Origin of the sequence: Paenibacillus tyrphae (assembly GCF_027925525.1) — a bacterium.
In the GTDB taxonomy this organism is placed as follows: domain Bacteria; phylum Bacillota; class Bacilli; order Paenibacillales; family NBRC-103111; genus Paenibacillus_G; species Paenibacillus_G tyrfis_B.
Genome location: NZ_BSDJ01000025.1, coordinates 1 through 57671, shown reverse-complemented (window position 1 = coordinate 57671; position 57671 = coordinate 1). Strand labels below are relative to the sequence as shown.

Sequence of the window (57671 nt, the reverse complement as noted above, 5' to 3'; positions counted from 1 at the left end):
ATACGAAAGAAGAAGCCATCGCCGCGGCCAAACCGATGGTGAACAAGCTGTTCGACATCGATCTGACGGGTTATTCGGTTGAATTCTCCACGGAAAATCCTTATGTTCATACCTTTACGAAGAAGGGACAGCCGACAGTCCACGCCACAGTTGATAGAACGGGCGAGTTTTGGAACTATTGGGTTGACCCAGAGGACGGGACGATGAACGATTAAGTTTCGGATCACTCGCAGGATTCGAGTTAAAGACAACGAATTGGAGGACGCATTTTATGAAAACGATGAAGCAACGATTCCAGTCGATTCTGGCTTTAAGCATCCTATCCGTTATGGTTATGACATGGATGCTCGCCTTCGGCGCCCCGGCGTCGGCTTCCGTACAGCCAACCGGAGAACTTACTTTCGCGGCGTTGTCGGGCAAATACGAACATGACGCGCTGGTCGTTAAAGGGGTATTCGTCAACACCAGCGACGTAAAAATCAACAAGGTAGAAAAGTTCAAACTTATCGTAAAGGACGCCGCAGGGAACGAATTGGCGACGCGGGAATGGGATAACGATGCGTTTCTGACAGGTCTGAGCCTGGAGCCGGGCCAAAGCCAAAAGTGGGATGTTATGCTCCCCGGTGCGGTCCAAGGGGCGGACTTGAAATCGCTCGACGTTACGTATCAAATGACTTGCACGACGGAGAAATGGGACGGACGCGGCGAGGGAGTACATATTTTCATCGACAAACGGAAGCTGAACCCGGAAGTGGCTCCTTTTATCAAAGACGGAAGCATGCTTGTGCCGCTTCGTTCCACGCTGGAAGCGCTTGGGGCGAAAGTGGAATGGAATCCCGAAACCCAAACGGTGAAGGCGACGAAAGGCAGCGATGTCATGACCTTTAAGATCGGTCAGAAGTCCTCCACGATCAACGGACAAACGATCCAATTCGGCGTTCCCGCGCAAATCGTGGACGGTTCCAGCTTCATTCCGCTCCGCGACGCGTCGGAAGCTCTGGGCTGCGCCCTTTTTGTCCGCATGCACAACGCCAAATCGATGACCATCGCGATTGTGGACAAACAATAATCAAGTACCAAAAGACGTCCGGCTATTGCCCTGCAATCACTTCGTTCAACAAGTGAACATTATTGCTGAATGCCTCTTGGTGATTATAAATAATTCCGTAGCGCAAACCGTAAAAGGGAATCGTTTTTTCGTAAAAAGAGATACGATCCTGAAACGTCTCATCTTGAAAGCCGGTGTAATGCTTAAGCAACATGGCTTGAAACGGTCTGCCCAGTCCCAGATATCCAAAATCCAACGCCGGATCGCCCATCAATAGACCCGGATCAATAATTCCGGATAGTCTATAGGTTTGCTCATTCACTAAAATATGCTCGGGTTTAAGATCGCCGTTAATCAAACAAGGGCTAAATACGAAATGCTGCTCATTCGCTAAGAAAGTATGGAAAAGTTGTAAAGTCCACTCTTTTTGGAAGTCATTTAAATATGGAAATACATAGTGCCTAATGGAGACTAAATAATTTGTCCAGTTTTCTTTCATGGAGGACGACTTTGTTTCTTCTGAACTAAAAAATGAGGCTGTCGGAAACTCATGAAGAACAGACAAGAACCAGGCAAGGTCTTTGGCCATAATTTCCTTGTCAACAAGCGGGATTTCGGCAAAAAATGGAGGAAACAGCTGTCTCCCGGGAATCCAGGGATATCCTATATATTGGATGGGGTGCTCGGAGAAACATGCAATTTGCGGTATGAACGGAACCTTGCCTTTCAGTTCGGTTAACAAAATTTGTTCTCGTTTCATTTTGAGCGCTGCCGCGGGGTTATCCTCTCTCGGAATACGAAAAATCCACGGATCATTTCCTTCGATCTTGAGTACAATATTGGCCGAGCCTTCCGTGATGACATGAATCGGAAAGTCTCTCGTAATCTCAGGATGTTTTTGCCTGATGTAATGAATGTAAGATTCCATAGTTAGCATTTTTTCATCACCTATCACAAAATATGCGATAGCGAATAAATTGGCTTATGTTCATTCATGGACAAAAGCCTTTTTATTTTTTGAGCTTTATCCTATTTCATTAAAATGAATACAATAGGTTATTGGGTCCCTGGGAGGTGTTATTGTGGAGGAAAAAATTAAACCTGTCCTGCTGTGGGTATGTCCTCATCTCGTTTTACGCTATGAAGAGGTCCCTTTGTTTATCGAAGCTGGCGCTGAGGTCATCCCCGGATTCGGTGACCGCAACTTACTGCCATTTGACCGTAATTACGATGATGAATCGAATGAATTATATCCCAATTGGCGTTCCTACTGTTCATTGCCTACCCACATTGTTGAAAAAATAAGAAGAATTCGAATCGATACGCCCACCGAGGAAGAAGCGGCTTTCATGAATAAATGGGTAGATGCGATCTATATCGCCAGCTTTCCGGATCTGGTTAGCAAGGTTTTAAAGTGGTATAAAGGCATCGTTGTGTTTCGGGTTTTTGGAGGCTTTAAACGCTATGCTGAAATTTGTCAAATTGAAGACGTCGATCTAAGCACTTTTGAACAAACGAAGGACCGATATATATGGTCACCCATTCTAAAGTCGCTATCTTCCATCGAGGATGTTAGACTGGTACAGAACGAAACGTACATTCCTGCCTTTGTTTCAAGAGAACGGCTGCCTTTCAAATGGATGGGAGAAGATTCGGATCGAGTCATTTCTACCGCTATTCCCTATATTCATCATTCCGAACTACTGTACTCTATTTTTCAAATGTTTGCCGACGCGTTCATTGGAATTGATTTTGTCGTACTTGGAAAAAACGATAAAAGTTCCAAGCATTGCGAACATCCATCCATTCTCGGAAATGTTGATTTTAATACATTGTGGAGCCGACTATGCCGATCGCGCCTATTTTGTTACGGGGGTTATATGACCTCTTATCATCTGCATTTTACCCCGTTAGAAGCGATTACAATCGGAGTACCCACTCTGTTTTTGAAGCAATCCGGCCTAACGAGTGAAGCATTGGAATATGGGCTTCGAGCTGAGGAACTGCGCAACCTGGGGATGTGTGATGATCTGAAAGAAATGAGAAGTCGTGCAGAGCAGCTCATAGATCACCTCGATCAACTTAACGAGTTGCAACAAATGCAGCATGAACGGTTGTTACCCGTATTTTCCCGCAATAGGGCGCTAGAGAATGCAAGGATTTTAATTCGTAAGATCCTTGAGCATGCTACCCTGCGTCGAAAGGATTGCTCCTCGTTACCGGTTCTTCCTTCCCTGTATAGCGATCCGGAATTCACCCATAATCTCATCAATTACTTCAAGCTTCCGGCAGTGGCAGGGGAATATCGAATTTGGGATGCCAGGCGATGGGAAGGGCTTACCGGTACGACAGAGTGGGTCCGAGAGTATAATGTCTACGCCAGGTTAGGAAGGCATGGAGTTGATCTGCCCGGATTACTTGTGAACGATCGTTTGGATCGTCTGGAACCCGGCAAATATGAAATCGTCGTCAGAATAAAAACCGATAAAATCTCCACAGAACCGGATACTTATTTTCAATTGGGTGCCTTTTTACCGGACTATACGAATTTTACAACCTTTCCTCTACACCAACCCGACCATATGGGACTCATCGTCGTTACAAACATTTTTACGGTTCCAAACTTGCCGACATCGGCGATTGTCTATATGCAAATTAGTTGGATGGGGCGACAATCCATTAGCATCTTAAGGGTTCGATTGCGAAAACTCTCTGACGAGTCTCTGGCATTGCCGTCATCTCCGCTTACATTTCGTTGGAGGAAAAGCTTTTCGTTTCTTGAAAACAATATACTCCATAACTTACGATGGTGCGGAACCGAAGGAGTACTGGAAATTGAAAATCATTCATCCGTTACAAAGACGATAGAGGTATGCTTCGGGCTACAAGCGGCTCTTCCTGAAACCGCAACATGGTCGGTAAGCAGTGAACTATGGTGTGAGTCGATCTCCATTCATGGGGAAGAAACAATAATCCGACGAATCGTTGCCGTTGCACCGGGCACTCATATTTTTAAAATGCATTGTGACGGTAACGAATTGCCTATCCCCAAAGGTACACGGTCTATGGTATTCAGAATCAATAATTTTAAATATGAAGAAATCCCTTGTTGATGAAAGAAAAAGGCCCCTTTATGAGGCAGGGGCCGTCTTCTTGCGTCCGCAATCGCTTAAGGCGAATCCGGTGTTAAACCTTAGTGTGCGGAAACCTGCTCGCTTCCGCCTCCCGAAGGCTGTGCCCGTTTCAGGAAGAACGAAACGAGCCAAGCGGCGACGACCAGACCGAAGGCCAGCAGAAACGCGCTCTTCATCCCGGCCATCATCGCCAGAATAGGCAGCGGGGCATCCGTTTTGGTTCCCGCGGCGCTTTCCAGGAAATGCTTGGAGCCGTTGGTCATTACCGTGACCAGCAGTGCCGTACCGACTGCGCCCGACACCTGCTGAAGCGTGCTGATAATGGCCGTGCCGTGCGGATATAGCCGCGGCGGAAGCTCGTTCAACGCGTTGGTCATGACCGGCATCATCAGCATTGAAATGCCGAGCATCAGCAGCGTATTCAAAATCATGATCATTGCGTACGGCGTCGACAGGGAGATCGAGGAAAACTGCCACAGTGTATTGGCGATCAGCGCCAGCCCGACGACCGCCAGCCATTTGGCGCCGAATTTATCGAACAGCCGGCCCGTAATCGGCGACATAATGCCCATCAGAATACCGCCTGGCAGCATGACCAGACCGGCTTGCAGCGGGCTGTAGCCGAGCGCGCCCTGGAGGAAAATCGGCAGCAGCATCATGGCGGAGAACATCGCCATCATGACGATCATCATGATCAACGTCGACAATCGGAACACGTTGAATTTAAATGTTCGCAGATCCAGCAGTGGTTCCGCCAGCGTCAGTTGTCTCCAAACGAACAAGATTAAAGCGACGGCGCCGATGATTACCGGAATCAGGACTGCGCTGCTCGACCAGCCTCCGTGCCCTTCGCCGGCGCTGCTAAAGCCGTACACGATTCCTCCGAATCCACAGGTGGAGAGCAGAAGCGACAGGACGTCGATTTTCGGATTTCTCGTCTCGGTGACGTTCTTTAGCTTCAGATAAGCGATGGCGATGACCAGCAGCGCGATCGGGATGACGCCGTAAAAGAGCACGCGCCAGCTGAAGTGCTCGACGATGATCCCCGACAGCGTCGGTCCGATCGCCGGGGCAAAGGTGATGACGATCCCGATCGTTCCCATGGCCGAGCCTCTTTTTTCCAGAGGGACCGTAGCCAGTACGACATTGGTCAGCAGCGGAAACAGCAGACCGGTTCCCGACGCCTGCAGCACCCTGCCCAGCAAAAGCATGCCGAATCCCGGTGCGACAGCCGCCGCCAGCGTACCCAGTGTGAACAAGCTCATGGCTGCAAGGAACAAGGTTCTTGTTGTGAACTTCTGAATTAAAAAAGCGGTGACCGGGATCAGCACCCCGATAACCAGCAAATATCCGGTTGATAACCATTGCGCGGTACTCGGTAAAATTCCGATATCCGCCATAATTTTGGACAAAGCGACATTAAGGAGCGTCTCATTCAAGATGGCTACAAATACCCCAAGAATCATAACCAAAACGACCATTAAGTTGGCTCTGCTCCCGAATGTCCCTCCGCTGTCGTTTGGTTTTGTATGGTTCTCCACGTTGTTACTCCTCTCATTGTAAAAGCATAAAAACAGCAGGTTTCTGTCAGACGACTTCTCTCTAATTCCTCCCGTGCGACATGGAATTGCATTGCGGTAAGTAGGGGCAAAAGAATGTTCAGCAGCCATTCTATTGTAACATGTATCACACGCCGTTGTTTCTTATCGATTGCGATTTTTCTATTAAAACTAAAAAATACCTATCGCAACGGCGAAGAGACCGAATCCTCTTATGAAGAATTTCGGTCTCTTTATTATTTCTCTTTCGCTTAAATTTCTTTCCTGCGGAAATAAGTAAGCCCGCCGGCGAAGAAGACGAGGAAGCTTCCGAGAATAACGAACAGCAGCGTCTCCACCGGGACGTTAAACGCGCCGAAATCCGCCTGTCCCTTCGGAAGCATGGACAGGACGGGCTGCGCCCAAGGGTAATACGGTCCGTAGTCGCTCGAATTGACGATAAGCATATTCGGAATCGTGAAGATGACATTGATCGCAAGCGGCGCGGCAAAGCTGGACCAAGCGACCGATACGAACATTTGCAGGGAGGCCAAGGGTAAAGTTGCCACCCAGCCACCCAGCACGCTCCGCAGTAAAACGTCCCATGGCACGGCCGAAGTAAAGCCTTTAATCGTACCGATGGTCAGGACGACGGCCAGCAGCAGCAGTTGGGTGACGGCGAGCAGCGCGATGACGATCGTAAATTTGGCCAGGTAAAGCTGCGTACGGGAAACCGGCAGAGTCAGCACCTGCTTCCAGCCTCCGCCCGCATGCTCGTAGCGGCAGACGAAGGCGGCGAACACCCCGGTCAACAGCGGCAGGAACAGAAAAGCATGCATGGCGGCGGCCGTTATAAACAGCCACTCCCACTCGGGCAGACCTGCGACCATGGGCGACAGGAAGCCGCTGACCGCTGCAAGAGCCGGGCTGACGAAGACGAGCAGCCAAATGTTGGCCTTGCGCATTTTGAGCCACTCCGAGCGCAGCACATTTAGGAACGTTCTCATTCAATTCACATCCCGTCTCGTAAAGTGAAGTAATCCGATGGCGAAAATGACGATTCCGACCGCAAGACCGGCTACGACCGAATACTCGGGTATGCCCGCATGGTTTGTCAGCAAAGGAAGCTTCCATAAAAACCAGTCGGGCATATTGCTGGCATAGGTCGACACGACTCCTCCGAGAATGCCGACCGTCAAAGGAAGGGCTTGATTGCGCATCGTCACGGACAGCCACAGCTGCAGCGCCAAAGCCGGTAAAGAGGCAATAAACGGATAGAAGCTCAGCTTGATAACGCTAATCAGCGGCACGTCCGTGCCGAGCTTCAGTCCGAGCCCGAGCCCGACGATGCCGATGCCCAGCAGGATGCACGAGATGAGCAGCATCAGCACGCATAACGTAAATTTGGCGCTGAACACGGAAGCTCTGGCTATGGGCAGCGCCAGCAGCTGCTTCCACGAATTCATCTGGTGCTCGATGTTAGCGACCATCGACGCAATGATGGCGATGCCGAGCAGGATCGTCACCGGAAGGAGAAACTGAATGTTGCCCAGGAAAGCGCCCCACGGGTTGGCCGCGTATTTTTCCATCAAATAATCGTAACGCAGTCCGTAATTGGCCGCCTGCAGCGCAATGACGCCGATCGGCCCGAGGAAGATCAGAAACCAGATCGCTTTCCGGCGAATTTTCAGAAAGTCGGCAGCCAGCACCCGGAACATCATAGGCTGGTTCCCTCCCCGACCATCTCAAGGAAAATATCTTCCAGCGATTTCTTCACTTCCTCCACGCGGTAAATCGAGTGTCCCGACTGAACGAGCAGCGCGACGATTTCCGCAAGCGTATCGTCGGAAATATGCTCAATCAGAATAGAAGATTCGTGGAGCTCGGCGTGGCACCCGGTCAGCGCGACGGTACGCCGGGCGCCCTCAGGGCTCGACAGCGCGATGCGGATGCTGCTCTGGGCCCGCTCGCGCAGCCTGTCGATCGTATCCTCGAACATCATCGCGCCTTGCTGGATGATGCCGACGCGGGTGGCCGTCAGCTCAATTTCGCTGAGCAGGTGGCTGGATACGAGCACGGTTATGCCGTGCTCCTTCGGCATCGCCTTGATCAGCTCGCGGATTTCCAAGATCCCCGTCGGATCAAGGCCGTTGGTCGGTTCGTCCAGAATGAGCAGCTCCGGATGGCCGAGCAGGGCGGAGGCGATGCCGAGCCGCTGCTTCATACCGAGGGAGAAGCCCTTGACCGGGCGCTTCGCTTCCTTGGTCAGCCGGACGATGGCGAGCACCTCGTCGATTCGCGATTTCGGTACGTCCAGAATACGGCGGATCGTCTCCAGATTTTCATAAGCGGTCAGATGGCCGTAGTAGGAAGGATATTCGACCAGCGAGCCGACCTTGCGGAGAATGGCCCGCTGCTCTTTTCTCAGGTCCTTCCCGAAGATGTGAATCGTGCCTTCCGTCGGCCTGATGAGTCCGAGGAGCATGCGGATGGTCGTCGTTTTGCCCGCGCCGTTCGGACCGAGAAAGCCGTAGATATCGCCTTTCCGGATATCCAGATCGACCTTGTCTACCGCTTTGCGCGAGCGGTAGTGCTTGGATAAATTACGTGTAGTTATGATGGATTCCACTTCAATCACCTCAGCCTCCATAATAGACGCCGAAGGTTAAAACGAAAGGGAGCTTTCGTTTAAAATTCGTTTAAATTTTCGGATACATATAGATGGCCGTTCCGTCGCGGGAGCCGACGATATCCTGCTTCAGGCTCATTTCCTTGATCATTAAAGCGACGATGGTCAAGCCGATGCCGGCCCCTTTGTTGTCCGACTCCGCATGGATGCCCGGCCCCTTGTCCGCGATAACGACGGCGGTAGTTCCGTGCCGCTCCTCGGTCCGGATACAGACATATTTTCCCGAATTGGCATGGCGGACGATGTTTTGGAACAGGTTGTCCAGAATGCGGGTAAACCATTGCGGATCGACGTTCCAATACAAGGCGGCTTCCGGCAGCCGGACATCGACGTCGAAGCCTTCTTTCTCGAAGACCGGATACCAGGAGGCCACGGAGGTCCGGCACAGCCTGAGCACGTCCGTCCGGGCGGTCCGCAGCGGGTATTTGCCCGCCGACAGCAAGGTATAGGACATCAGGTTCTCGATCAACTGCGCCACATTGTCTACCTTCGATTCGATCAGGTCGAGCGACTGCTTTCCCTTGGGCGTTAACGGTTCCTTGCGCAGGGTATAGGCGTGGCCCCGGATCGTCGTAAGCGGTGTCCGCAGGTCGTGCGACAGGTTGGCGATAAGCTGCTTGCGCAGCGCTTCCTCCTCTTGTTCCCGCTGGCGCGCGCTGTTCAATTGATCGATCATATGGTTGAACGCCAGCCCAAGCTGTCCGATTTCGTCGACCCTCTTCACGGCGATCGGCTGAGGAATGCCGGATTCGTCGGTCTCCGTCATGGCGATTTGGAAGCGGAGAAGCCGTTTGCGGATGCGGGCGAAGAACAGCCAGGAAGTGAACAGGAAGAACGAAAATATGGAAAGCATAAACACGGTAAGAAACCGCTCGTTGGACGGATAGATCACTTCGCTTTCCATCATATGCCGCGGAATTTGCACCACCATGAAGCCCTGCTTCGGGTCTTGGCCGATAAAAGCGACGACGGTGAACGGGTCCCCGCCATAGCTGCTTTTCATAAATTGCATGCTGTCCGCCATCGTCCATTGCTCCGGAATCGCAACGGTTACCCCGAGTTTGAGCCGCAGCCGGCCGGAGGCGTCCACCCAGAACATCGAAGCGCGCGGATATTGTTCCTTCAATGCCCGAAGCTTGGCGTCCACCGCATCTGCCGCCGCTTTGTCCAGATCCTTGGCTTCTTGATGCCATGCTTTTTCCAGGTTGCGGCTGTCATAGATGTTGAATTCCTCGGGGAAAAACAACTGGCTCTGCATGTAATAAATCAGGCTTCCGACCGGAAACACGAGCGGCCATATGCACAGCGCGATTAAAATAATAAACACGTACCGGGCCAGCAGCGAATTCCGAAACTTTGTTTTAGCGGTCGGCCTCATGCTCTCACCCTGTAGCCGATGCCGCGAATCGTTTCGATGATTTGCGGGTTTCCGGGATCGCGTTCGATTTTCTCGCGAAGGTAGCGGATATGCACCATCAGCGTCTTGTCGCCTTCCAGGTAGGGCTCTCCCCATACCGCTTCGTAAATTTGATCCTTCGTCAAAATTTGGTTCGGATGACGCAAAAAATACATGAAGATTTGAAACTGCTTGCCCGTCAAAATAATTTCTTCGCCGGTCTCGCTGTCGACCAGTCGATTTTCATCCGGGTGGACGCACAGATGGCCGAGCTGGAGCTGCGGGGAAACCCGCTTGTCGAAGCGCCGCAGCAGCACTTCGATCCGCGCCGCCAGCTCATCGGGATGAAACGGCTTCGTCACATAGTCGTCGGCAAATTGCAGCCCGTGAAGCTTGTCCTCGATCGACGACCGCGCCGATATCATCAGAATGGGCGTAGCCGGGAACTCCTTCTTCAGCCGCTGTCCGACCGTAAAGCCGTCGAGTCCCGGAAGCATCACGTCCAGCAGCACGAGATCGGCTTCCTTCATCTGCTCGCCCGCCCGGTCGCCGGACGTCAGCCACAGAACCTCGTACCCCCTTTCGGTCAGGTCGCCGCTGACCCATTGTCCGATTTCCGCGTCGTCTTCAATATATAAAATTTTCATCTCGGATATCCTTTCTTTCGCAAGCGGTATGAACTCGTTGAAATTATATCACGTTTTGGACAGGCAGGAATTTCCTTGATCCTGTAGAATTATGTCGAAAGTACTAATCGATCAACCACTTGTACATATTTTAACGAATAGGGGAATTCGCTCGCATGTTCCGTAAAAATCGTATGTATGCCATCACGCTTCTATCCGCATGGGTCATGGCGGCGCCGCTCGTCATGCCGCTACCCACGGAGCGCGTATGGAGCGCGGCGGCCGCCCTGGTGCCCGACGCCAATCTGGAAAAGGTGATCCGCGACCAGTTGAAGAAACCGGACGGCGACCTGACGCCGGAGGACCTGCAAAGTCTCTCCCGCCTCATGGCCTCGGACGGCAAGAAAATGCGGCCGATCGAACAACTCGTCGGGCTGCAGTACGCTGCCCGGATGACGCGGCTCGATGTGAGCGGTAACCAGATCAGCGACGTCTATCCAATCAGCGGGCTCAAGCAGCTTACTTATTTGGACCTGTCGGATAACCGGATCGCCGACGTGCGTCCGCTTGCTTTGCCGAAGCTGAAGCACTTGTTCCTGAGCGGCAATCCGCTGCAGGACCCGGAGCCGCTTTGGAAGCTGACGCGGCTGGAGAGCCTGGCGGCAAGCGGCGCGGGGATCAAAGCCGTGGACGGCATCGATGCGCTGACGGGACTGCTCTACTTGGATTTGTCCGGCAATCCGCTCGGCAAGCTGGGCGAGATTGCGAAACTTGCGGGAGTCCAGCAATTGAAGCTGCGGAATACGCAGCTTGCCGACCTCTCGGGCATTGACGCTATGAAGGAGCTGAGATCGCTCGACTTGCGGGACAACAAGATTACGGACATCCGCGCGCTCACGGATTTGAGCAAGCTGAGCGAGGTGCGGCTCGGCGGGAACCCGCTGGAGGCAAGCGCTGCGGACACGGTGCGGGCGCTGCAGGATCGTGGAGTCACTGTCGAGTTTGACCCGACTTTGTTCCCAGGCTATGAGCGCAGCATCAACGTATTTGTGGACGACGAGCGGATCGCCTTCGAAGAGCCGCCGCTCAACCGGAACGGCGCCGTGCTTGTGCCGTTTCGCGGCGTGTTCGGGAAGCTCGGGCTGCAGGTGACGTGGAACGAGGAGCAGCGCCAGGTGACCGGGACGAAGCCGGGGCTGGAGCTTGTGCTGACGATCGGGCAGGATGAAGCCCGCGTGAACGGGAAGCCCGTCAAGCTGCCGGCCGCGCCGGAGCTTCGCAACGGGACGACGCTGGTGCCGCTGCGCTTGGTAGGGGAAGCCGCGGACAAACTTGTCATCTGGAATCAGGATAGACAGGCCGTTTATATCGTGAGCAACGTCACGACCGGCACCGGCAAGCGGTACGACGAGAAGGGGCAACTGATCTACAGCGGCGAACTGAAGGACGGCAAGTATAACGGACAAGGAACTCAATACGCAAGCAGCGGCGAAATCGACTATGAAGGCGAATGGAAGGACGGCCGCAAGCACGGCAAGGGCAAGCAATACGATCCGGTCGGCCGTTTAATGCTGGAAGGGGAGTTCCGGGACGATTTGCCGAATGGTCAAGGCAAAAAGTACAATTCGGACGGAAGCCGGCAGGAAGGCGAGTTTGTTCAAGGCAAGCTGAACGGCAACGGCAAACTGTTCGTGGAGGGCCGTTTGGTCTATGAAGGCGGCTTCAAGGATAACGACATGCACGGGAAAGGAACCGTCTATTTTGCGACGGGGGAAAAGTATGTCGGCGAAATCGAGCATAATGTCAAAAAAGGCCATGGTATCGTCTATTATAGGAACGACCAACGGTTCGAGGGGAAAGTCGACAACCAGACATTGATCGAAGGCAAATACTTTGTCTCGGACAAGCTGCTGTTCGAAGGAACGTTTAAGAACAATCGTATTCATGAAGGGACGATGTATTTTTCAAACGGAGCGGTCTACAAGGGGACGTTTGTGGACCAAGAGTTCGGTAAGGGGACGTTCCTCGATGCGCAAGGAAGGACGATTGACCCGGCGAAGGACGGCAAGGGATTTCGATTCTACGCCAATGGCGATTGGTACGAAGGGGAGACGGCTTCCGGAGAGCCAAACGGACATGGGGTATACCATATTATGGTAGGCGGGCGAGTCGAAGGATCGTTCCTTGGCGGCGCGATGAACGGCGAGATCAAAGAATACAGCGAGGACGACAGGCTGGAGTTCGAAGGACGCTATGCGGACGGAGAGCGCAGCGGCAGCGGCAAGGAATACAACACGGAAGGCAAGCTGAGCTACGAGGGCGGTTACAAGGCCGGAAAGCAGAGCGGTCAGGGCAAGGAGTACGATTGGCAGGGCCACCTCCTCTACTCCGGCGAATTTAAGGACGGAACGAGAAATGGTCAAGGCACGGAATACCGGAAGGACAAAGCGGTCTATGAAGGCGGATTTCGCGGACGGCTTTATCACGGCCAAGGCAAGCTGACGTTCTTTAACGGAGATACGTACACCGGAGAATTCGATCAAGGAAAATACGGAGAGCGAGGCGCCTTCGCCGATTCGTCCGGGAAGGCGATTGCGAACGGAGCGGACCAGGGCACGGGCGTATACCGCTTCGCCGACGGCACGGTTTACAAAGGCGAATTTCAAGGCGGCGTCCCGCAGGGCCGTGGCGAAACGTACAATGAGGACGGCACGCTGAACCATCGGGGCGAGTATCGGGTCGGCAAACGAAACGGCTTCGGTCAAAGCTTCGACCTGGAAGGGCATTTATGGCACGAAGGCGCATACGCGGACGATTCCGCCAAAGGCCAGGGCAAATCGTTCTTCGAAAATGGCAAGCTGCAGTACGAAGGGGAATTCGATTACGGCATGTGGTCGGGCCGCGGGAAGGTCTATACGAAAGAAGGCCGCCTGCTCTACGACGGGGATTTCGAAGATAGCGAATTCCAAGGTCAAGGCAAGCTGTACTATGCCGACGGTACCGTCTACACAGGACCCTTCGAATACTCCGAATTCGGCGAGGGCGGCAGCTTCGCGGATGCCAAAGGGCAGCCTCTGTCCGGCATCAATACGGCGCGCAGCGGTACCGGCAAGCTGTACTACGCCGACGGAACGACGTACGAAGGCGAGCTTGCGGAAGGAAAGGCGCACGGACGCGGCAAGCTGTTCGACACGGACGGCAAGCCGGAGTACGAGGGCGAGTTCAAGAACGGGTACCGCAAGGATTGGTATGACGAATAAACCGGGTTAACAGGAAGCCTGTCTCTATTAACGGAGGCAGGCTTTAGCCGTTTCCCTCTTTTTCGGTACAAAAGCCAATTTTTCGCCCCGCATGGTATTCGTCCATCAGACCATCCTTTGGGTTGCATATCATATGAACATGGCATTCATCCGTCCAAACCGTGCGCACCCATTATACGAAAGAAAGGAGAAGCGCGATGAAAGGCATAATACTCGCAGGCGGCACCGGTACCCGGCTGCGCCCGATGACGAATATCATTAACAAGCATTTGCTCCCGGTGGGCAAATATCCGATGATCCACTACGCCATCCGCAAAATGGCGGAAGCGGGCATCACGCAATTGATGCTGGTGACCGGCAAACAATCCGCCGGATTATATACCGAGTATATCGGCAGTGGAAAACCTTGGGGGGTGCAGGTGAGCTACGGAATTCAAGACGAGGCGGGCGGCATCGCGCATGCGCTCGGCATTGCCGAATCGTTCGTCCGCCCCGGGGAGAAGCTGATGGTGCTGCTTGGCGACAATCTGTTCGAGGATTCGTTAAAGCAGGCGGCGGACGAGTTTCAGCGGCAGAAGGGAGGAGCTCACGTGTTTTTGAAAAAGGTGCCGGACCCGGAGCGTTACGGAGTGGCGGAGCTGGTGGACGGGCGCATTGTCCGGATCGTGGAAAAGCCCGACAACTCGCCTTCCCATTACGCCGTTACCGGGATTTATTTATATGATTCGAACGTCTTCGATGTCATTCGTTCGCTGAAGCCTTCGATGCGCGGCGAGCTGGAAATTACGGATGTGAATAACGTTTATGCTGCGGCCGGACAGCTCGGCTTCAGTATGCTGAGCGGCTGGTGGACCGATGCGGGGACGCATCGATCCCTGATGGAAGCGGGCGCTCGCTTGATAGGACGTGAAGAGCCATGAGGACGCTGCTAGTCACAGGCGGGATGGGCTTCATCGGCAGCAACTTTGTCCGCTATTGGCTGCAGCGCCATCCGGAGGACCGCATCGTCAATTACGACTTGTTGACCTATGCGGGCCAACCGGCAAATATGGCCGATGCCGTCGGTTTGCCGAATTACCGGTTTGTGCAGGGGGACGTTGCGGACGCGGACGCCGTGAGACGCGTGCTGGACGAGGAGGGCGTCGATACGGTCGTCCATTTTGCGGCTGAATCGCATGTCGACCGCAGCATTGCCGATCCGCAGGCGTTCGTGCGCACCAATGTGCTGGGAACGGGGTGTCTGCTCGAAGAGGCCCGGCGCGCAGGGGTGTTGCGGTTCGTTCATATTTCCACCGACGAGGTGTACGGAGCGCTCGGCGAAGAGGGGGTTTTCACCGAAACGACGCCGCTTGCGCCAAATAGTCCTTATGCCGCAAGCAAGGCGGGTTCCGATCTGCTTGCCCGCGCTTATTTCGAGACGTATGGCTTTCCCGTTATCATCACCCGCTGCTCCAACAATTACGGGCCTTATCAATACCCGGAGAAGCTCATACCGACGATTATTACGCGGGCGATGCGCGACGAACACGTTCCGGTGTACGGCGACGGTCTTCACGTTCGCGACTGGCTGTATGTCGAGGACCACTGTACGGCCATCGACCGGGTCGTGCATCGGGGCGTTCCCGGGGAAGTGTACAATATCGGGGGCCGCAACGAACGGACGAATCTGGACATCGTCAGGACGATTCTTGCCGAGCTCGGGAAGCCGGAGTCGCTGATCCGGTTCGTCCCGGACCGTCTTGGTCATGACCGGCGCTATGCGATCGATCCGGCCAAGATCGCAAGCCGGCTTGGTTGGCAGCCCCAGGTTCCCCTTGAGGAAGGGCTGAAGCGCACGGTTGCTTGGTACGCCGCCAGTGAAGCTTGGTGGCGCGAAGCAGCCAAGAGAGGTGGTAGCGTATGAAGGTGCTTATTACCGGCGCCGGGGGACAGTTGGGCCGGGATCTCGTCCGGGTGCTCGGGCGGCGGCACGACTGTGCGGCCTTCACCCGGCAGCAGTTGGACATCGCCGACGAAAAGGCGGTACGCGGGCTCATCGCGGAGGCGAAGCCCGAGGTCATTGTGCATGCGGGGGCCTATACGAAGGTGGATCAAGCCGAGACGGAGCTGGAAGAGACGTACCGGATTAATACGATCGGTACCGGCCACATCGCCATCTCGGCAGAAACGGTTGGCGCCAAGATGGTGTATGTCAGCACCGATTACGTGTTCGACGGTACCAAGGGGGAGCCGTACGAAGAACAGGACCGTACGAATCCGCTCAGCGTCTACGGCAAATCGAAGCTGCTCGGCGAGCAGTTCGTGCAGGCCGTATGCCCGCACCATTTTATCGTCCGGACGTCGTGGTTGTACGGTAAGGATGGCAGCAACTTTATCACGAAGGTGCTGGCGCTTGCGGAACGGCAGCAGGAGCTGACCGTCGTCGACGATCAGTTCGGTTCACCGACCTATACGTACGATTTGGCCGAATGCATCGGCCGGCTGCTGGAAACGGACCGTTATGGCATCTATCATGTGGCGAACCGGGGGTATTGCTCCAGATGGACGTTGGCCAAGACGATCTTGGAGTTGGCCGGGCATACCGGAATTGCGGTCCGGCCCGCCCGCTCGGACGATTATGCGCTGCCTGCGCCCCGGCCGGCGCATTCGGCTTTCTCGGACCGTGGGCTGCGTCTCGCCGGATTGCCGAGAATGAGAGATTGGAAAACGGCGCTGGAGTCATTTTTGTGCAACGATTGGGGGAAGACCGATGACATCGACGATCGAAGGAGTGCAAACGAAGCCGCTAGTTAAGCACAGCGACGACCGCGGCTTCTTTATGGAGATTTTGCGGGAGGACGACGCTTTGTTCGGACGGTTCGGTCAAGCGTCGCTCTCCATGTCGTTCCCGGGCGTTATCAAGGCATTTCATTATCATAAACGGCAGGACGACATTTGGTTTTTTCCGAGCGGGCACGCGCAGGTTGTCCTCCATGATATGAGGGCCGAATCCCCGACGTATGGGCAAACGTCCGTGCATTATATGGGCGAAGATCATCCGTATCTGCTGTTCATTCCGCGGGGTGTCGCTCATGGTTACCGGGTACTCGGCGTTAAGCCGGCGACGATCGTTTATTTTACCAATCTCGCTTACGATCCGGGGCAGCCTGACGAATACCGCATCGCCTACGACGATCCTGCGATCGGCTTCGACTGGACGACCCGATTCCGTTAATCGATAGGGAGGTGACCGCAATGAGCCGGACTCAACAACCCGCACGCCGGAAAGCGGCCGCGCGGCAGCAGGGGTGCCGGGCGGGAGGGATTCTCGGCCACGAACAAGGGTATCGGTACGGAAGGTGCGAGGCCGCCCGGAGGTTAGTACCGCCAGTCGCGCCGATCTCGCATGACCTGAAAGTGCTCTTTATCCCGCAAGGCTTCCCGGCCATCGATAACGGCGTCATCGCTGCCTTGAAGCGGACAGTTCGGGAAGCCGTCGTCGGGACGCCGGAAGCCATGCTCGCGCTGGCGGAGCAGCACCAGCCCGATCTGCTGCTGGTGCTGAACGGGCTTCACGTGTTCCCCGCCGACCATCTGCAGCAGGTGGACCGGATTCGCGAGCTCGGCATTCGTACGGTGATCTGGTTCGCCGACGATCCTTACTTTACGGACGATACCGCAGCGATCGCCCCGCATTACGATGTAGTGGCGACGCACGAGCAGAGCTGCGTGCCGTTCTATTTGTCGCTCGGCTGCCCGCATGTGCTGTATGTGCCGATGGCCGTAGATACCGACACGTTCCGGCCCGTTCCTGTCGGTCCCGGTTACCATGCCGACATTTGTTTTATCGGCATGGCGTTCTGGAACCGCGTCGAGCTGTTCGATCAAATCGCCAAGTACTTATCGGGCAAAAAGGTGATCGTTGGGGGAGGACTGTGGGAAAGAATGCGGCTGTACCGGCTGATCAAGCCGAGCATCCGCACCGGATGGATTCCGATCGACGAAACGGTACGCTATTACAACGGTGCCAAGATCGTCATCAATCTGCACCGCGGCTGCCGCCATCACGGAAGCGATAACCGCAACCTCCGGGGTCTCCCCGGCCAATCGATCAACCCGCGTACCTATGAAATGGCCGCATGCGGAACGATGCAGCTTACCGACATTCGCGACGATCTGACCCGTTATTATACGCCCGGCGTGGAGCTTGACGTCTACCGATCGGCAGGAGAGCTGATCGATAAGCTGGATTATTATTTGAAGCATGATGCCGAGCGGCAGACGATCGCATTGAACGGCTTGCGGCGGACGATGCAGGAGCATTCGTTCGTTACGCGGATCGGCCAGCTGCTGGGCTTGCTCGGTTACTGAAGGCGGCAGGCATCAAGCGGCCAAGCACAAGAAAGGAGGCGGAAGCATGTCCAAAAAAACAGCGCGTATCAGCGTAAAGCGAGTGGTAAAGCGGGTGCCGCGGGCCCGCCGCCGCACAGCTTGGCACCGCGGCTGGGAGAAGGGGTTTCAAGTCGGTACGAACGGCGGCTATCATTACGGCCGGTGCGAGGCCGTTATGCGGCTGCTGCCGAACGATCCGGTCGGCCGCTGGGACGTCCGGGTCATGTATGTGACCTCGGGCAAAGGCGTCCCGTATTCTCCGCTTGACGAAGCGGTAATCGTTGCGCTTCAAGGGCTGGTGCGAGAGCTGATTGTCCTGCAGCCGACCCACGATTTGAAGACCGCGGCCGTCAAGATGCGGCCCGATATCGTGCTCGTGCTGGAAGGGTTGATTATTCCCGGCGAACGGATTGACGAGCTGCGGAACGAAGGAATCCGTACGGCCATCTGGCTGACGGACGATCCGTATTATACCGATCTGACGGCGTCTCTCGTTACGCATTACGACGTCGTATTTACGCTGGAGCTTGCCTGCGTGGAGTTTTACCGCCGGCTCGGCTGCAAGCAGGTTCACTACCTGCCTTTTGGCTCGAACCCGGCGATCTTCCGGCCGAAGCCGATTCCGAGCCAATTCCGGCACGATATCAGCTTTATCGGCTCCGCGTATTGGAACCGGGTTGCCTTTTTCAATCAGATGACGCCTTTTCTGGCAAAGAGGAATACGTACATCGCGGGTATTTGGTGGGAGCGGCTGCGCCAGTTTCATAAGCTCAGGCCGAAGATCGCCCTGAACAATTGGATGGGGCCGGAGGAAACGGCCGCGCATTACAACGGGACGAAAATCGTCATCAATCTGCACCGGGCAACGGACGATCCGAGCTATAACTTCAACAGCCAACAGGTTGGAGCCGTATCGCCGAATCCGCGCACGTTCGAGATTGCAGGCTGCGGGACGCTGCTGCTCAGCGATGTCCGCAACGATATTACCCGTTTCTATACGCCGGGACAGGAGATCGTCACCTATGCTTCGCCAAGCGAGCTGATGCACAAAATCGATTATTACCTGCACCATGAAGAAGAGCGGCGGTTTATCGCGCTTAATGCGCTGCGCCGCACCATGCTGGAGCACACGTATCCCCACCGGATGGCGCAGATGATGCGCATTCTGTTCGAAGGCGCCACCGGCTGATGCGGTAACTTGACGTCTACCGCGAAATAGGCGTTTTTGATTCGTCCGTTTCCGCCAACATCCGCATATGGTATAGAGACATAAGCGGATGGAAGGAGGACGGAGGATGGCCAAACGCACTGCGCGCAAGCGGGCGGGTAGAACCAGGCTGCGCCGGGTCCGGAGGAGGAAACGCAGCATTCGGCCGCTCCGCAGCCGGCGGCGAGTCAGGCGCCGCACGCTGAGGACAGGACGGCGGCGCCGGCGGCGGATCGCAAGGCCAAGGCGGCGCAGCTACCAGCAGATTTATAACGATGCATTCAACAAAGCGTACAACGAAGGCTTTGCGCTCGGCTTCGCCAGAGGGCTCCAAGACGGCGGAGCGCCGCAAGGCTGAGCGGATAACCGAAGGGGCTGACATGCCGGGGATTTCTTAAGGGGGAATGTCCCGGCGTTCCGTTCCTGCGAAACCGGACAAGCCCTCCCGGGGCGGGGACGGGCATGGAGCCGCTCTTTAGGCGGCAGAATGGGTAAGTGTCGTGCCGGACTGGTTATTTCCCTAATATATTATAAAGACTTGAAAACAAAACCGAGGCGGAGGGGATGCAGGTGGAACAGGACAGCGGCGGACTGCGGGCAGAGCGTTCTCCGGCTCCGCTCCGTATCATGCTTTTCGTTCCCAACAGCGGCCGGCGGGCGTTGACGGGCATGGAAAAATATATGCTGACGCTGATCCGGGAGCTGAAAGAGCAGGCCGAGTGCCTGCTGGTGGCCGACGAACCCGGCGTCCTAGCGATCCAAGCCGGCTTGCCGGTCATCGTGCACCCGGTGCCTTCTGCGGAGCATGAAGAATCGCCGGACGCCGACATCCGGCGACATCCGGCGTTCGGGCCCCTTGTCAATCTGCTGCATATGCGGCAGCCGGATATCGTGCTTGTCGGCGGTCCCCATCCCGTGCTTCCTGCGTCAGCGGCCAAGATGCTCCGCATTCCGGTGCTCTGGCTATTGACCGAAACGGTGACCGACCCGGCTTGGGCGCCGCATACCGGAGAGCAGATCGAGCGTTACGCCGACTGGATTGCCGGCGTGTCGGACGCCTCGCTTGAGCCGCTGCGAACAAAAGCGTCCAAGAGCAAAATTTTCCTTCTCCCTCCGACCCGAAGGCGCGAGGAACTAAACCCGGATCTTCACCCCGTCTATCGCCACAACCTCCGATCGGCCCTGCCCGTCAACGAGAAGCATCGGATCGTTGGCTTTGCCGCACCCCGATTGAAGCCCGAAATGGGACTCTCGTGGTTCGCCGCTATGGCCGTGCAGGTGGCGGCCGTGCATCCGGACGTTCGCTTCCTGGTGGCCGGCAGCGTCTGCGACGAAGCGCACTACCGCATTTGCCGCCGCATGATCGAAGAATCGGGGTACGAGAGCCGGTTTCATTACGTGGAACTCGAACCGCACCGCGAGCAAGTGCTGGCCGCGATGGATCTGATCGTTGTGCCAAGCTTGTCTGCAGAAAGCTTCAGCATGACGGCGCTCGACGGATGGCTGCTCGGAAAAAACGTCATCGCTTACCGGAGCGGCGGCTTGGAAGAGATGCTGACGGTAACCGGCGGCTCCGAGCTGCTGGCGCCGCAAGGAGACGTTGAGGCTTTGACGGACCGCGTGCTGAAGTGCTTAGAGGCCGGAGCGCAGCTTGATGCAAGGGCGGAAGCGAGCCGGCGTTCTGCCGAAGCGGCGTATGGGGAGGAGGCGTACCGGGAACGGCTTGCGATGCTGATGGCGAGCGTCCGCAAGCGTGCCCTGGAGCTTCGGCGCAGGCGGAAGTCGAGCTCGCTGCCTGTGCTCCGGCCCAATGCCGTCTACAAAGGAAAGTGGAGCCCGGCCGTGTTTTTGCTGGATAAAGGCAGGAAGCGGCCGTTTGCTTCCGCAGAGGCGTTCCGCTTTTACCGCTATCGGGTGGAGGATATCCGCGTGGTGCCGGATGCGGTGCTGCATCGTTTCCCGACGGGGCGCGTTCTGCGGCACGATCCTCCGTCGCCTCCGAATCGTCCTTCCGTCATGCTGGCTAGGGGCGAGGGACGGCTCGTGTATTTGTTGACCGGCGGCCGGAGACTGCCGGTCGTATCGCAAGCGGCACTACGGCAGCGGGGCCTCGATCTGACTCGTGTCGTGCAACTGCCGAGCACTGAACTGAGCGTCCTGCCGCTCGGCGGGAACCGCAGACAGAGCCCCAAGCGCAAGCGCCGCCGGTATCTTGGAACGAAGCAAGCGGGCCGGGCCATACGTCATAACCCGGCTCGCAGCAGGAGGCTTTAGCGCCGAATACGCACCCGGGCCCGCCCGGGACGGCCGGCTTCGGTTGGCCGAAGGCTTGGCGAAGCAGGGATTGCAATCGGGGAGGCGGAAAAAGGTGGTGAGGTACTGCGATGAGGAAAGGTGGCCGTACGGAGAGGGCGAGCCGATGAAGGTGCTCGTGATCGGCGGCGATGGGATGACGGGACATATGCTGCTGCGGTATTTGGCGGCTTGCACTTCGTACGAAGTGTTCTATACGACGGAACACGGAAAAACAGACTGCGGGCGGTCTTGGCCGCTCCCGGGAGCGGGTCTTTACCTGGACGCGTCGGATAGCGTGATGGTCGATAAGCTGGTGGAGGCGGTGCGTCCCGATCTGATCGTCAACGCCCTCGGGATCATGTATGATGCGGCCCGGCAAAGGGAGCTTGAAGCCGTGCGAATTAACGGCCTGCTGCCGCATCAGTTGGCGGAGCTTGCCGACCGGCTGCGCGCCCGGCTCATCCAGATCAGCACGGACAGCGTATTTCTGGGAAATCGCGGCCGCTACGAAGAGCGCCACGTGCCCGACGGGACGACGACGTATGCGAGAACGAAAGCGCTTGGCGAAGTGGTGCGGCCCCCCCATCTGACGATCCGTACGTCGTTGATCGGACCGGAGCTGCAGGAGGAAGGAAGCGGTCTGCTTCCTTGGTTCCTGAGGCAGCGGGGGGAGATTCGGGGATTTGTCCGCGTGCCGTGGAACGGGGTGACGACGCTGGAACTGGCGAGATTTATCCATTATGCGGCGGAGCGGGGAGACCGGTTAAGCGGCATCGTTCATTTGACCGCGGCGGAGAGCGTCAGCAAATACGAGCTGCTGGAGCGAATGAAGCGGATCTTCGATAAACGCGATGTCTGCATCCGGCCCGACGATACCGTCGCGTTGGACCGTACGCTGCGCTCGACCCGCCCCGAGCTTGATTTTGCCGTTCCCGGCTACGACCGCATGCTTGAAGAACTGCGCGAATGGATGGAAACGGGCCCGTAACGGGAAGACGGCGATTTTTCTTTGGCTGGAGCATGGAGGAATCGTTTCATGGAGAGGAGGGAGAGCTATGCGGCATATTCGCAAGTCTCGTAATCGGAGAGGCGGCGCCTTGGGGGCGGCTGCGGTGCGGACGGCGAACGTTTCGGTCATTATTCCGGTCATCAACGAGCGGAAAAAGCTGCCTTCCATACTCCGGGAAGTGAAGAAGATCGGTGCGGGGAAGCTGGAAATCATCGTTGTGGCCAACGGCTCAACGGACGGCTCGAAGCAAATCGCCGAAGCGATGGGTGCAAGGACCGTCAGCTTCGCGGAGCCGCTTGGCCACGACGTCGGACGCGGCATCGGAGCCGGCCTCGCGAACGGGGAAATCCTGCTGTTCCTCGACGGCGATATGGTGATTTCCGCGCGTGATCTAAGGCGGTTCGTTCATGCGGTGCACAGCGGGGTGGATGTGGCTCTGAACCGTTATCTGGGACCGATCCGGACACGAAGCGTCCATCCGGTCGTGCTGGCGAAGTACGCGCTGAACGCGGCGCTCGGCCGGACCGATCTACAGGGGACCTCGATGACGACCATTCCCCATGCGATCAGCCGCAGAGCGCTTGCAGCGATCGGAGCGGAGGCGCTTGCGGTTCCCCCCAAGGCGCACGCAATGGCCGTGCAGAAGGGACTTGTCGTGCGGCCGGTCCATCTTGTGCCGGTCGGACGCTTGAATCCGCGGCGCAAACGGCGCTGGACAAAGCACGGCACCGATACGGTCGGTCAATTGATCGTAGGAGACCATTTGGAGGCGATTCGCTGGCTGGCCGCGACGGCGGGCGAGCGAGGGGGCCATACCGATTTGATGCGAAACCGCGACATGGCGAGGTGAATGGATCGATGAGGCAGCAACAGGCGATGTTGTTTGAGAAACCGGCGGTTCGGGGCCGCTTTGTCCGCAAGCCGCCGCCGGCAGAAGACGGCAGGGCGGCCGTATCGGCTGCGCCTGCGCGGAAGAAGCCTGCAGCGGCGGTGAAGCGCGCCCGGAAGCGTGCCGCCTCCCGCCCGCGGCTGTTTCCGCCCAGGAGACGGGCGGCGTCCAGGCCTCACGGCGGGGCCGCCTATCGGCTCGGCCTGCAGCTTGGCCGCGTGGACGCTCCGTCTCAGCCGCCGGAGGGCGAGAGCGAGCTGCGCCGGCTGCTGAACCGCCGCTGGACGGCGCGGGTGAAGGGACGGGGCTTGGCCGGTTATCCATGGGCCCGCTATCACGCAGCGGCAGCCGGCTATGTCCGCGGCTTCTTCGCAGGCATGGGCCGGCCGGCGCCGAACTGGGTGCCGCTTCCGACGGAGCGTTCGGTGGCCGTTATCGTGACGGCCAAGAACGAGGAGCGCACGATCGCCGCCGTGCTGAAGGAGGCGACCCGGCTGACGGATGAAACATATGTCATCGTCAACGGCTCGAGCGACGAGACATTCCGGCAAGCCAGAGCGGCTTCGCGTGCGATTGTGCTGTCTTACCCGCAGGCGCTCGGACACGACGTAGGAAGATCGGTCGGCGCCAAGCTGGCCCGGGCCGACATTCTGCTTTTCACGGACGGGGATATGCCGATTCCGGCGGAGCAGCTCGTGCCTTTTATCCATGGCATCGAACAAGGACTCGACGTGGCGCTCAACAACATTTATCCGTATCTGGGGGCGTTCGGCCGGCAGGATACCGTCACGATCATGAAGCAATTTTTAAACAGAGCGCTGGATCGGCCGGATCTGAAGGCCAGCTCGCTCACGGCCGTGCCGCATGCTTTGTCGCGGCACGCGGTAGAGACGCTGGGCCTTGAACTGCTGTCGGTCCCGCCGAAAGCGCAGGCGCTTGCCTTGCTCTTGAAGCTCCGGGTCGGCAATGCGGGCCAGGTGAACGTCATCCGGGGCAACAAGCGGCGCGAGCTGAACAGAGGCCGCGGCAATCCGGTGGCTTCCATGATCGTGGGAGACCATCTGGAAGCGCTGAAGCTGGCCGGCGACCGGATGGGCGAGCGGCTGGCGTATCCGGACGTGCTGCGCAAACGACGCTATATCGGAGGCGATGCCTGATGCAGACCGTCAGTATCATTATTCCGAATTATAACGGAGCCGAGTGGCTGGCTTTATGCCTGGAATCGATCCGCCGGCACGTCACCATGCCTCACGAAGTGATTGTGGTCGATAACGGCTCGACCGATTCGTCGCTGAGGCTGTGCCTGAAGCATGAAGTCAAGCTCGTCTCGCTGCCCGTGAACCGCGGTTTTCCCGCGGCGTGCAACTTCGGGCTGCGGCTCTCTTCAGGCGATGCGCTGATGCTGCTGAACAATGACACGCGGCTGACGGCCGGCGCGCTGGACAATATGATGCGCTGCCTGTACAGCAGCGGCGATGTCGGTATCGTCGGCCCTATGACGAACTATGCGAGCGGCAAGCAGCAGATTCAGGAGCCGTTCACGTCGATCGCCGATATGACGGCACGCATGAACCGGCCGGACAGCGGAAAATGGCGGCAGACGGAACGGATCGTCGGATTATGCTTCCTGTTTAAACGTGAGCTGATGGAGCGTATAGGAGAACTTGACGAGCGCTTTTCGCCGGGACATTTTGAAGATGACGACTATTGCTATCGCGCCCGGCAAGCAGGATACCGGCTGCTGATCGCAGGGGACGCCTTTATCTACCATGAAGGCAGCGCAAGCTTCCGGCTGGAAGACGAACAAAAAATCAAAGCTCTGCTGGCAGCGAACCGCCAGAAGTTCATCGACAAATGGGGCGTCGATCCGCATTCATTTATATGAATCGTTGGGCACAAGCCGTGGACCAGGGTGCCGCAGGCGCATAAGATACAAAAAAAAGCAAACGCATGCGGCCGGCGAGGAGGTGGAGGGAACGATGCATCGGCAAGTGACCCGGATGATCCGGCATATGGCGGCATCCCAGCAGGAAATGGCTAACATTCTCGAAGCGAACCGGCATGTGGCCGTTCGCATGGCCCAATTGGTTCATGACATTCCGCCCGCCAACCCTTCCTTTGAGGATATCCAGTCGCTGACGGAGCATTCCTTGAACGTCTCGAAAAGCATCGCGGGTTATTTAAGCGGGCTCGCCGATCTGGAGGAGGCGCTGGCGGAACATATGGCGCTCATTGTCAAAATCGTTGAAATCCCGGACGACGAGGAATGAGTTCGGCATCCCGTTGCCCGAAGGAAAAGGGGGTTATACGTGAGCAGAATCGAAAGTTATCATAAAATGATGCAGGCCGCTGCCCGATTCCAATTTAACATCGCCCTGATTCTGGAAGCTAAGGCGTTGGAGGCTGCGCGCTCATGCCAATGGATCTGCGGACATTTGTCCAGCGCCCACTTCGCGGACCATGGCGACCAAGTGAAGAAATCGCTGGAAGTGCACGATCAGATGATCGAAGTGATCGAGGGCATGACGAAGATGGAGATAGCGCTTGCCAAGCATTTGCACATCTTGCTCGGAGGCAACGAGGTGGGGGGAACGGACTCGGCAAATGGGGACGCAGGAAATTATTATTCGTAAGGAAGCGGCGACTCCAATGAATTGGCATGAAGAGGAAAATAAAGTAAAGCTCCATATTCTTCATTCGCTCGCCCGCAGCCAGCGTGCGCTGGCCCGCATGATCGAAAGCATGGCCGATGTCGTGGAGAGCTCCGAGGAAACGGCCCGCAGTCTTTCGGTGCACATTGAGGCGATCAGCCGGTATCAGCGCCAAATTGCCATGAAAATGGCCGGGGTCCGCATACGCCGCCGCTTGCGGCCCGGAATTCCGGGCAAGCCTTGGCTTGGCGAAGAGGTGAAAAAGACCGTAATAAGTAAGAGAGTCCGTACCTAACCTCAAGGAGGAAGGACGGACTCTTTTTTGCGTGTCTAGACTTTCGGAGATAGCGCCTTCCAGCTCAGCAGCAGTCCGCCGTAGACGAGCCCTCCGCCGAAGCCGAACAACAGAACGGTATCGCCGTCCTTGAGCTTCTGTTCCCGAATAGCTTCATCAAGCGCAAGCGGAATCGTCGCCGCAGACGTATTGCCGTACTTCTCGATCGTATGCAGCGTCCGCTCCATAGGAATCCCCATCTTCTCGCATACGGAATCGATGATGCGGAGGTTGGCGCTATGCGGGACGAACCAATCGATCTGATCCGTGGATAAGCCGGTTTGGCTCAGCAGGTCGTTAACGCCTTTCGGAATCGTTTGAACGGCGAATTTGTACACCTCGCGTCCGTTCTGCACAAGCTTGCCGTTCGTGTTCACCGGTTGGCCTTCCATATGATCGGCAAGCAGAGAGCGATAAATGTGTGCTCCGCCGCTGCCGTCGGTACCGCCCGTATAGGCAATAAATTGCGGACTGGAAGCGTCGGCATCGTCCCGTTCGAGCAGAACTGCTCCGGCGCCGTCGCCGAACAGCACGCACGTCGTACGGTCTGTGTAATCGACGATTTTGGAGAGGGCATCGGCGCCGATGACGAGCGCTTTGCGGTGCAGGCCGGAAGCGATCATCCCGTTAGCCATATGCAGGCCGTAGACGAATCCGGCGCAGGCGGCGCTTAAATCGAAGGAAGTCGTCTGCTTCATGCCGAAATGCGCCTGAATCCGGCAGGCGGTGGCAGGAAAAGAGAAATCCGGCGTACTGGTGCCGACGATCACCAGATCGACATCCTCCAGCACGGCGCCGTAGCGGTCAACAAGCTGCTGCACCGCTCCGATGCACAAGTGGCTCGTATACTCCTCCGGCGCGCTGATGCGCCGCTCGCGGATGCCGGTGCGCTGCACGATCCATTCGTCGTTGGTCTCCACCATGCGCTCCAGATCGGTGTTCGTCAGACGGCGTTCGGGAACGTAGCTGCCGACGGCGGTAATACGGGAGCGGTAAAGGGTCGAAGAGGAAGCAGGTTGAACAGATGATTCCATACGGGTTCACCTCGTGAAATGTAATGTAAAATAAATTGCCTGATATCATGAGTTAGTATTAGTACCTGGTAATAAAAATAATACTTCGATTTCTAGCTTCTGTCAATTGGCCGATGGCCCTATGCTGACTCTGGATGCAGGGAACAGCTTTGCGGATTTGGGTGAAATAAAAAAAAGAAAATTGTAGAAACTAAGAGCGCGAAGGTCTTGGAATGATCGGCAGCACAGTAAAATGGGTAATAAGGATCAAATTCAAGCAAGGGTGGTGTAATCGGATGTTTTCTTCTTTAAAGCGATTCCTTATTGGACGACCCTTAAAGTCCAATGAATTGGGGGAACAAAAGCTTACTAAGCTGAAGGCATTGGCCATCCTTTCCTCCGATGCGCTATCGTCGGTGGCTTATGGTCCGGAGCAGATCCTGTTGGTCTTAATGACGGTCAGTGCCGCCGCATTCTGGTATTCGCTCCCGATTGCCGTGGGCGTTTTAATCTTGTTGGTGGCTTTAATTTTATCGTACAGACAAATTATTTTTGCCTATCCTCATGGCGGAGGAGCATACGTCGTCTCCAAGGAGAATTTAGGGTTATACCCCGGGTTAATCGCGGGAGGCTCCTTGCTGGTGGACTATATTTTAACGGTGGCTGTTAGCGTATCCGCCGGCACGGATGCGATTACCTCTGCCTTTCCCAGCTTGCATCCCTATACGGTCATCATTGCCATTGCCTTTGTTTTGTTTATTACCCTGCTTAATTTAAGAGGGGTGACCGAATCGGCTTCGATCTTGGCCTATCCCGTTTATTTATTCGTCTTAGCTTTATTTATTTTAATTGGCGTAGGCCTATTTCACATTGCTACGGGAAGCGTAGCATCCAATCTCCATGCGCCCGTGGGCACGCCCGTAGCCGGGATCGGGTTATTCCTGCTTCTCCGAGCGTTCGCCTCGGGCAGCTCGGCCTTAACGGGTGTGGAGGCGATATCGAATGCCATTCCTAACTTCAAAGACCCGGCACCGAACAATGCGGCAAGAACGTTAATCGCGATGGGCTCCTTGCTGGCGCTGTTATTTTCGGGAATTGTCTATCTGGCTTACGATTATGGAGTTGCCCCGCGGCCGGAAGTTACCGTAGTCTCGCAAATTGCCGAACAGACCTTCGGCCGAAACTTTATGTATTATTTCATTCAAGGGACAACGGCCCTGATTCTAGTCCTTGCTGCTAACACCGGCTACTCCGCTTTTCCGTTGCTCGCGGTAAATCTGGCCAAGGATAAGTTTATCCCAAGAATGTTCACAATCCGGGGGGACCGGTTGGGCTATTCGAATGGAATTATCATGCTCGGATTGTTGTCCATTGTTTTAATCGTCGGTTTCCGGGGACAAACCGAACATCTCATCCCCCTGTATGCGGTCGGCGTATTTATCCCTTTTACTTTGTCGCAGACGGGCATGATGGTCAAATGGTTTCGCGAGAAGCCGAAAGGATGGGTTTTGAAGCTTCTTATCAACTCGACCGGCGCTTTGATTAGCTTGTTGGTCAGCATCATTTTCTTTGTTACCAAATTCGCGCAGGTATGGTCTGTTCTGATATTCTTGCCCGTCATCATTCTGATTTTCCACCGTATCAGGAAGCACTATGAGGACGTAGGGGACCAGCTAAGAATTAGCGAAAGTGAACCTGCGCTGTCCATTGAAGGCAATGTCATGATTCTTCCTGTAGCCGGCATTACTCAAGTGGTGGAGAATTCCTTAAACTATGTCAAATCGCTCTCCCCGCACCAGATTATAGCCGTTCATGTTCCGTTCAACAGAGAGGATGAAGCTCTTTTTGAAGAAAAGTGGGAAAAGTGGCAGCCCGGAATTAGACTTGTTACCCTCCATTCCCCTTATCGAAGTATTATTCAACCGCTGACTAAATTTATCGATACGGTACAGCGCAAAGCGAGTGAGTCCAACTACCAGGTTACGGTTGTGATCCCGCAGTTTTTTCCCAAGAAGGGATGGCACAATATTCTGCATAACCAATCAAGCCTGTTGATTCGGGCACATCTGCTGTTTCGCAGGAATGTCATTGTAACGACCGTACCGTATCATTTGAAGAAATAGTACCGGCAAGCGCAAAACAAATACCCGCATCCATTCGGACGCGGGTATTTGCGCTGCAAATCGGGTGAACCGTTTACGGTTACGTACCGACAACGGCGCTCAGTGCTCTGTAATTGGCAGTCATCGTAACTCCAACGCCGAGAAGCGTAGTAGGGGTTACGGTGAGTGTATAAGAATGGGTTCCTGCCGGAGGGGAATCGGTGAAGACGATGCTTACCGTAACGTTGGACGGTCCCAAAAGGGCCGTTACAGCGTCCAATAAGGCGGTGGCCGATACCGATGCCAGCAAAGTTTGAGAGCCCGTACCGAAGTCCCTGAACAAGTTGACGACATAGTTCACATCTAGTGCGACAAGAGCAGATGTGGAAAGCGAGACCACACCACTGATTTGTGCCGTAGTGTTAACAGCCGTAAATGTAACGCCAGGCAGCGTGAGGATCGGGGTCTGTGTTCCTGCTGGAAGTGCCAGCGGGGCTGACGTTTGAACTCCTGTGATAACCGCTGCCGTTCCGGCAGGTCCTGTGGGTCCAGTTGGTCCTGTCGGTCCTGTGGGTCCGGTTGGACCAGTTGGACCTGTAGGGCCTGTCGTTCCGGTAAGGCCCGTTAACCCGGTAAGGCCGGTCAATCCTGTTTCACCCATGGAAATCACTCCTTTTCTGTCAAGATACTAAATCATATGAGTGGACAATAGAAGCCGCCACGGTACATGCCTTATAGATAACCGCGTATTTATTGGTCTTATCCCGGGATATTCTCCTACGAAAACCGTTTTCTTCTTGCCGCCTCCCATAGGTTTCCGTACAGGCGTTCCGAAGAGGAATGCATATGATGAACAAATGGATATGCCGTGATTGAGCACCGTACCATCATTGAAGGAGGAAATCATGTGGATAAATTTTATCCTGTTGCGCTGCCTGTCTTGAACGGCAATGAGAAAAAATACGTGATAGATTGCCTGGATTCGACGTGGATCTCCTCTAACGGATCATATATCAAGCGTTTCGAAGAAGATTTCGCGGCCTTCTGCCAGGCGAAGCACGCCATCGCCTGCAGTAACGGAACGACGGCGCTGCATCTGGCTTTGCTCGTGCACGGCGTGGGGCCGGGAGACGAGGTTATCGTCCCTACGTTAACGTTCGTCGCCACGGCCAATGCGGTCACCTATTGCGGGGCGAAGCCGGTGTTCGTCGATTCGGAGCCGGAGACCTGGAACATCGATCCGAAGCGGATTGAGGAACGAATCACGCCGAGAACGAAAGGCATCGTCGCGGTTCATCTCTACGGGCATCCTGCTGACATGGACCCGATTCGGCAGCTTGCCCGGCAGTATGGCTTATTCGTCATAGAAGATGCGGCAGAAGCGTTGGGGGCCGAGTATAAGGGACAGCGCACCGGGGGACTGGGGGACAGTGCGATCTTCAGCTTGTTCGGCAACAAGATCATTACGACGGGCGAAGGCGGGGTATTGACGACGAACGACGATGCGCTTGCAGACGGGGCCCGGCTGCTTCGGGGACAGGGAATGGACCCGGAACGACGTTATTTCCACAGCGTCATCGGTTACAATTACCGGATGACCAACATTCAAGCGGCCATCGGCTGTGCACAATTGCAGAATGCGGAGTGGCATATCGCGCAGAGACTGCGGATTGCAAACCACTATACCAAGTATTTGCGGGATTGCAGCGCTCTTGCACTGCCTGTCCAGCAGGATTGGGCGAAGAACGTCTATTGGTTGTTCTGCGTCGTGCTGCGCGAAGGCTCGGAAGCCCAGCGCGATGAAGTCATCCGTCGGCTGCAGCTCCGCGGGATCGAGAGCCGGCCGTTCTTTTATCCGATGCACGTGCTGCCGCCCTACGAGAAGCTCCAATCCGCGTCGGAATTTCCGGTGGCAGGCCGACTTGGCGCTCAAGGCATCAATCTCCCGAGCTACGGTACGCTAACCGAAGCCGATGTGCGATACATTAGTTCTACACTGGTAAATATCGTTTCAAGTCTTTGATGCAGTAAGAACCAAAAAGAGTCCCTGACCGGTTCACTCGACTGGCGGGGACTCTTCTTCATTTCTCATTCGATTCGCTTTCCGACAGGAAGATCTTGTATAGGTGAAATAAAAGCTTGGAGGCTTGGTTTTTAAATAATAATGCAGTGAATATCTTTTCTATAGGAGCATTTAAACATAATCGTAAAAAGAGGGATTAATGATGAGGGAATTTTTTGAGCAATGGATTGCGGCAAGAAGGAAGAATATTGAATCCCAACAACAAGAACTGGATCTTCTACGGGATATTGCTGGAACCGACAATGAAGAGCTTATGAGATCCTTTTTAAACTACAATATCATTACCAGCCCGAGGCAACCGCTTCAATCAACGATCACGAATCCCCCGAATCAACCGGTTAGCGTATCCAATATGAATGACTTGCGTTCCGTAACAACCGTCACTGGGAGGGTATTTGGTTCTACGACTGACTTTTTGACTGCGGGTAACAATCAAAACGTTGTAGCCGTCCTGTCCAATCCCGCAGGAGCAACCTTCGATGTAGCCATTTCCTTAGTCACTTTGGCCACTTTAAAAGACGTAACGAATCAGCGAGATATTCGAGATGGCACCGTAGCTGGGGCGTTGACGACCAACACTATCTATAATTTAAATGGCAATTTTAGCACTACATCCGTCGCCACCTTTCGATCTGCCGGAGGCTTGGGCATCGATTTAACGGGCGGAACCCTTATGGCAACAAGGGCATTTCCGGCGAATACGACAAGTGTATTTGACTTCTCTTCAGCGATTATTATTAAACCGGGTGACAGTTACGGAATCAAGTTTAATTTTCAGTCCGGCGGTACGGCAGCCATTAATATTATTTGGGAGGAACGAGCGAGGTAATTCCGGAGGGAACTATAAAAAGGGCCTTCCCGCAGCCATGTTCATGGCTTCTGAACTGCCCTTTTTACCTTCTTTTATATCGTCAGCCGCCAACTCCGCCATGGTGATCTGTCTGATCCACCGTTTCTACTGTGATAGGATGTGCCTCTGCCAAGTGTCCGCCATTACATAACATTAGTGCCATGAGCAGTGACAACAATATTTTTTTCATTGTTCAGACACTCCATTCAATATGTTTTTGTACTCCCTCATTTGCTGTTCCGTGGCGTATTCGTCATGATCTTCGAATAACGTAATACATCGCTCGAATCCGGAATAGTATTGCATTTTACGAGAAAGATACAAAGCATATAGCAGTTCGTTGATCCCGTCTCCAATTTTTCCATTATTAAAGCTGTAGATCGTTTTCTCATACCAATAATGAAATAATTGCGTGCCGTTGATATAGCTTATAGAAGAATTTAAAGGGGGGATTCTTTGGCAGAAACGCTCAATGATTTCATCGATGAGAAGATTGAATTTGTTGGCGGCTTCCATAATACTGAGCAAATAAGGTAAAGTATATTCCGGGTGTTCATCAAGGAATTTGGCAAAATCGTGCAACACGTTTTTGTTTCCGGTCATGAGCTCCAGCGTATACATATTCCCCTTACCCCAAATTCGAAATTTCTCAACCTCCTTTCTTCCGGTTTCGTCCAGAAGCTCAAACCATCCAAGATCGGAATACTCTTTCACATACGGTTTGGCTTCCTCGTATTTTCCTTGCATAGTTAATGCGATCCCTTTCAGGAGGAATCCTTGGCCATAATATACCACCAAATGACGTTCCGTCTGCCCATCTTCAAAATGATCATTTTCTAGTTTTTGATCGTATCGCTTTTTTGCCAAGGTATGTAATTCATCCGCATAGCTTTCCACTTTGTCCCAATCCCAAAACGTATAGTAAACGTTTGCCATTTGGAGTATAGCATCTAACCGGACATGTTCCGGCAACTGGTTATAGTAGGACTCAAAACGAAGCAAGGCTTCTTTATTTTCCTCTGCGCCAATCCCTATTAAAGCTAGAAATAAACGGTACTGACTCATGATGAATTGTTCATGATCGCATTCTTGTTCATGATTTACGACATAGCGAAAGAAAGGAACGGCATCTTTTTTTCTCCCGAGCTTAAAGAGATGCTCTGCTATGGAATACATTTGCGAGCATGACAATGGCTTGTCCTCCGACAAAATATCTTCTAATTCCATATTGGGATGTATAATCATGTATTAACCTCCCTTATAAGTCAAATAATAACACAATATATTTCAATAATACAGTTATTTTTCAATATATTACCATAATATTCTCTCTATTTTTAATATGAGGTGTAGATACGGATAGAAAAGTGTCGTTCAACATATCGGTAAATAACAGCATGCCGAAATCGTTGGTACAAAACTTCGAATGCTGGTCAATTCGAGTATGGGGAACGCCAAAGGCCAGCCAGAAGCTACTGGCTGGCCTTTTATATGTGCGCCACGCATGGCGATTAACTAGGCGGTGAAAGTCCGCTGTGGGGGTAGGTAGTGGCCAGCCACTAGCCAAGAGCAAGGGTGTCCATCGCGAGGTGGAATCTGAAGGAAGCTGGAGGCAAACTTCCAGCCCGAGGAACACGAACATCATCAGGCATAAGGCATGGGATGAGTTTGCGTAACAAAACGAAGTCCAATTCACTACACGGACATGCCAATGTAAATGATGCGGGTATGTGGAAGGAAAGTGAATCGTCTTACCGTGGGAGGTCTCATGGACGTGAGGAGATGAACTTCGAATCACGGTTGAAACAAGATTTATCATGAGAAGTCAGCAGAGGCCATAGTACCTTGAGCAGTCGATGGCTCAAGGGAAGGGCTGAACCTTAGGAGGTGAAACGTCAATGAAAGTTACTGAAACAGGAGCAAGGGCAGCCAACTTCCAGCGGAAGGCTCGCCGCAGAAAATAGTAACGGCGAAATGATTGTATTGCTCCCTGACAGCTACAGCCCGTAACTTATTATTGTTGTATTATGACTAAAAAATTTTTATAGTAGTAAAAGTAAAGGGGTTTTGTTCAGGTTGTTCCCGAGCACTCCCCAACCTGAAATAAGAATCATAAGGAATATCATGGCGGATATCTCGTAGTGTGTAATAAGTCTTTTCATTACGTAGATTCCCTCCCGTTGTCTCTGAGATAAAAAAACTCCTAAAAATTACGGTAACGTACACGAGATTTTTGGAGAGGACATTACTGAAAGTAAAACTATCGAGAATTACAGTACGGGTATTACCGTACCTGAGAAACCAGGAATGTACACCTACAATTACAATGCCGTCTGGGATGAAGGAAGTGTGGCTTATATTTTTCGGATTAAGGTGGAGGAGTAGTTTAATATCACCGGGGGCCCCGGTAGAGAGTCCCCCTTCACCGCGTTATTAACTTACAAATAAAAATGAAATAACGAAAGATTAATTTTTTTAGAATACTGCCTGTTTTAGGCGGTATTTTTCTCACATTTGTCCCGACGCGCGCGCTACTTGTCCGAAGCCAGTGAATAATCCTTTGGACTCTAACACCCTTCCAAAACAGGTAATAAATTACCCCTGGCCTGTTATCTCACCATCATCAAATTTCGATTTTTTATGATTTCTTACTGGTCAACTCGACTACATTCTTAACAATATACGATAAATCTTATCTTTAGCTATAGCCTTAGTATTATTGAACCTCTGGGCTGTTCCCTCAGCACAACAGTCAATTATAAATACTTCCGATCATCATGGAGTGGGCAACTAAAGTTTGACGAATGGGCTAGGATGAAATTCAGAATCGACTTTAAACTCAACATTCAAATGAATCAAACACAAGCATTAAACAAAGGATTTGCTAAGCAATAAATTGGAGAAAACCCCTTTATCTAATCTCTTTTCGTAAAAATAGGCCAACCAGAAACCCCTGGCTGGCCCATTTTTATCTCCTCTTAATCCCCTAATTCAACTTATTCCAAACGCCGGGCAGCGTATGAAGACGCGCGAGTTGCTCGGCCAATTCCTTCTCCGGATGAGCCGTAAGGTCGTACGGGTTACTGAGCCCCGGCAGGCGTCCCCGGTTTAACTGCGTGGGGATGGCTTGCTCGATCCGGGCAGCGTCGAAAGGGACGGAGACCACGTTATCTGCCGCTTCCCGCCCGTGCTGGCGGTTGCCGATGTTGATGGCCGGGAGGCCAAAGAAGGGCGCTTCGATAATCGCGCTGCTGCTGTTGCCGATCATCAGGTCGACGTGTCCCAGCAGAAATAAAAATTGATCGTCCGGAATCGAAGGGAAATAGCGGATATGCGGATGCTCCCCGGCAAAGGCCAGCAGCTTCTCGCGAAACAAGTCGCCGCCCGAGTCGCTGTTCGGGCCAATCACATAGATCGCATGGCCGGCGTGGGGGCCTAGTCCCTTCAATACGGTGGAAATTTGCTCTTCGTAGGAAAGCTGCTCCTTGGAGTCCGGATGGATGCACAGCAGCAGCTTGCGCAACGGCGAGTCCAGCCCGTAGGCTTCGGTCCAGCGGCGTGCCGTCGCTTCATTTAATTGTTTCACCTGTTCGATCTGCTGTTTGCGCATCGAGCCGATCGGGATAATGCGCCAATCCGCTTCCCCCATCTGAAGCAAAAAGCGCTTGGCCTCAAGGGAGGCGACGAAGTGAAGGTGCGCCAACTTGCTGATGGCGTGCCGCACCGCGTCGTCTGCGGACCCGCTCTGCTCTCCGCCGTGCAGATGGACGATGCCAATGTTTTGATAATGGGCGGCAATCGCGGCAGCCAGCATTTCGCCCCGGTCACCGAGCAGCAGCACGGCATCGGGCTTGCTTCGCTGCAGAATGTCGGAGAAGTGCAACAATCCGAGCCCCAGCGATTTGCTCATCGCTTCGCGCGAATCGCCCTTCATTAGAATGGACGGCGCGGCAATCACCGGGAAGGCGTCCTTATGAATTTCCACAATCGTCTCCCCGTATTCGGAGTGCAGATGCATCCCCGTCACGATCAGCTCCAATTGAAATCTCGGATCGCTCCGGAGCTCCAGCAGCGCAGGCCGAATGATTCCGTAATCGGCACGGGTTCCGGTCACATAAACGATATGCAAGCTCCCACCTATCCTTTCTGCAGCGCCGTCGCGAGCTGACTGATCACGTACCGCTGTTCTTCCTCGGTCAACTGCGTATGGAACGGAATGGCGATCGTACGCTTAGCCATCCGTTCCGTCACGGGAAACGCGCCGGCCTCGAAGAGGAATTGCTTTCGATAGCACGGCTGCAAATGAATGGCCGGAAAATAAGGCTTCGACTGGATGCCCTTGTCGTGCAGGAAGCGGATGATCTCGGCTTGATCGGCGCCTTCCGGCAAAATGACGACAAAGACGAACCAACTGATTTTACATTCCTCAAGAGCCTGCGGAAGAGTAACGGGAACCTGGTATTCCCGAAGCAGCTCCTTGTACCGCTCCGCTTTTTCCTCCCTCTTGCGCAATAGCTCGGACAGCCGCTCCATTTGGGCGACGCCAACGGCAGCTTGAAGATCGGACATCCGGTAATTGTAGCCGACCTGCGTATGCTCCAGCCAGCCATCCTCCGGCGCCCTGCCTTGGTTGCGCAGACTGTAGGCCGCGTTCGCGACATCCTCCCGCTGCGTGACCAGAATTCCTCCTTCGCCGGTCGTCACCTGCTTGTTGGCATAGAAGGCGAATACCCCCGCATCCCCGAACGTTCCGGCCTTTTGGCCTTTCCATTCGGCTCCCAAAGCTTCGCAGGCATCCTCGATCACATGCAGGCTATGCTTCTTGGCGATTCGCATCAGTTCATCCATTTGGCAGGTTTGGCCGAACACGTGAACGGCTAAAATCGCCTTCGTGCGAGGGGTAATGACGCTTTCGATCTGTCGTGTATCCATATTTAACGTAAGCGGATCGATGTCGACGAATACGGGGACGGCCCCCTCGAACAACAGACAGTTAGAGGAAGCGATAAAGCTGTAAGGCGTCGTAATGACCTCATCGCCGGATTTCAGACCGAGTGCTTTCACCGCCACGTGCAAAGCGCTCGTTCCACTGTTCATCGCGACGGCGTGCGGAATCTGCAATTGCTGCCGGAAGGCATCCTCAAATCTGGTAAGCTTTTCTCCGAAACTAAGCTGGCCCGAGTCTAGCACTTCGAGAACATATTGTTTTTCCAGATCGGTCAGATCCGGGCGGGCTAACGACACAAACATAGTCTTTTCAATCCTTCCTAGTTGACATTGATATGTTAGTGTATGTCTATCTCTTAAAAAGGTTATCGGAAAATGCACATTTTTACCAAATTTTCGAAGGTTCAACCGTTGTCCATGACCCTCTGGTTGTCCGGAACATATGAATGGTTGTAGAAAGGTGGAGAGTCAATGATAGCTACTAGGGAGATGCTCTACTCTTTTTTTTCCAACCAATCGATCTTGGTAACCGGCGGTACGGGCTCCATCGGTCGGGGGATTGTCGAAGCGCTTCGATCCTATCGGCCTAAGCGGATTGTCGTGTTCAGCAAAGACGACAGCAAGCAGTATATGATGAAGCTCAGCTATGAAAATGATCCTATGGTTTCGTTTTGTTTGGGTGATATCCGGGACTACGAGAGTGTGGAGAACGCGACCGTGGGCATGGATATGGTGTTTCACACTGCGGCGTTAAAACAAGTTTCCGTATGCGAGAACTTTCCGTATGAGACGGTAAAGACCAATATTATAGGAAGTGAAAATGTCATCCGCGCCGCCATCCGCAATGGTGTGAAGAAGGTAGTCAATATCAGCACGGATAAGGTGGTGAATACGTACAATGCGCTCGGAGCTTCGAAGCTCATCGCCGAGAAGCTGTTCGCCAGCGCCAACGCTCATCTCGGGAACCGGCAGACACAACTGTGCACCATCCGGTTCGGCAATGTGATTGGAAGCCGGGGCTCGGTTCTGCCCATTTTTCTCGATCAGATAAGCCAGGGGAAGCCGATCACGGTAACCAATCGCAAAATGACGCGTTTTTTCATTACAATCCCCGAAGCGGTGGAACGTATGATGAAGGCGGCTTATTACTGCCAAGGAGGAGAAACGTTCGTACTGAAAATGAAGTCGTTCCGAATCGGCGAATTGGCGGATGCCGTCTGCGATTATTTCGGCGAGTCGGGCGTCAGACCGCGGATTCAGACTATCGGATTGCGGCCCGGCGAGAAATTCCACGAAGAGCTGATTTTTGACTGCGAACGCGAGCGTGTTCTTGAGGACGACGAATTGTATGCCGTCTTGCTGACGGAAGCCGATGCAACAGGTACGTATCTGCATTTCAAGCCGGCGTCGGTCCATACCTACCGTTCGAATCAAGGCGTTCACGTTCCGAAAGACGAGTTAAAAAGCATTGTCGCGCAAGAGCATCTGAAATATCGGGTTCGTTATAGCGGTGGATCGGAATGAAGGACGATCGTTTTCGACGCTCGGCAGAACTGACCAAGAAAGCCGCCCGCCTCATTCCGGCAGGATGCCACACGTACAGCAAAGGAGCGGATCAGTTTCCGCAGCTCGCTCCCGGCTTTATTCAATCGGGCAGCGGCGCTTGGGTGAAGGACGTCGATCATAACACGTTTCTCGATTGGGGCATGGGCTTGCGTTCCGTTTCGCTGGGCTATGATTATCCCCGCGTGACCCGGAAGGTGATGGAGCACGTGTGTCGCGGCAGCAATTTCACCAGACCGTCTCCGATCGAGGTCGAGGTGGCAGAGCTGCTGACGGATATGATTCCGTCTGCGGATATGGTGAAGTTCGCCAAGAACGGCTCGGACGTGACGACAGCGGCGATCCGGCTCAGCCGGGCCTACACCGGACGCAAGCGGGTCGCTTACTGCAAGGAGCACCCCTTCTTCAGCTTTGACGATTGGTTTATCGGTACGACCCCATGCGATAACGGCATACCGGATCAGCTCTCGGAGCTGTCGGTTCCTTTCCACTACAACGATATGGCAAGCCTGGAACGTATTTTCCAGCAGTACCCCGACGATATCGCGGCCGTCATTATGGAGCCCGTGACTGGGGAGCGTCCAGCCGCCGACTTCTTGCAGCAGGTCCGCCAGCTTACGCAAAAGCACGGTGCGGTGCTTGTTTTTGACGAAATGATCACGGGCTTCCGGTTCGGACTACCTGGGGCGCAAACGGTGTTCGGCGTCGAGCCGGACCTGTCGACGTTCGGCAAGGCGATCGGTAACGGATTTTCCTGCGCGGTGCTGGCCGGGAAACGGGAAATCATGGAGCTGGGCGGGCTCGATCATCCGCACACCCGCACGTTCCTGTTGTCGGCTACCAACGCGGCGGAGACGCATTCCCTCGCGGCCGTTCAAGAAACGGTACTGGAGTTCCGGGAGAAAGACATCATCGGCCATATCGAACGTACTGGGAAGAAGCTGATGGACGGTTGGCGGCAAATGACCGCCCTTCACGGAATCGAGCGTTACTTGCAAATCGGGGGCTACCCCAACAGTCCGGTCATTGTGTGCAAGGATGAGCAGGAGAGTCCGTCCCTCGCTTTCCGCACCATTTTTCTTCAGGAAATGATTCGGGAGAGCGTGCTCATGCCTTACGTCTCGATCAGTTATTCACATGGTGCAAGCGAAGTGGCGAAAACCCTCAGAGCGTTGGACCAAACGTGCAAGGCATACAAGAAGGCGCTGGAGCAAGGAGCGCAATCCGTATTGGTCGGCCCGGCGGTAAAACCGGTCTTTCGTAAATTTAATTAAAAGGAAGCGATTCGCATGTTCTTAGTTATTGGTCTTGGATCGATGGGGAAACGAAGAGTGCGGGATTTGCTTGCTCTCTCGGGACAACGTGTCATTGGCTTCGATCCCCGTCCGGACAGACGCTCGGAAGCGGAAGCGAAATTCGGCATTGAAACATTCGACTCGGTAGAACGGGCGCTGCAGCTTGAGCCGCGTGCGCTCATCATTTCCACACCTCCCGATAAGCACATGCCTTATGCGCATCTGGCTGCGGATTTGGGGCTCCCGTTCTTTACGGAGGCAAGCGTGACGAAGGACGGCGTTCCGGAGCTGGTCGCCAAACTGCAGGAGAAGCCTGGACTTGTTGCCGCCCCCTCCTGTACGATGCGGTTTCACCCCGCAGTGGCTTTGCTCGCGAAGCTGGTGAACGAGAAGGCGGCCGGCGGGAACTGCTTCTTTATGTACCATTCCGGGCAATATTTGCCCGATTGGCACCCCCACGAAGATTACCGCACGTTCTATGTCTCGCGCAAGGAGACGGGGGGCTGCCGGGAAATCGTGCCTTTCGAATGGGTCTGGCTCACTTCGTTGTTCGGGCCGATCCGGGGTGGCTTTTCCCTGAAACGAAAAGTGACCACGCTGGAGACCGATATCGACGACGTATACCAGATGGTCATGGAATTCGAAGACGGCACCTCGGGGCAAGTCACGGTCGATGTCGTATCGCGCAAAGCGACGAGAGCCTTCTCCCTGCTTGGAGAGCAGGGGACGATACAGTGGAATTTCTCCGATTCGGTAGTACAGGTATACGACGGGATACGGCGGACGACCAAGCGGATTCCGGTCCTGAGCGGCGACAGGCCGTTTCAATATGAGGATATGTATGTGAGCGAAATGCGGGCTTTCCTGGAAGCTATCGCAGGCGGGAAGCCGTTTCCTCACGATTATGAGCAGGATTTGGCTTTGTTGGAATGGCTGGAGCAATTCGAGCGCGGAAAGTTAAGCTGAAGGCGGTGGAATCATGAAAATCGGCATGCTGATCACGGCCCGAAATAAATCGACGCGGCTCCCGCTCAAACTCTTGTACGAAATCGGGGGGAAGCGGGTGATCGATCGGGTGATCGAACGGTGCAAGGCCGTTGCGTTCGTCGATCAGGTCGTCCTGTGCACCTCCCCGCACCCGCAGGACGCGCTTCTTGCGGAGACGGCTTTCAAGCATGGCATTTATTACTTCACAGGCGATCCGGAGGACGTGCTCCTGCGGCTGTACGATGCAGCGACTTTTTTTAGTCTGGATTATGTGTTGTCCATTACGGCGGACGACCCGTTCTTCTCGGTAGAATACGCCAACCGGCTTGCGAATCAGGCTAAATTGACGGCTCCAGACTATATGACGGTCGAAGGGCTCCCGATCGGCGCAGGCTTATACGGGATTCGATATGAGGCGCTGAAGACGGTGATTGAATTCAAGCATCGCACCGACACCGAGATATGGGGCTATTGGCTGAACCGTCCGGATCTGTTTGACGTTCATTTGTTTCAAGCGGAGGCAGGGGAAGCCCGGGACATCCGGCTTACTTTGGATACGGCGGACGATCTCGCATTTTTACGGTCCTTGGCGGAGCATTTGAGTCCGCATGGCGGGATGAGCTACCGCTCGCTGCTGTCTGCGGCCGACCGGATGCCTGCGGAGCTGTTCGTCAATCGCCATGTACAGCAGCTGAAGCCGCCCGATGCGGTCATTGAGGATATCAACGAGCGCTATGCGAAGAAAAGGGAGCTGTTCGTCGCGATCAAGGAAGGCAATTATCTCAAACAACGGAGGAATCGCTGATGGCGCGGTTACTTGACTTATTGGAGCAGTTGCGGAACGGGACGAAGACATCCATGTATTGGATTGCGGAGCCCGCCTACGTCCACCAAGGGGAATACGATTATTTGCTGCGTTTGATCGATGCGCTGGCAGGCAAGGGAGCGGACGCGGTCAAGTTCCATATTATGCTGAATCCGGACGAATATATGGTTCCGGAGCATCCGCTATATAAGGAACTGCAGAAGTGGCTGTTCACCCGCGAACAATGGCGGGAGCTGTTTGCGCGCTGCCGCAAGCATGGCATGGAAATCGTCGGGCTGGCCGACGAGCTGCCTTCGCTGGAATTTCTCATCGAAGAAAATGCGGAGGCTATCGCCATCCATGCGACCAGCATCAACGACACGTATATGCTCAAGGGGCTTGCGCAAGCGAAGCAGCCGCTTTTCGTCGGGATCGGCGGGATCTCGTTTCCGGAGATCGAGTACATGCTGAAACTGCTCGGCGAGAAGCGGAATCTCATGATGATGTATGGCATCCAGGAATATCCGACGCCTCTTGAGCATGTGCATTTGCAGAAGCTTCCTTTGTATGAAGCGAAGTTTCAATGTCCGGTCGGCTATGCGGACCACACGGCAAGCCGGGAACAGCTCGGCCGTTATCTGGCCTTTGCGACGGCTTACGGCCTCGGCGCGCGCTTGTTCGAGCAGCATGTGACGCTCGATCTGTCCGTCAAGCGCGAGGATGACGAGGCGGCCCTGGAGCCGGACGCGTTTGCCGAGCTGCGCGGGCAGTTGGAGCTCGTCTCGCGGATGACCGGTTCTGCGGTCATGAATATCGGCACGGAGGAGCGGGCGTATTTCTCTGCCGTACGCAAGTGTCTCGTCGCAGGCCAGGATCTTCCGCAAGGAACACTCCTCACGGAGCAGCATGTCAAATACAAGCGGACGCAAACGCAGGGCGATATGGATCAAAGAGACATTGTCCACTTGCTGGGCAAGAAGCTGCGGGAGCCGGTCCGTAAAGGAGACGCATTCTGTTGGCGTCATCTTGGCGAGAACGGGCGGCCGTGAGGCGGATGTCCGCATGACGGACGGCCCGAATCGTCGCAGGAGGGAAAAGCATGTTCGGTGGGGATGAATTTAACGCGCATTTGCTGCTTCGATACGGCTATACTCACGATTTGTTCGAACGATTCTCACAGGTCGTCTATAAGGGGGTCGAGCTCCCGCTAACGCTATTACGGCCGTACCATGTCTTGATACGCGATTTCATCGACCGGAAACGGGAAGATGAATCGTTCGTCGAACGGAAACGCGGGCAATGGAGCTTCCGTTCGATGAACGACGTACAGCGCCATTTGCAGCGGCTGCCGCTGCAGCAGGAAGACTGGGGCAAGGACGCCAGCCGGGACATGATCCTGCTGTGCGGCCAATACGTCGATTTTGCGCTGTCCGAGCTCAGCGACCGCCGGGTGCTGCTGCTGCATTCGAATCCGTACGATCTTCGGGCGCTTCAGGGAAAATCGCTTCCTTCGACGTTCGAAGTGTACAGCCTGCACGAGCAGCTTCTGCGCAGCAGCGCGTCCCAGCAGGCCAAATCCGAGCTGTTTGCGTTAATCGATAAAGCGCTGGCCAATGAGGGGGCTGCAGAGCATGAAATTTTCTCAATGCCGCGGTTCCGCGAATGGATGTGCAGCTGTATCGGGCAAGGAATCGCTTTGGTCGATTTGTTGGAAGGGGTGCTGAAGCAGTACCCGGTCGGGGTGATCATGGATCATTCGGAGCTGATCTATCCCGGAAGCATTTTATCTCTTCTGGCGCGTTCGTACGGGTTGCCGTTCATCAATGTGCAGAACCATTTGACCAGCGACGCCTCGATGATCCCGACAAGAGCAACGCATTATGCGGTATGGGGGCCGAGCATGGCCGAGTGGCTTGTCCAGCGTGGAATTGACGCAAGCTCCATCGTGCAGGTGGGCAGCCTGCGGCTGGAGCATAACGAACGACGCATCCAAAAAACGCGCGAGCAACTGCTCCACGAATGCTGCGCGAAGCAGAAGCAGGCTCCTTTTGTTCTGGTCTACACGACGGAAAGCTATCCGGAAAGCATCAATTTTACCGTCATGAGATGGATGAGAAAGCTGGTCCGGATGCTTCCGGACGTTCTAGTGATCGTCAAGCCGCATCCGAGCGACAAGCTGTCTTACGAATCGTTCGTGTCCGAACGCATTCATCTGGCGCCGTCCGGCTACGATCTGCAGGATATCCTTAACGCGTCGGATTGCGTAGCGACCATTTCTTCGACGACGGCCATCGAAGGGGCCATGCTGAAGAAAGGCATCATCGTGCTGCAGCCCGAGCTCCCGTACGATTACCATATTAATTACAATGGCTATCCGTATTTTCTGGACAGGGGGCAGGCGGGGCCCGTGGTGCATTCCGCCCGGGAGCTGGTGGATTGCATCGCCGCTCTTCTTTCCCGGGAAGGGGAGGCGGAGGCGGTCGTGCAGGCCGGGCAGCAGTTTTTGAGGCAGATGGTGTTCACAGATGACCGGACGCCGAGCCAGAGGATGGGTGAACTGGTGAAGAGTCTGTTGGATAACGAATGCCGTCAGGCGTATATCCGAACCGAAGGACCGAAGCATGCATCAACGAATGAAAGCCTATTGCCGGGCGTGGGGGGGAATCGAATGGCTGACTTGAAGACGATCCACATTTGCTTAAAGGACTTTTTGATTATGGAGCTTCATACCTTGAATGTCGCGGAGGAAGTGACCAACCTGCTTGCCGCCAAGGTGAGGGAAGATCGAATCATCACCAACCAGGACATTAACCTTGTCAAAAATTTGCGGATCTTGGTCGATTCGTACACGAATACGATTGAAAATCAAAAATAACGAGGGGGGACCGGTATGAATCAGAGACAACGCAGACTGCTTCGCCAACTCCGGTTATTAAGAAGAAGCATTCGAAGAAATAGAAGGCTGTTGATTCGCTTGATCCACGATTTGGAGCATGGGGAAAGCTGCTAGATGTATGGCGGAGAGGAATGGAACCCGCATTTGCTTCTGCGTTACGGCTACACGCTGGATTTCTTCGAAGCCTTCGCTTCGCTTCGGATGCATGGAATCGAGCTGCCCTTGGCGCTGATTCGTCCGTATCATCACTTCATCCGCGATACGGTCGACCGGCGAAGGACGAACGACGCTTATGTGCGCGAACGAGGCAGCTCGTGGAACATGCACTCCATGTCCGATGTCCAGACGCGATTGCGGCGTCTCCCCGGGCAAGCGAGAAGCTTTGGGGCTGAGCCGGGCCGCGATACGATATTGCTGTGCGGCAATTACGTCGATTTTGCGCTGCGGCATTTAACCCCGCACAAAGTCATTTTGCTTTCCCACTATTTGTACGAGCGCAGATATTTGAAAAACAAAAAGCTGCCCGCGCAGTTTGAGATCTACCGGCTGGCAGATAAGCTGCTGCTCGGCACCCCCTCCAAGCGGGTGCGAAAGGAGACCAAAGAGCTGCTGCGGTCGTTCGATCGGCTGCACGCCGTCTTCCGCCGAGAAGAGGGACAGCATGAGGTGCTCGCCAGAGGGGCGTTTCGCCGCTGGATGCATGGGGAAATTCCATTTATCGTGGAATTGATCGATGCGCTGCACGAGCTGCTTCGTACCCGGCCGATCAAGCTGATTGTCGAGCATACGGAGCTGCCGCCCCGGCAAAGCATTCTTTCGCTGCTTGCCCGCATTCACGGCCTGCCGTTTCTTCATGTGCAGCATCATTTATCCAGCGACGCTTCCATGGTACCGGCCCGGGCGAGCCATTATGCCGTCTGGGGCCGGCATATGAGAGAATGGCTGATCCTCCGAGGGATTCCCCCTGCGGCCATCACGGAAACCGGCAGCGTCAGACTGGAGCTAAGCCGCAGGCAGGTTGTCCATACCCGCGACGACCTGCTTGCCTGCTGCGGATGGGAACCGGGCGTACCGATCCTCGTGCTGATGACGGAGCAGTATGACGCCTCCGTCAACTATAGCGTCGCTGCATGGCTGCAGGAGACCGTACGGAGCCTGCCGGTTTACGCGATGATCAAGCCGCATCCCGACGATCGGTTGAGCTACGATGCGTTTGTTTCGGAGCGTCTGGCAGTTGCTCCGCCCTTTTTTCATTTGGATGAGATGCTGCATGCGGCCGACCTGGTGCTGACCATATCGTCAACGACGGCGGTCGAAGCGGCGATGGCGGAAAAAGGAGTGATCGTGCTGCAGCCGGATATGCCGTACGATTACCATTTGAACTATAACGGCTATGTGCGGCATTTGGCGAAGGCGGAAGCGGGGGAAATCGTAACTTCCGGCAGCAGGCTGACCGCCTGCTTGCGGAAATGGCTGGAAGACGAATCGTTTCGTAGTACGTTGCTGACCAAAGGCCGGTCGTTTCTGCGGAAGACGTTAACCGGCGGGGAGCTGTCGCCCGGAGCGGCCGTTTACGGGCTTATCCGGCGGCTGCTTCAATCAAGTGGAAAGGAGCGGGCGCTATGATTGGAATTATTGGCGTCGGAGGACATGCCAAAGTCATTGCGGACATCGTAAGCTGCGGAGAGCGTGAAGAGCCGATTGCTTATTTCTCGGCGGGCCTTCCCCCTGCCTGGGCGAACCGTGCCGCCCATTACCGTGACAACGAGGAGCAACTGCTTGCTCTCCGGGCATCCGTGAAGGGCTGGCATGTGGCCATCGGAAATCCTGCGGTCCGGAAACACAAGCTCGAATGGCTGATCGCTTACGGGTTTCCGGTCATTCAGGCCGTTCACGAGCGAAGCGTTCGCGCGGAGTCGTCGGTCTTGGGGGAAGGCGCCAGCGTCATGGCAGGCGCCGTGATTAACCCGTATGCGGCGGTCGGGAGAGGCTGCATTGTGAATACGGCGTCCAGTGTGGATCATGATTGCAGGATCGGGCCGTATGTGAACATCAGTCCGGGCTGCCGATTGGCCGGCGGGGTGAAGGTCGGCGAATTAAGCGAGCTGGGGGCGGGAGTCATTGTCATTCCGGGCGTGACGATCGGGAAACGCTGCGTGATCGGTGCAGGCGCCGTCGTCATCGACAATATTCCCGACCATAGCGTCGCGGTCGGCGTACCCGCGCGGATTATTAAACGGTCATCAAATTAAACGACAGGAGAGTTATGTAAGATGAATATATGGAATCGTCTGTCCCAACAAGCGGAACAGCCGTATATCATTGCGGAAATTGCCGCCAATCATAACGGTGACATGGCTCTCGCCGAACGAATGATCGAGCAGGCGAAGGAAGCCGGTTGCGATTGCGTGAAGTTCCAGTCCTGGACGAAAACGAGCCTGATGGTCAAGTCGAGCTATGATCCGGAGCTGGAACGCACGCTGGATCAATACAGCATGACAGAAGAGAAGCTTCGGGCGATGAAGAGGCTGTGCGATCATATCGGGATTGATTTTGCGTGCACGCCGTTTTCCCGCAGCGAAGTCGATTTGCTGGTGCGGATCGGAGTGCCGTTTCTCAAGCTTTCCTCCACGGAAGTGACCAATCTTCCCCTGCTGCAGTACGCCGCCAGTACAGGTCTTCCTCTGGTCCTGTCGACCGGCATGGGAACGGAAGAGGAAATTCGGGAAGCCGTCCAGGTCGTGGAAGAAACCGGAAATACGAGGGTTGTGCTGCTGCATTGCGTATCGGTATACCCGCCGAAGGACGAGTACGTCCATTTAAACAATATCGATTCGCTGCGCGAACGGTTCGGCTATCCGACAGGGTTTTCCGACCATACGCTGGGGACCGCCATTCCGCTTGCCGCGGTCGCCAAAGGCGCCTGCGTGATTGAGAAGCACTTTACGCTAGATCAGAGCTTGCCCGGCTGGGACCATAAAGTGTCCGCCACGCCGGAGCAGATGAAGGAGATTGTAGACGGCGCCCGGCGTATCAAAGCGGCATTGGGCAATTACGAGCGGCAGCTCAGCGCGGAGGAGCAGGATAACCGGCGCATCTTTCGCAGAAGCATCGTGGCGGCAAGGGACATTCCCGCCGGGAAAATGATTGAAGCCGACGATCTGGATGCGAAGCGGCCCGGGACGGGGCTGTCTCCCTCGTTGATGAAGCACATGATCGGGAAGACGGCATCCAGAACGATCGGCTGCGACGAGCTTCTAAGCGAAAAGGATTTCGCGTGAGCGAACTATTCGCCGTCGGTCCATTTCGCTCCCATCAATTCCCGCACTAAGCGGTAAAGGCGTTTGGACGGTTTCGGCTGCTTGATCGTCAACGATTGCCGCAGGAAGCGTTTCGACTGAATGACAAGCTTCTTTCTGAACTTGTCATCGTCGTGCATCAGACGGGTCAAGCATTGTCGCAAATCGTCTGCGGAATGAACGATGGCTCCGGCATGGGCTTCGGCCAAATGCTTTGGATAGCTGTTGTTGTTAAGGATATAGTGGTAGCTCATGGAGGGTTGAAGAACGATTAACGGCTTCTCCAGCATCGCTGCCACCAACGCTGTTTCCGATACGACCGTAGCCGCACAATCGCTCGCATGCAGCAAATCCTGCAGCGAATACCCGTCCGGCATCAGCCGGATATGAGGGTCCGCATGCTCATGATAAGGATACCGGTCATCCGGATGTGTCTTAATTACTACCAGCACCGGCAACTCTTGTCCGGCTTGAGAAAACCAGCGCATGATCTGTTCGTTGGTTTCCACGACATAAGGCGAGGTTGTAAAGGCTACGATCCAGCGAGCATCCGATACGCCCAGATCGTTCAGCAAGTCCTGTTTCGTCTTCAGATCTCCCCTCTGAATATCTTCGAACCGCAAGCTGCCGATCGGTGTGATTTTAGCGGGGGAGATCCCATTTTCGATCATCCAGTTCCTGGTGTGCGAGCCGTATACGGCGTAACGGGAGGCGCGGGACGGGATAATATTAATATCGCTCAAGAGCCTGTTTTGCACCTGAACAAAAGAAAGCTTGTATTTTAAAGCGAGCAGAGAAAGGACGTTACCGGGATAAATCAGCTCCGAATGATCGAGAAAGAGACCGACGGGATGCTCCCGTATCAAGCGCTCGCCGACCTTGATTAAGCATATGGCATCTCTCGCCTGGGCGTAGAGCCAGTTTCCGAAATTCTCCCTTCCAAATATCGGATGGTCCTTATGCTTAGATACCAGGTCGTGAACCTGAAGCCATACGGGCTCGCAGAACTTAAATTGACGAATCTCCTCGACATAAGCTTGCTGGAAATAAAAAGTTTGAAAGCCGGGGGGAAGCGTTTTGTCTTGAACGGCGGTTTGATCGTGGCGGTTGCTGATGAGGACCAGCGCATTTCGATCGGGAAACGCCTTGAGCGCCGTATCCAGAAATTGACCGCAAAAGGCAATGGCATCGCGCTTCGGGTCCAGCGAATAGTCGCTAACCGTCTCCGGTATGTGCTGCATCCGGTCGTAATATTCGTGCATCCACCGCACTTGTCTGTTCGTCCGCTGCTGCGCTAAGATCTCGGGTTGCTGCAGTTGGGCGTCCACCGTTTCTCTTATATGGTAGTAGTAAGCGCCGAGCATGAGCAAAGGAAGCTTGATTCCTTCGTAGACGAGCGGTTGAAAGGCGGTAAACAAATCATCCGTATAGCCGTACCGCAGCAACATATGGTCGTTTATATGAATCTCGCTGTACATGGTTAACTTCCCTTCCTTTCATTTCTATCATTGGCCGCACAATATAATGTATGTCCAAGCGGTAGTCGGTGTTACCTGGCATGCGTTCATCTTTTGCACGAGTTGGAAATCGATTCATAGAATGGTTAGAAAGTAAATCATAAGCAATGAAGGGGGCCTTGTGTTGAATAAATACGAGATTCAAGCTGAGGAATATTTCAGAAGTATGAACGCCGAACCGGAATTCAAGCTCGTTCAAGAAGCGATGGAGCAATTGATTGCAAAGTATGAACTGGCCGATAAGAACGTTTTATGCATTGCGCCCGGAAGCGGGATTGAGGAATACTGGTTTTATCGGCACGGCTGCGAGCTGACGTTTGTGGACATCGATCAATACGGATCGATCGAACCTTGTTTGAAACAATATGCTGCGGACGCCCCGTCGCGGACATTGACTTATTACATTAGCGATGCCGCTCAATTTGCGGCGAAGGCCGAGCAGATGTACGACGCTCTCTATATCAGCGGAATAACCAATGACGAAAGCCGAAGAAGGAGCATTCTTGACAAGCATTCGGTATGGCCGGCGAACGAAAAGCCCTATCTTGATTTCGTCACGGCATTAGCCGGGAGAAATTTAAAACCGGGGGGATTATTCGTTTACCAGTCTTATTACGGTGGAGTTGACGCCTTATACAACAAGCATTACACCGGCCTTCTCAAGAAGCAATTAGGAGAAGCGGGAGTTCGTTTGCTCCATTATTATGTGTTCAATGCCGCCCATAGCGTCTCCTTGACGGTAGGCTTGAAGGGAAGCGGGCGGGAGGCGGACGATTATATGCGCCGGATCAAGCATCGTCCGGAGCTGACGCTATTTCACGGAAGGTCGGAATTAAACAGGCAGGGCATTCGGAAGGTGTACGATCGGATAGAATCGGGTAAGTAATTGATCTTAAAACCGAATGGACCGCATAGGCATTATAGAAGCAATTACATGCGGGGAGGAATGCCCATGTCGGATCTGTTCGTTGCTCGTTCGCTTGAAGAAATAAGGTTTTGGTCCCGTATTATGAAGGAACATTCCTTGTTTCTTAGACTAGGCTTCCGATGTGAAGATACTCAGTTGATTCATGAAGCCAATCAATTTTATGCGGTATTTGAACAAATTGAACTCAAATCGCACGCTTATGAAGCGAACACGGATCCGCAGACGATTCGCCAATTTAATGCGGAAGTTTACACGGCGGTTAGTTATATTTGGGCTTTTAAAAGAAAAGTGTTGGGGCTAATCCTGAGCTGCCAATTACCCGGGGCCAATAACTTCCCGCTATTGGTTGATCATATAAGCCGCGAAGCAAACTATTTTAGAAATCGGTTGGCCGAGCTGAATGCCGGAAGGCTCGAACCACTACCCGATGCCATTATCGACGAAAACGTATTTTTCTTAAAAATCATGGCCGACCATGCCAAATTCATCGGTCATTTGCTTGATCCGTCAGAACGAAAACTGGTGGAGCAAGCGCGAGAATTCAGCCATGATTTTGACCAGCTTGTCTTTCAAGCTATAGATTTAAGCTCCATGCGCCCCCAATCCCAGACGGTTCCTCTGCTGAGTCAATTTGTCGATCAGAATAAAGTATCCGTCAAATCTTTGCGCGACTTTAAGAAAACCGCGCGCGATTTAATAAACGACTGTCGTATAAAAAGCATTATTCATCCACTGTTAGCGGATCATGTATTTAGGGAAGCCGAGCATTTTCTTGTTATTCTAGATATGTTTGAACACTTTTTACAAGGACCGAAAAGATCCGAATCATAATGACGACAGGAATGAACGGGGTTAAGCGATGTTTCCAGTTACTTAGGAGCATCGTTTTTTTCTGAAAGAGGACAAAGAGCCTCTTTTTATTTGCAGTAGCGGCAGTTCCCTTGTTTTATTTACTCGTTCTTGGATAGTAAGAGAACCCTGGATATTTTACTACTGGCCATTTTTCCTTACGCAATACGCTTATTAATTCGGGGCCTGCATTTAAGTTCTCCTGTACTAATTGATGAGGTGTGAGCGCCATCCATTGGTTCAGAGAAACATCTTCAAAGCGATCGCTCTTAAACATCTCCAAAAACCACAAACTTTGATCACCCGTGTTCTGAATATAGTGCCCAAATGCAAACGGTACATAGCCTACATCCCCGGCACGATAATCGAAAGTGCGAGCTGCACCATTGCCCGCAAAAACCGTCATACGTCCCGTGCCTGAGATATAATACTGCCATTCGTCGTTGTTGGGATGCCAGTGCATTTCTCTAAGGGCACCGGGTTTAATTTCTACCAAAGCTGCGGCAATTGTAGTCGAAATAGGAAAGTTGGTAGAATCGACTATACGCACCGTCCCGCCTGGAGTTACAATCGGATCCTGTGCGAGCAGTCGATGTGAAAAGGTTTTTGGTACCGTACCGTATGGGTCTGCTACCTGTTGACTTTCAAGCGAACCAGGGACATTTGCTTGAAAAATGTATCTCTGTTGCTGTGGGATATGAGTAAAAGCGCTTATTGGAACACCAAAATTCGCCGATAATACGTCTTTAGGCGTATGTGCGAACCAATCAGAGATAGATAAAGTATTGAGGTCAGAAAACTTACCGTCGTCGAAGACAAGCAAGAACTCGCATCCTTCTTCCAACCCTTGAATAGAATGCGGTATTCCGGGAGGGAAGTACCACAGATCGCCTACGCCAACGTCGGCTATGAAGTTTCTCCCGTTCTGATCGACTGCCGTAATTCGAGCGCGTCCAACAAGCATGATAGCCCATTCCGCTTGCTGATGCCAATGTAACTCACGTACACCGCCCGGAGTTAAAGCCATGTTCACCCCTGCAAGAGTTGTCGCAATCGGTAGTTGCCTAACCGTCACTTCCCGTGACCAGCCGCCATGATTTAACTGCATATATGTGTCAGAAAAAGAAAACTTTAAGTTGGGAATCGTTCCGGCATCGGTGGCGGGCGGAACTAACATGTCGGGGTTCTCAAGGTCTCTTAAGACGTCCCGTGGGCCTAAATCCCACCAACCGGTACCATCATTCCTTATCGGTTGCGGTATATACCCATTCCTTGTTTCGTTCTCCAAATAAATCAACCCCTCGTTCTATACATTTTGTACTGGTCAGATGCCTAATTTAAGTTATGCATAGAATAAGGTTTAGGAAATATGTCCCCTTAGAGTCCGGATGTGTTGCACAGCGGCAGGGGAGTTTAAAGTACCTTCCATTCCTTTGCTCTTGAGTGGCGAACGAGCTTCGTAAAGCGTCTGGACAAGCAGTATTGTATGCGCTGAAAAACAAAAAGGTCCAGAAAATGTTTACTCCCCGTTTGTCTGGATCGCTCAACTAATGGCAGATAGTGAGAAAACTCCCGGATAAATGTTATATAATGTGAGCTAGTATGTATTTAGAATCTTCTAGGAGGGATTATGTTGCAGCAGATCTTTAGCGATATGATTAAGCAGGACGTAAAGCCGTTCCTTTCCAAGCGTGGCTTCGCCAAGAAGAGTTTGAATTTCAATAAGATAACAGAAAGCCTCATCTACATGTTCAATTTCCAAAAATCCTCTGGCAATTCAACTGATAATGTAATGTTTTATGTGAACTGCGGTATTTATGCAGTGGAGTTGGCCCAGATACAATCGAGAGAGATTCTGACAGCACCCCAAGAAGCGGAGTGTCACTTCAGAGCAAGAATTGGGGAAATTGTTAAGTCTGCTCCAGATCGATTTTCAATCACTCCTGATACGAGTATGGATGATTTAAGAAAAACGCTGCTAAGTGGATTAGAAGAGGTTATTCATTTTTATGATACTATGACCAGTGCCAGATCCATTGTTGATTATTATACTTCAGGTCCATTTTTACATCTGGGCGAAGAGAGCTTTCATTTGCTATTACAATCCAATGATGTAGCAGCGGCTAAACATTATTTGAAAGCTTTGCAGGGAAAGTATGGAACAGAAAAGCGATGGACCATATTCGAAAATAAATACAAGGCCATCTTCAATAAATACGGAGTGGAATTTGATGAGCTATAAGTCACCCTTTTAGAAAAGAGAAAAACTTGACATACACTGAACTTGAGGAACTAACAGGGGTACGCATGGGTTAGTAAGTTAATTAGGAATATGCATAACGAAGAAATTGCAAGATAGAGATAAATTGAAATATAATGGTATTTTAGGATATACCGAAAGTTCATTTTCTGGTGGGGTGCTATATAGTTGAGATTGTTGGAACATGAGAAGTAACTCCTTTGTTTATGGATAAGAGGCCCTCCCGTATTAACAGTTGAAGGTTGTTGCGTATAACAAATACTGTTAACAATCGGAGGTAATGAAGATGAAAAGAGATAGACAGTTTTTAGATACCATAGCAAATGCAAATCAAGACTTTTCAGGATGGGATTTCTCCTATATTACCGGGACTGGTCGAATGGCAAGTCAATTGCTCACTTGGTCCTACGGCAGTATGGCAGTATCTCTGGTTCAGCATGCTAACTCTATGTTGGATATGGGAACCGGGGGCGGCGAGTTCCTAGCCATGTTAAAGCCTCTTCCTAAACGAGTGGTCGCTACGGAAGGATACCTTCCTAATGTTCCAGTAGCCAGAAAAAGGTTGGAACCATTAGGGGTAGAAGTCGTACAGGTCGGGGAAGATTTAAAACTCCCGTTTAAAGACAACCAATTCGACCTGGTCTTGAATAGGCATGAAGCCTATTCTGCAGAAGAAGTAAGAAGAATTATGACAGAAGATGGGATATTTCTTACTCTACAATCAGGTGAGCTCGATTGTCGTGAAATAAATGAAACGTTTGAAGTTCCGCTAAATGACGAATATAAACATTGGAACTTAGAAACGGCAACAAGGGAAGCTAGGGCAGGCGGCTTTGAAGTTCTATCAAGTAAGGAAGAATTCCCGATTCAAAGATTTTATGATGTGGGCAGCTTGATTTACTTCTTAAACGCAACGCCGTGGCAAGTTCCGGGCTTTGAAACCGAAAAATATCTTGTGCAGCTATATAAAATTCATCAAATCATTCAAGAACATGGTTATTTTGATGTAACACAACATCGCTTTTTCATCAAAGCACGATCAATTTAGAAAATGGGAGCCTTCTTTAAGCGGAAGGCTCCTTTTCAGCATGGTGAGCGGATATCCGGACGAAACGTTCCAACTGAATTGTAACTCACACTTCGTAAAACGGTCCTTATCCGATCAAGGTGGGCTGATATAATTGCACGTCAACTGCCACCTGTCACCAGTCCATACATTCATTCTGTATTCTGCATATTGTAGGATTAGAGTTACCGGGAGGGATAAAGACGGTACTCAATACTATTTAAAGGAGTGTTGACTAATGAGTTCCGTTGGAGGTTTCGGTGGTTTTACTTCGACAGGCGTAATTCTTGTTCTTTTTATTTTGTTGGTAATTGTTAGTTGCAGCCTTTGGTTCTGACATTAAATCGAGTTTTATTTTGAAGGGGTCGCCGCAGGCGGCTCTTTTTTGTGCGGGAAGTCAGGTCTCCAACTACAACGAACAGGAACTTTTATGTCAGGCTCACAAACAATACAAACCCAAATAACCTTCTGTCACGCCAGCAAGGACAAGAGCCAATTTTTTCGCCTTATACGATAAGCGTCCATGAGCTTCCACCAATGGGAACATATCATTTAATTATGGTAAAAAAAATCCCAACCATTGTGCAGAAAGGGGCGGCCGCTTGATGAAAGGAGTTATTCTTGCCGGAGGATCAGGTACCCGGCTAAAGCCGATGACCCGGTTTCTTAATAAACATCTATTGCCTGTCGGTCCTTACCCGATGATTCATTATGCGATTTCCAAATTGGCCGAGGCGGGAATCACCGATATTTTACTCGTTACAGGAAAACACTTCGGCGGGTTGTTTATGGACTATATCGGCAGCGGCCGGGAGTGGAACGTCCGTATCTCGTTTAAAGTGCAGGAAGAGCCGGGGGGCATCGCTCAGGCTCTTGCCTTGGCGGAGGGCTTTGTTAATCCCTGTGAAAAATTCGTCGTGCTTCTCGGTGACAACCTGTTCGAAGACTCGCTGATGGAGGAATTCGCCCGCTTCAGGGAGCAGCCGGAGCAAGCCCGCGTGTTCTTAAAAGAAGTTGAAGATCCCCGCAGGTACGGAGTGCCGGTCATGAACGGCTCGCGTATTGTGCGGATTCAGGAGAAGCCGGAATTCCCGAAATCGTCCTATTGCGTAACCGGCATCTATATGTACGACGCCGGGGTGTTTGACATCATCCGAACGGTCCAGCCTTCCGCGAGAGGCGAAATGGAAATTACCGACGTGAACAATATGTATGCGGCCCGCGACATGCTCTCTTACAGCATTCTAAGCGGATGGTGGATTGATGCGGGAACCCACCTTTCGTTCAGGGAGGCCGCCCAAAGAATAGCAGGGGAGGTCACGCCATGAGGTGAATGCTTGTAACCTGGGGTTCATTGGCAGCAATTTCGTGCGTTATTGGCGGGAGCGCAGAGTTTTCCTTTCGACGAACGGCACGTCGAAGATGAGGTTTAAGCATTCCCTCGGTCTTGGTGACAAAACTGTTGTCGTGTTCATCCGGCAGTTTGCGTAAGCCGAACGTAGAGGCGGTGGAGCATATCGTTTATTTCGCGGAAAAGCTGCCGGATACGTTGTTTATGGTCATGGGGGAGCTTCCCGGTTTCTAATGTACGAAGCGCTGACCATCGGGACGTTGCTGTACGGGCTGGACATCAGACAGGGGCCTGATTCTGTGTTATCTGCAGGCAGGCTGTTATCTGTCTTTTTGTTGTTTTGGGAAGCAGCTAGTTAGCTGTAATATTTGGCAATATGCAATAGGGGCCGACAAATGCTTCGTGATCGATTATAGCCTGACAGCGGCTTCACGGCCCAATAACGCTTATGGTCAATGTGAAAAGAACAAAGGACAAGCTCTTAGTCCGGCAGGAACTTATAAACGCCATAATCTGAACGCCATGCTCGGGCATGGATTTTCCTTGCCTCGGGCGAGATGGTACATACTGCTCTTCCTGCTGGTTTGCCACGTACCCGGGAACGGTAGATATTCTGCTCAAGCAGGAGCAGATAATCGATTTTGCCAGGGAAGCCGAACGGCTTCAATTGTACCCGAAATTCTGAAGAGAAGTGATCGGTGTCGGGTATGCCATGTTCTGCGTGCGGATTTCCAAAAATTCGCTGTGTTCCGTCTGTAGAGTCTGTATCGCAATCGAAACGTAATCAAAGATGGATTTTGCTGCATCTAAGCATCTTGCAATAATTCGCGATTATTTTTTTACAATCATGCAGAGGTAAATTCTCTTTTCCGAAACGAAAAAAGAAGCTGCCGAGAGAAGCTCTCGACAGCCATTTTATTTTAGTGGAACCAATCTGTTGTAAATAAAAAGGTCATTACGGCCCGGGTACGCCAGTTTCGCCTTAAAGCAGCCCTTAAGGTCCTTGAGGTCCTTGAGGCCCTTGTACACCAGTAGCGCCCGTAGCCCCTTGAGGTCCTTGGTCGCCTTGAGGCCCTTGAGCACCGGTACCGCCGGTTGCGCCAGTAGCCCCTTGAGGCCCTTGAGCACCGGTAGCGCCAGTAGCCCCCTGCGGTCCTTGATCGCCTTGAGGCCCTTGAGCACCGGTAGCGCCAGTAGTACCTTGAGGTCCTTGATCGCCTTGAGGCCCTTGAGCACCGGTAGCGCCAGTAGCCCCCTGCGGTCCTTGGTCGCCCTGAGGTCCTTGAGCACCGGTAGCGCCAGTAGCCCCCTGCGGTCCTTGATCGCCTTGAGGCCCTTGAGCACCTGTAGCGCCCGTAGCCCCTTGAGGTCCTTGGTCGCCTTGCGGCCCTTGAGCACCGGTAGCGCCCGTAG

General features: G+C 53.5%; 52 protein-coding genes (1 of these 52 running past the window's edge). 38 read left to right on the top strand and 14 right to left on the bottom strand.

Annotated elements, in window-relative coordinates; genetic code table 11:
• Together QMG93_RS24970 and QMG93_RS24965 are read left to right on the top strand one after the other, a co-directional pair.
• Nucleotides 1-215, top strand: the end of a protein-coding gene (locus QMG93_RS24970; protein WP_281941324.1) for a M56 family metallopeptidase. 1867 nt of this gene lie to the left of the window's left edge; the window shows 215 of its 2082 coding nt (coding positions 1868-2082); the start codon falls outside the window, past its left edge; the stop codon is at nucleotides 213-215.
• 56 nt (nucleotides 216-271) lie between these two features.
• Entirely contained in the window at nucleotides 272-1069 is a 798-nt protein-coding gene (locus QMG93_RS24965) for a copper amine oxidase N-terminal domain-containing protein (RefSeq protein ID WP_281941322.1), read from the top strand.
• 22 nt (nucleotides 1070-1091) lie between these two features.
• Here the strand turns inward: QMG93_RS24965 and QMG93_RS24960 are convergent, their stop codons facing one another.
• The gene (locus QMG93_RS24960; RefSeq protein ID WP_281941320.1) at nucleotides 1092-1985 is read right to left on the bottom strand and encodes a phosphotransferase family protein; all 894 of its coding nucleotides are present in this window, start codon (nucleotides 1983-1985) and stop codon (nucleotides 1092-1094) included.
• Nucleotides 1986-2130: 145 nt separating this feature from the next.
• Between QMG93_RS24960 and QMG93_RS24955 the strand changes: the two genes are divergently transcribed.
• A complete protein-coding gene (locus tag QMG93_RS24955) occupies nucleotides 2131-4161 on the top strand; it encodes a hypothetical protein (protein WP_281941319.1) in 2031 nt (676 codons plus the stop codon).
• Nucleotides 4162-4241: 80 nt separating this feature from the next.
• On the opposite strand, the gene QMG93_RS24950 is transcribed toward QMG93_RS24955, so the two are convergent.
• The 6 genes from QMG93_RS24950 to QMG93_RS24925 form a co-directional block, all read right to left on the bottom strand.
• On the bottom strand, nucleotides 4242-5663 hold the full coding sequence (locus QMG93_RS24950) for a DHA2 family efflux MFS transporter permease subunit (RefSeq protein ID WP_281941400.1): 1422 nt from the start codon (nucleotides 5661-5663) through the stop codon (nucleotides 4242-4244).
• Nucleotides 5664-5992: 329 nt separating this feature from the next.
• Entirely contained in the window at nucleotides 5993-6727 is a 735-nt protein-coding gene (locus QMG93_RS24945; RefSeq protein WP_281941318.1) for an ABC transporter permease, read from the bottom strand.
• Complete coding sequence (locus tag QMG93_RS24940; RefSeq protein WP_281941317.1) at nucleotides 6728-7441, bottom strand: ABC transporter permease; 714 nt, start codon at nucleotides 7439-7441, stop codon at nucleotides 6728-6730.
• Nucleotides 7438-8358 (bottom strand): ATP-binding cassette domain-containing protein, encoded by a 921-nt coding sequence (locus QMG93_RS24935; protein WP_413789334.1) that lies wholly within the window; start codon nucleotides 8356-8358, stop codon nucleotides 7438-7440. The genes QMG93_RS24940 and QMG93_RS24935 overlap by 4 nt, the downstream gene beginning before the upstream one ends.
• 61 nt (nucleotides 8359-8419) lie before the next feature.
• Entirely contained in the window at nucleotides 8420-9787 is a 1368-nt protein-coding gene (locus QMG93_RS24930) for a sensor histidine kinase (protein WP_281941313.1), read from the bottom strand.
• Nucleotides 9784-10452: a response regulator transcription factor gene (locus QMG93_RS24925; RefSeq protein ID WP_281941311.1), complete on the bottom strand. Its 669-nt coding sequence runs from the start codon at nucleotides 10450-10452 to the stop codon at nucleotides 9784-9786. The genes QMG93_RS24930 and QMG93_RS24925 overlap by 4 nt, the downstream gene beginning before the upstream one ends.
• Nucleotides 10453-10607: 155 nt before the next feature.
• On the opposite strand from QMG93_RS24925, the gene QMG93_RS24920 reads away from it, so the two are divergent.
• The 16 genes from QMG93_RS24920 (at nucleotide 10608) to QMG93_RS24845 (ending at nucleotide 26408) form a co-directional block, all read left to right on the top strand.
• Nucleotides 10608-13691 carry a leucine-rich repeat domain-containing protein gene (locus tag QMG93_RS24920; protein WP_281941309.1) on the top strand — a complete coding sequence of 1028 codons (3084 nt, stop codon included), beginning with the start codon at nucleotides 10608-10610 and terminating at the stop codon, nucleotides 13689-13691.
• Between the two features lie 197 nt (nucleotides 13692-13888).
• Complete coding sequence (locus tag QMG93_RS24915) at nucleotides 13889-14611, top strand: sugar phosphate nucleotidyltransferase (RefSeq protein ID WP_281941307.1); 723 nt, start codon at nucleotides 13889-13891, stop codon at nucleotides 14609-14611.
• Nucleotides 14608-15594, top strand: coding sequence for a dTDP-glucose 4,6-dehydratase (rfbB, locus tag QMG93_RS24910; RefSeq protein WP_281941305.1), 987 nt, complete (start codon nucleotides 14608-14610; stop codon nucleotides 15592-15594). Before QMG93_RS24915 ends, rfbB begins: the two co-directional genes overlap by 4 nt.
• Nucleotides 15591-16484 (top strand): dTDP-4-dehydrorhamnose reductase, encoded by an 894-nt coding sequence (gene rfbD / locus QMG93_RS24905; RefSeq protein WP_281941303.1) that lies wholly within the window; start codon nucleotides 15591-15593, stop codon nucleotides 16482-16484. Before rfbB ends, rfbD begins: the two co-directional genes overlap by 4 nt.
• A complete protein-coding gene (locus QMG93_RS24900) occupies nucleotides 16441-16905 on the top strand; it encodes a dTDP-4-dehydrorhamnose 3,5-epimerase family protein (protein WP_281941302.1) in 465 nt (154 codons plus the stop codon). Before rfbD ends, QMG93_RS24900 begins: the two co-directional genes overlap by 44 nt.
• A gap of 20 nt (nucleotides 16906-16925) precedes the next feature.
• Nucleotides 16926-18041, top strand: a complete 1116-nt coding sequence (locus QMG93_RS24895) for a glycosyltransferase (RefSeq protein ID WP_281941301.1) — start codon at nucleotides 16926-16928, stop codon at nucleotides 18039-18041.
• A gap of 46 nt (nucleotides 18042-18087) precedes the next feature.
• A complete protein-coding gene (locus QMG93_RS24890; protein WP_281941299.1) occupies nucleotides 18088-19251 on the top strand; it encodes a glycosyltransferase in 1164 nt (387 codons plus the stop codon).
• A gap of 106 nt (nucleotides 19252-19357) precedes the next feature.
• Nucleotides 19358-19627 carry a hypothetical protein gene (locus QMG93_RS24885; RefSeq protein WP_281941297.1) on the top strand — a complete coding sequence of 90 codons (270 nt, stop codon included), beginning with the start codon at nucleotides 19358-19360 and terminating at the stop codon, nucleotides 19625-19627.
• Between the two features lie 212 nt (nucleotides 19628-19839).
• Nucleotides 19840-21543, top strand: a complete 1704-nt coding sequence (locus QMG93_RS24880) for a glycosyltransferase family 4 protein (protein ID WP_281941295.1) — start codon at nucleotides 19840-19842, stop codon at nucleotides 21541-21543.
• Nucleotides 21482-22552 (top strand): dTDP-4-dehydrorhamnose reductase family protein, encoded by a 1071-nt coding sequence (locus QMG93_RS24875; RefSeq protein ID WP_281941293.1) that lies wholly within the window; start codon nucleotides 21482-21484, stop codon nucleotides 22550-22552. The genes QMG93_RS24880 and QMG93_RS24875 overlap by 62 nt, the downstream gene beginning before the upstream one ends.
• Nucleotides 22553-22619: 67 nt before the next feature.
• The gene (locus QMG93_RS24870) at nucleotides 22620-23423 is read left to right on the top strand and encodes a glycosyltransferase family 2 protein (RefSeq protein WP_281941291.1); all 804 of its coding nucleotides are present in this window, start codon (nucleotides 22620-22622) and stop codon (nucleotides 23421-23423) included.
• Nucleotides 23424-23431: 8 nt separating this feature from the next.
• Complete coding sequence (locus QMG93_RS24865; protein ID WP_281941289.1) at nucleotides 23432-24619, top strand: glycosyltransferase family 2 protein; 1188 nt, start codon at nucleotides 23432-23434, stop codon at nucleotides 24617-24619.
• Nucleotides 24619-25347 (top strand): glycosyltransferase family 2 protein, encoded by a 729-nt coding sequence (locus tag QMG93_RS24860; RefSeq protein WP_281941287.1) that lies wholly within the window; start codon nucleotides 24619-24621, stop codon nucleotides 25345-25347. The genes QMG93_RS24865 and QMG93_RS24860 overlap by 1 nt, the downstream gene beginning before the upstream one ends.
• A gap of 94 nt (nucleotides 25348-25441) precedes the next feature.
• Nucleotides 25442-25732 (top strand): nucleoside-diphosphate sugar epimerase, encoded by a 291-nt coding sequence (locus tag QMG93_RS24855; protein WP_281941286.1) that lies wholly within the window; start codon nucleotides 25442-25444, stop codon nucleotides 25730-25732.
• A gap of 39 nt (nucleotides 25733-25771) precedes the next feature.
• The gene (locus QMG93_RS24850; protein ID WP_281941284.1) at nucleotides 25772-26095 is read left to right on the top strand and encodes a hypothetical protein; all 324 of its coding nucleotides are present in this window, start codon (nucleotides 25772-25774) and stop codon (nucleotides 26093-26095) included.
• A gap of 16 nt (nucleotides 26096-26111) precedes the next feature.
• Nucleotides 26112-26408, top strand: a complete 297-nt coding sequence (locus QMG93_RS24845) for a hypothetical protein (protein ID WP_281941282.1) — start codon at nucleotides 26112-26114, stop codon at nucleotides 26406-26408.
• Between the two features lie 35 nt (nucleotides 26409-26443).
• On the opposite strand, the gene QMG93_RS24840 is transcribed toward QMG93_RS24845, so the two are convergent.
• Nucleotides 26444-27481: a ketoacyl-ACP synthase III gene (locus tag QMG93_RS24840; protein ID WP_281941280.1), complete on the bottom strand. Its 1038-nt coding sequence runs from the start codon at nucleotides 27479-27481 to the stop codon at nucleotides 26444-26446.
• Between the two features lie 275 nt (nucleotides 27482-27756).
• Between QMG93_RS24840 and QMG93_RS24835 the strand changes: the two genes are divergently transcribed.
• The 3 genes from QMG93_RS24835 to QMG93_RS24825 all read left to right on the top strand — a co-directional run bounded on the left by QMG93_RS24835 (nucleotide 27757) and on the right by QMG93_RS24825 (nucleotide 32474).
• Nucleotides 27757-29583, top strand: coding sequence for an APC family permease (locus QMG93_RS24835; protein ID WP_281941278.1), 1827 nt, complete (start codon nucleotides 27757-27759; stop codon nucleotides 29581-29583).
• Nucleotides 29584-30469: 886 nt separating this feature from the next.
• Nucleotides 30470-31585 (top strand): DegT/DnrJ/EryC1/StrS family aminotransferase, encoded by a 1116-nt coding sequence (locus QMG93_RS24830; protein WP_281941276.1) that lies wholly within the window; start codon nucleotides 30470-30472, stop codon nucleotides 31583-31585.
• A 199-nt stretch (nucleotides 31586-31784) separates the two neighbouring features.
• Nucleotides 31785-32474 (top strand): hypothetical protein, encoded by a 690-nt coding sequence (locus QMG93_RS24825; RefSeq protein ID WP_281941274.1) that lies wholly within the window; start codon nucleotides 31785-31787, stop codon nucleotides 32472-32474.
• Between the two features lie 207 nt (nucleotides 32475-32681).
• Here the strand turns inward: QMG93_RS24825 and QMG93_RS24820 are convergent, their stop codons facing one another.
• The 3 genes from QMG93_RS24820 to QMG93_RS24810 form a co-directional block, all read right to left on the bottom strand.
• Nucleotides 32682-33740 (bottom strand): DNA-binding protein, encoded by a 1059-nt coding sequence (locus QMG93_RS24820; protein WP_281941273.1) that lies wholly within the window; start codon nucleotides 33738-33740, stop codon nucleotides 32682-32684.
• A gap of 1741 nt (nucleotides 33741-35481) precedes the next feature.
• A complete protein-coding gene (gene neuC, locus QMG93_RS24815; protein WP_281941271.1) occupies nucleotides 35482-36624 on the bottom strand; it encodes a UDP-N-acetylglucosamine 2-epimerase in 1143 nt (380 codons plus the stop codon).
• 8 nt (nucleotides 36625-36632) lie between these two features.
• Nucleotides 36633-37745 (bottom strand): DegT/DnrJ/EryC1/StrS family aminotransferase, encoded by a 1113-nt coding sequence (locus QMG93_RS24810; protein ID WP_281941269.1) that lies wholly within the window; start codon nucleotides 37743-37745, stop codon nucleotides 36633-36635.
• Between the two features lie 168 nt (nucleotides 37746-37913).
• Between QMG93_RS24810 and QMG93_RS24805 the strand changes: the two genes are divergently transcribed.
• The 9 genes from QMG93_RS24805 to QMG93_RS24765 all read left to right on the top strand — a co-directional run bounded on the left by QMG93_RS24805 (nucleotide 37914) and on the right by QMG93_RS24765 (nucleotide 48269).
• A complete protein-coding gene (locus QMG93_RS24805; RefSeq protein ID WP_281941268.1) occupies nucleotides 37914-38966 on the top strand; it encodes a polysaccharide biosynthesis protein in 1053 nt (350 codons plus the stop codon).
• On the top strand, nucleotides 38963-40279 hold the full coding sequence (locus tag QMG93_RS24800; RefSeq protein ID WP_281941265.1) for a glutamate-1-semialdehyde 2,1-aminomutase: 1317 nt from the start codon (nucleotides 38963-38965) through the stop codon (nucleotides 40277-40279). The genes QMG93_RS24805 and QMG93_RS24800 overlap by 4 nt, the downstream gene beginning before the upstream one ends.
• 15 nt (nucleotides 40280-40294) lie before the next feature.
• Nucleotides 40295-41266 carry a Gfo/Idh/MocA family protein gene (locus tag QMG93_RS24795; RefSeq protein WP_281941263.1) on the top strand — a complete coding sequence of 324 codons (972 nt, stop codon included), beginning with the start codon at nucleotides 40295-40297 and terminating at the stop codon, nucleotides 41264-41266.
• A gap of 13 nt (nucleotides 41267-41279) precedes the next feature.
• On the top strand, nucleotides 41280-42092 hold the full coding sequence (locus QMG93_RS24790) for a cytidylyltransferase domain-containing protein (RefSeq protein ID WP_281941261.1): 813 nt from the start codon (nucleotides 41280-41282) through the stop codon (nucleotides 42090-42092).
• Entirely contained in the window at nucleotides 42092-43141 is a 1050-nt protein-coding gene (locus QMG93_RS24785) for an N-acetylneuraminate synthase family protein (RefSeq protein WP_281941259.1), read from the top strand. Before QMG93_RS24790 ends, QMG93_RS24785 begins: the two co-directional genes overlap by 1 nt.
• A gap of 50 nt (nucleotides 43142-43191) precedes the next feature.
• Nucleotides 43192-44967 carry a CDP-glycerol glycerophosphotransferase family protein gene (locus QMG93_RS24780; RefSeq protein WP_281941258.1) on the top strand — a complete coding sequence of 592 codons (1776 nt, stop codon included), beginning with the start codon at nucleotides 43192-43194 and terminating at the stop codon, nucleotides 44965-44967.
• A 135-nt stretch (nucleotides 44968-45102) separates the two neighbouring features.
• Complete coding sequence (locus QMG93_RS24775) at nucleotides 45103-46614, top strand: hypothetical protein (RefSeq protein WP_281941256.1); 1512 nt, start codon at nucleotides 45103-45105, stop codon at nucleotides 46612-46614.
• On the top strand, nucleotides 46611-47240 hold the full coding sequence (locus QMG93_RS24770) for an acetyltransferase (RefSeq protein ID WP_281941254.1): 630 nt from the start codon (nucleotides 46611-46613) through the stop codon (nucleotides 47238-47240). Before QMG93_RS24775 ends, QMG93_RS24770 begins: the two co-directional genes overlap by 4 nt.
• Nucleotides 47241-47261: 21 nt before the next feature.
• Nucleotides 47262-48269 carry an N-acetylneuraminate synthase family protein gene (locus QMG93_RS24765; protein ID WP_281941252.1) on the top strand — a complete coding sequence of 336 codons (1008 nt, stop codon included), beginning with the start codon at nucleotides 47262-47264 and terminating at the stop codon, nucleotides 48267-48269.
• A 5-nt stretch (nucleotides 48270-48274) separates the two neighbouring features.
• On the opposite strand, the gene QMG93_RS24760 is transcribed toward QMG93_RS24765, so the two are convergent.
• Nucleotides 48275-49765 (bottom strand): hypothetical protein, encoded by a 1491-nt coding sequence (locus QMG93_RS24760; protein WP_281941251.1) that lies wholly within the window; start codon nucleotides 49763-49765, stop codon nucleotides 48275-48277.
• Between the two features lie 163 nt (nucleotides 49766-49928).
• Between QMG93_RS24760 and QMG93_RS24755 the strand changes: the two genes are divergently transcribed.
• Together QMG93_RS24755 and QMG93_RS24750 are read left to right on the top strand one after the other, a co-directional pair.
• A complete protein-coding gene (locus QMG93_RS24755; protein ID WP_281941249.1) occupies nucleotides 49929-50690 on the top strand; it encodes a hypothetical protein in 762 nt (253 codons plus the stop codon).
• 66 nt (nucleotides 50691-50756) lie between these two features.
• Nucleotides 50757-51563, top strand: coding sequence for a DUF2935 domain-containing protein (locus tag QMG93_RS24750; protein ID WP_281941247.1), 807 nt, complete (start codon nucleotides 50757-50759; stop codon nucleotides 51561-51563).
• A gap of 115 nt (nucleotides 51564-51678) precedes the next feature.
• On the opposite strand, the gene QMG93_RS24745 is transcribed toward QMG93_RS24750, so the two are convergent.
• On the bottom strand, nucleotides 51679-52869 hold the full coding sequence (locus QMG93_RS24745) for an oxalate decarboxylase family bicupin (RefSeq protein WP_413789333.1): 1191 nt from the start codon (nucleotides 52867-52869) through the stop codon (nucleotides 51679-51681).
• 342 nt (nucleotides 52870-53211) lie between these two features.
• Between QMG93_RS24745 and QMG93_RS24740 the strand changes: the two genes are divergently transcribed.
• The 5 genes from QMG93_RS24740 (at nucleotide 53212) to QMG93_RS24720 (ending at nucleotide 56492) form a co-directional block, all read left to right on the top strand.
• Complete coding sequence (locus QMG93_RS24740) at nucleotides 53212-53823, top strand: DUF4304 domain-containing protein (protein WP_281941243.1); 612 nt, start codon at nucleotides 53212-53214, stop codon at nucleotides 53821-53823.
• A gap of 304 nt (nucleotides 53824-54127) precedes the next feature.
• Nucleotides 54128-54889: a class I SAM-dependent methyltransferase gene (locus QMG93_RS24735; RefSeq protein WP_281941241.1), complete on the top strand. Its 762-nt coding sequence runs from the start codon at nucleotides 54128-54130 to the stop codon at nucleotides 54887-54889.
• 256 nt (nucleotides 54890-55145) lie between these two features.
• Nucleotides 55146-55244, top strand: a complete 99-nt coding sequence (locus QMG93_RS24730; protein ID WP_233455179.1) for a YjcZ family sporulation protein — start codon at nucleotides 55146-55148, stop codon at nucleotides 55242-55244.
• A 268-nt stretch (nucleotides 55245-55512) separates the two neighbouring features.
• Nucleotides 55513-56235, top strand: coding sequence for a sugar phosphate nucleotidyltransferase (locus QMG93_RS24725; RefSeq protein ID WP_281941236.1), 723 nt, complete (start codon nucleotides 55513-55515; stop codon nucleotides 56233-56235).
• Nucleotides 56236-56369: 134 nt separating this feature from the next.
• A complete protein-coding gene (locus QMG93_RS24720) occupies nucleotides 56370-56492 on the top strand; it encodes a hypothetical protein (protein WP_281941234.1) in 123 nt (40 codons plus the stop codon).
• Nucleotides 56493-57173: 681 nt separating this feature from the next.
• Here the strand turns inward: QMG93_RS24720 and QMG93_RS24715 are convergent.
• Nucleotides 57174-57671 (bottom strand): hypothetical protein (locus tag QMG93_RS24715; RefSeq protein ID WP_281941232.1); only part of this gene is annotated, 498 nt, incomplete at its 5' end.

Excerpts from the sequence above, each read along its gene's own strand:
- QMG93_RS24965 (WP_281941322.1), top strand. The coding sequence starts at position 272 with ATGAAAACGATGAAGCAACGATTCCAGTCGATTCTGGCTTTAAGCATC.
- QMG93_RS24960 (WP_281941320.1), bottom strand. The coding sequence starts at position 1,985 with ATGCTAACTATGGAATCTTACATTCATTACATCAGGCAAAAACATCCT.
- QMG93_RS24950 (WP_281941400.1), bottom strand. The coding sequence starts at position 5,663 with ATGGTCGTTTTGGTTATGATTCTTGGGGTATTTGTAGCCATCTTGAAT.
- QMG93_RS24945 (WP_281941318.1), bottom strand. The coding sequence starts at position 6,727 with ATGAGAACGTTCCTAAATGTGCTGCGCTCGGAGTGGCTCAAAATGCGC.
- QMG93_RS24940 (WP_281941317.1), bottom strand. The coding sequence starts at position 7,441 with ATGATGTTCCGGGTGCTGGCTGCCGACTTTCTGAAAATTCGCCGGAAA.
- QMG93_RS24930 (WP_281941313.1), bottom strand. The coding sequence starts at position 9,787 with ATGAGGCCGACCGCTAAAACAAAGTTTCGGAATTCGCTGCTGGCCCGG.
- QMG93_RS24925 (WP_281941311.1), bottom strand. The coding sequence starts at position 10,452 with ATGAAAATTTTATATATTGAAGACGACGCGGAAATCGGACAATGGGTC.
- QMG93_RS24920 (WP_281941309.1), top strand. The coding sequence starts at position 10,608 with ATGTTCCGTAAAAATCGTATGTATGCCATCACGCTTCTATCCGCATGG.
- QMG93_RS24915 (WP_281941307.1), top strand. The coding sequence starts at position 13,889 with ATGAAAGGCATAATACTCGCAGGCGGCACCGGTACCCGGCTGCGCCCG.
- rfbB (WP_281941305.1), top strand. The coding sequence starts at position 14,608 with ATGAGGACGCTGCTAGTCACAGGCGGGATGGGCTTCATCGGCAGCAAC.
- rfbD (WP_281941303.1), top strand. The coding sequence starts at position 15,591 with ATGAAGGTGCTTATTACCGGCGCCGGGGGACAGTTGGGCCGGGATCTC.
- QMG93_RS24900 (WP_281941302.1), top strand. The coding sequence starts at position 16,441 with ATGACATCGACGATCGAAGGAGTGCAAACGAAGCCGCTAGTTAAGCAC.
- QMG93_RS24895 (WP_281941301.1), top strand. The coding sequence starts at position 16,926 with ATGAGCCGGACTCAACAACCCGCACGCCGGAAAGCGGCCGCGCGGCAG.
- QMG93_RS24890 (WP_281941299.1), top strand. The coding sequence starts at position 18,088 with ATGTCCAAAAAAACAGCGCGTATCAGCGTAAAGCGAGTGGTAAAGCGG.
- QMG93_RS24885 (WP_281941297.1), top strand. The coding sequence starts at position 19,358 with ATGGCCAAACGCACTGCGCGCAAGCGGGCGGGTAGAACCAGGCTGCGC.
- QMG93_RS24870 (WP_281941291.1), top strand. The coding sequence starts at position 22,620 with ATGCGGCATATTCGCAAGTCTCGTAATCGGAGAGGCGGCGCCTTGGGG.
- QMG93_RS24865 (WP_281941289.1), top strand. The coding sequence starts at position 23,432 with ATGAGGCAGCAACAGGCGATGTTGTTTGAGAAACCGGCGGTTCGGGGC.
- QMG93_RS24860 (WP_281941287.1), top strand. The coding sequence starts at position 24,619 with ATGCAGACCGTCAGTATCATTATTCCGAATTATAACGGAGCCGAGTGG.
- QMG93_RS24855 (WP_281941286.1), top strand. The coding sequence starts at position 25,442 with ATGCATCGGCAAGTGACCCGGATGATCCGGCATATGGCGGCATCCCAG.
- QMG93_RS24845 (WP_281941282.1), top strand. The coding sequence starts at position 26,112 with ATGAATTGGCATGAAGAGGAAAATAAAGTAAAGCTCCATATTCTTCAT.
- QMG93_RS24840 (WP_281941280.1), bottom strand. The coding sequence starts at position 27,481 with ATGGAATCATCTGTTCAACCTGCTTCCTCTTCGACCCTTTACCGCTCC.
- QMG93_RS24835 (WP_281941278.1), top strand. The coding sequence starts at position 27,757 with ATGTTTTCTTCTTTAAAGCGATTCCTTATTGGACGACCCTTAAAGTCC.
- QMG93_RS24825 (WP_281941274.1), top strand. The coding sequence starts at position 31,785 with ATGATGAGGGAATTTTTTGAGCAATGGATTGCGGCAAGAAGGAAGAAT.
- QMG93_RS24820 (WP_281941273.1), bottom strand. The coding sequence starts at position 33,740 with ATGATTATACATCCCAATATGGAATTAGAAGATATTTTGTCGGAGGAC.
- QMG93_RS24810 (WP_281941269.1), bottom strand. The coding sequence starts at position 37,745 with ATGTTTGTGTCGTTAGCCCGCCCGGATCTGACCGATCTGGAAAAACAA.
- QMG93_RS24805 (WP_281941268.1), top strand. The coding sequence starts at position 37,914 with ATGATAGCTACTAGGGAGATGCTCTACTCTTTTTTTTCCAACCAATCG.
- QMG93_RS24800 (WP_281941265.1), top strand. The coding sequence starts at position 38,963 with ATGAAGGACGATCGTTTTCGACGCTCGGCAGAACTGACCAAGAAAGCC.
- QMG93_RS24795 (WP_281941263.1), top strand. The coding sequence starts at position 40,295 with ATGTTCTTAGTTATTGGTCTTGGATCGATGGGGAAACGAAGAGTGCGG.
- QMG93_RS24790 (WP_281941261.1), top strand. The coding sequence starts at position 41,280 with ATGAAAATCGGCATGCTGATCACGGCCCGAAATAAATCGACGCGGCTC.
- QMG93_RS24785 (WP_281941259.1), top strand. The coding sequence starts at position 42,092 with ATGGCGCGGTTACTTGACTTATTGGAGCAGTTGCGGAACGGGACGAAG.
- QMG93_RS24780 (WP_281941258.1), top strand. The coding sequence starts at position 43,192 with ATGTTCGGTGGGGATGAATTTAACGCGCATTTGCTGCTTCGATACGGC.
- QMG93_RS24775 (WP_281941256.1), top strand. The coding sequence starts at position 45,103 with ATGTATGGCGGAGAGGAATGGAACCCGCATTTGCTTCTGCGTTACGGC.
- QMG93_RS24770 (WP_281941254.1), top strand. The coding sequence starts at position 46,611 with ATGATTGGAATTATTGGCGTCGGAGGACATGCCAAAGTCATTGCGGAC.
- QMG93_RS24765 (WP_281941252.1), top strand. The coding sequence starts at position 47,262 with ATGAATATATGGAATCGTCTGTCCCAACAAGCGGAACAGCCGTATATC.
- QMG93_RS24760 (WP_281941251.1), bottom strand. The coding sequence starts at position 49,765 with ATGTACAGCGAGATTCATATAAACGACCATATGTTGCTGCGGTACGGC.
- QMG93_RS24750 (WP_281941247.1), top strand. The coding sequence starts at position 50,757 with ATGTCGGATCTGTTCGTTGCTCGTTCGCTTGAAGAAATAAGGTTTTGG.
- QMG93_RS24740 (WP_281941243.1), top strand. The coding sequence starts at position 53,212 with ATGTTGCAGCAGATCTTTAGCGATATGATTAAGCAGGACGTAAAGCCG.
- QMG93_RS24735 (WP_281941241.1), top strand. The coding sequence starts at position 54,128 with ATGAAAAGAGATAGACAGTTTTTAGATACCATAGCAAATGCAAATCAA.
- QMG93_RS24730 (WP_233455179.1), top strand. The coding sequence starts at position 55,146 with ATGAGTTCCGTTGGAGGTTTCGGTGGTTTTACTTCGACAGGCGTAATT.
- QMG93_RS24725 (WP_281941236.1), top strand. The coding sequence starts at position 55,513 with ATGAAAGGAGTTATTCTTGCCGGAGGATCAGGTACCCGGCTAAAGCCG.